We start from the raw sequence: 57,671 nt of genomic DNA, 5'->3' as shown, positions 1-57,671 counted from the left end.
TATATACCAATGCTGTTGCACCGATAAGGCTATCACCTAGTTTTAGGTTATATTTCTTCCGTAAATTAATGGCTTGATTGAATATATTTTGATTTGGAAGAAGAATTGGTACATAGGCAAAAACATCTTGGAAGTATTTATCCTCTTCCTTTTTTAACGCATGATAACCAAGTACCTCAATACGTGAAATTTCGGAAACCATACACGATTGATCGATAATAAGTTTCCTTAAAAAATCAAATTCATTTAAATAAGAATAAATAATAATATTGCTATCTAAAAGGAAAGCCATTTTTATAAAAGTGGAAGATTGCGATCTTCTCGCTGATTTTTTTCCCATTCAGCTGCATCACCAAAAGATGACTTTTCTTTTGCTTTGAAATCTAAAATCTGCTTTTTAAGTGCGTCTTTTTGGCTATCACCTAACTCTGCTCCGTTCTGCTCAATCATTATATTTAGTTTCTTAGCTAATGCAATAATTTTAGCCAGACTTTCCTGATTGTTGGATTTTAAAGTAAGTTCCATAGTATGATGTACTTGTATATACAAAAATACTAAAAATAACTTTGTTTTCGTAACCAGCTTTTGCCTGTCATTATTGAAAATAGTGACATTTCAAACAAAGTAAGATTGGCATTTTGAACAAAGCGACCTGTTGTTAAGCCCGTTACTTTTGTTGTGTATTAAAACAATAAAAAATGAAAAACAATAATTACAACGGTGCATTACAACAACCAATTGGTTCAGGATTTAATGCAACTTCGACAACAAATGAAGTAATAAAAGGGATCAGCCTAAAAGGAAAAACAGCAATTGTTACCGGAGGCTATGCAGGTATAGGTTTAGAAACCACTAAAACATTCGTACAGGCAGGGGCAACAGTGATTGTACCGGCCCGCGACATTGAAAAAGCTAAAAAGAACCTTGCCGGATTAGTTAATGTAGAAGTTGAAGCCATGGATTTAATGGATTTTGACTCGATTAATGCTTTTGCCGAAAAGTTTTTAGCCAGTAATCGTCCCCTTGATTTGCTGATCAACAATGCCGGTATTATGTGGGTGCCTTTACGCAGGGATGCCCGTGGTTACGAATCGCAGCTTTCTACCAATCACTTAGGGCATTTTCAACTCACTGCCAGGTTATGGCCGGCACTTAAAAAAGCGAACAGTGCAAGAGTGGTAAACGTATCTTCATACGGACATCAGATTGCGCCTTTCAATTTCGATGATCCTAATTTTGAACATCACGAATATCAGACTCTGTTAGGTTACGGACAGTCGAAATCAGCCAATAACCTTTTTGCGGTTGAACTGGATGCGCGCGGTGCCAAATCAGGAATCAGGGCTTATTCATTACATCCGGGTTCAGTTAACCATACCGATTTAGGGAGAGAAGCCCCAATGGAACTTTACCAGCAGATGGGTACACACGATGCAGATGGAAATATTTTTCCAGAGGTAGAAAAGAAACTGAAACAGCTTTCGCAAGGTGCAGCCACTACCGTTTGGTGTGCCACAAGTTCTTTATTAAACGAAATTGGCGGGGTTTATTGCGAAGATGCAGATGTTGCCGAACTGGATTTGGGCAATATTGAGCACCAGATGTCTGAACCTTCTACCTTGCGTGGTGTACAGCCATATTCTGTTGATGAGGCCAATGCGAAACGCCTCTGGGATTTAAGCGAAGCATTATTAGGCATCACTTTCAAAGCCGGTTAATCAAACCGATTATTCGTATTTTAGCTTATAATTTAAACCGATCAGCATACCGATAATGGAATTTCAAACAAAATATATAACACCCGAAATTAAACTTTCCTGTTATGAAGATAAGTTGTTTAAAACGGAAGTGGTATTTGATAACCACATGCTGATCTGGTTTATCTCCGGCGAAACTAAAATCATTGAAGCTGATAAAGAGCATGTTTTTAATGCCGGGGATATTTTTCTAATCCCGAGAAATCAACTGGCTACCATTATTAATTACCCAAAAGATGGCCAACCGCATAAAACCGTAGTAATGCATTTATCGGCCAAACGTTTGCGCGATTTTTATGCCAACATAACCCTGAAGCCACAATTACAGGTATCGCAGAAAATATTGAGCTTTAGTCACCACCCTTTGCTCGAAAGTTGTTTAGCCTCTTTAATTCCATATTTCGATCTTCAGCAAAACTTTCCGGAGCATATTGCAGCAATGAAAATTAACGAAGCCATTAGCATTCTCCGGTTTATTGACGAAGGAATAGACCAGGTTTTAGCCGATTTTCAGGAACCGGGCAAAATTGACCTTGTCGATTTTATGGAAAAGAATTTTATGTTCAATATGCCATTGGAGAAATTCGGTTACCTGATGGGACGAAGTTTATCAACCTTTAACCGCGATTTTAGAAAGGCCTTTAACCTCTCGCCGCAAAGGTGGCTCACCAGAAAACGGCTCGAACTGGCGCATTATAAACTGGTAGAAAAGCATAAAAAGCCTGTTGAAGTGTATATGGAATCTGGTTTTGAAGACCTTTCACACTTCTCTTTTGCTTTTAAAAAGGAGTTTGGGTATGCGCCTTCTGCTTTGGTTAGGTAAAAGAACTATCTTCTAAGAAAGCCGTCACCTTGAATTTATTTCAGGGTCTTAACTGCGTGAAAGATGCTGATCCCGAAACTTCGGGACAGCATGACGATTGTGTTAAAAAACTTAAGACCTTTTCCTCACAACTTCCTCAAATTCTCCAAAGAGGCAATAATCTTTCTTTGGCTTTTGATGGTTTCTTCACTAAGTTCGAGCAGCCTGTTTTTCTCCTTAATCAGTTCTTTTAGCTGGTTAAGTTCCTGATGGTTCTGTATCACGGTATCGATTTTGAACCGGGCAAGGTCTTCATCTTTACGGTAATACTCGAAAAAATTAACGCCAAGCTTTACCGAAATACGCTTTAATAATTCGGTATCTATTGATGCAGATTTTAGTAAAGTACCAACCCGGTGTTTGGTAATGCCTGCCGCTGTAGCAAGTTCCTCTCTGCTGATGGACTTTACTTTCATTTCTTTCCAGATCAGCAAACCAATATTAATGCCCATTATTTCTTTTTTGATTCAAAACCGTATAAACCATTTTGGTATAAATACGAGGCCATCTGGTAATTGGTTATCGCTTCGTTAATTAATTTTTGATCTGCAGGTATGGTTACGGCATTTCCGGTAGTAAAATCAGGTTTATAGGTTGCTGCTTTTTTATTGGGATCAAGGATGATCAATTTGCCATTCTTAATATAACCTAAACTTTGATAGGTACTGATAAAGGCCCTTTCGTCGCTATTTTTCATCCTGAAAACATCCTGACCGAAAAATTTGCTGTTATAACTGAAATTCAGGTAGCCTAAAATTGTTGGACCAATATCAATCTGTGCGGTTAATTTTTCAAACTTACCCGGTGTTATATGTCCCGGGCTGTAGAAAATCATCGGTATGTGATATTTATCTACCGGAAGCTGTACTTTACCCGCGCTGGAGGCACAATGATCGGCTACAATGACAAATAAAGTATTCGAAAACCATGGCTTCTGTTTCGCCTCACGGATAAATTTCCCGATTGCATAATCGGTGTATTTAACTGCGCCTTCGCGGCCGGTATGCGATGGGATATCGATCCTTCCTTCGGGGTAAGTGTAGGGGCGGTGGTTAGAAACCGTCATAATCTGCGCAAAAAATGGCTTGTTATTTTTATAATCTTTATCCAGTTCACGTAGCGATAGGGTAAACAAATCTTCATCGGCAACACCCCATATATTCGAATAATGAATTTCAGCGTCCTGTAGTGCACTTCTATCCGTTACCTCATAGCCATTATTAGAGAAAAACTCGTTCATGTTATCGAAATAGCCGTAACCACCATAAATGAACCTGCTGTTATAACCTTTATCGCGGAATACACTGCCCAAAGTAAACAGGTTATGGTTATCCGGCCGTTTCACAATCGATTGTCCGGGCGTAGGAGGGATGCACAAGGATAGTGCTTCCAGGCCGCGTACCGTCCGTGTTCCCGATGCATACAAATTATCAAAAAGTAAACCTTCTTTTGCCAGCGAATCGAGCTGTGGTGTAATGTGCTGTGTGTTGCCAAAAGCAGTCATAAACTCCGCACTTAAGCTTTCTACGCTGATAAGTACCACGTTCATTTTATTTTCAGTTCCTGTGTTGCTGATGTTTCTCGAGGTATTTTTGAATGTTGAAGTAGAATCCTCCTGTAACAAATGGCTCAGGATTGATTCGGTTTTTTTAATTGGCAACGTTTTATAAAAAGTATTATAATCGAGCTGGTTATTCCAAAAAGCAAAACCGAAGTCGTACATCCCATTACCCGAAAGTTCGTTTACATACTGGTTTTTGCTCAAGTATTTTAACTTATGGCTTACACAGAAATAGGTAAATACCGGCAGGCATAAAAGTACCAGTGCTATTTTTGTCCGTTTGCCAAAACTGCTTTTGCCGGTGGTAGATGGTGTGATATAGTTCCTTAACAGATAAACAGCCAGGGCCGTAACAACCACCAGACCCACCATAATACTGTTGATAGGATAAGACTGACGGATATTTCCGATTACTTCTGTGGTATACACCAGATAATCAACTGCTATAAAATTATAACGTACCGAAAATTCCTCCCAGAAAAACCATTCAGAAACGGCATTGAATATTAGCGTGAAAACGACGAAGAAAAAATAGATAAACAACAATATCCTGCTGAATTTACGGTTGTACCATTTGGATGGCATTAACCATAAATAAATTACAATCGGAATTACGGCAAAAGATGCGGCCGCGAGATCGTAAAACAGTCCGATAATGAAGATTTTAAGTAAATTAAGTATCGACCAATCAACAGATGATGCACTATAAACCAGCAGAGAAAGCCTGGTAAGTAATGAGATGCCGCATAATAAGGCTGAAACAAGGAATACAGGGCCAAATCTGTTATTTAGTATTTTATTTATTTTTTGTTTAATGCTCATATTAGTGCTGGATCCAAAATTCTGAAATACCTACCGATACTTTTTTGTAAGTAAGGGGCGAAGGTAAGTTCCAATTCTGAAGGAATCCTGAAGGTTTGGTTAGTGTTTAAAGATATTAATAAGTAAGCGACTTAACAATTTCTTAAAATAAGAATGTTTACAGTGCTAAAATGCTATGTTATGTATGCTACAGTTTTTCTTCAGAATTGAGCACTACTATTGTGTGTTTATTGGAGATGGATAAATGGAAAAAGAGCATGAACTATTGCTGAAAAAGACCGAAGCATTCGTTAAAGAACTATTAGAAAAAGAGCTGCCGGAATATATGTACTTCCATAATTTTGAGCATACCCTATTGGTAGTTGAGGGTATTAAACTCATTGGTAAACAAAGTAATGTTGCTGAAATTGATTTATTCCTGCTCACTTTGGCTGCATTTTTACATGATGTTGGCTATACCAAACAATACATCGGGCATGAGCTGGCCGGTACAGAAATTGCCAGAACATTTTTGCTCCAAAACGATTTGGATCCCCTTCAGGTCGGCATCATTACAGGTTTGATTTTAGCAACCAGATATCCGCAGTTACCAAAAAATAATTTGGAGGAAATTATCTGTGATGCCGATTTTTATCATTTCTCGCTACAAAATTATATTGGTTTTGCCGAAAAGCTTAAAAAAGAGTGGGAAGAAAGCCTGCATTTGCTATACAATGATAGAGAATGGGATGCGATTAATTTAGATATGCTTGCCGGCCACCAATATTTTACCGGTTATGGTAAAAAGGTACTCCAAAAGAAAAAAATCCTGAACATCGAAAAACTGGTACAGCGTTTTACCTAACCGGCTTAAAACTGTATATTCAAACTCCGGTTTTTAATAATACGCATTAAGAAACATATCTTATTACCATGAAAATTTTAGTTATTGAAGATGAGCCGGCTTTATTAGAAAGTATTTTAGCCTATTTTACCGGAGAGGGAAATATCTGCGAGCATGCTGCTGATTTTGCTTCTGCCAACGAAAAAATATCGCTTTATAATTACGATTGCATTCTTCTTGATCTTGGCCTGCCAGGTGGTGAAGGGCTGGAGTTGTTAACCAAACTCAAACAATTAAAAAAAAGGGATGGTGTACTCATTATCTCTGCCAGGCATTCATTAGATGATAAACTTGCCGGTCTTGATCTTGGTGCCGACGATTATCTGGTAAAACCTTTCCACTTATCTGAGCTTAAAGCCCGTGTAACTGCCATTATCCGAAGGAAGAACTTTGACGGTAATAATGTGATTGTTTTTAATGAAATAACAGTCGATGTTTCGGCAATGAAAGTTACGGTTAAGGGAAATCTGATTTCGCTTACGAAAAAAGAATTCGATCTGTTGGTATATTTCCTTTCCAACCGGAACAAGGTAGTAACCAAAAATGCCATGGCCGAACACCTTTGGGGTGATGAAATGGATCTTTCGGATGATTTCGACTTTATTTATACCCACGTTAAAAACCTTCGTAAAAAATTACTTGAGGCTGGCGCGGCTGATTACCTCCGTTCTGTTTATGGCATAGGTTATAAATTTGGAGATATATGAAACTCTCAAACCGTTATAACCGGGTAAATATCTTAACTTCTATTGTGGTGCTCATCATCACGGGGATCATTTATTATGTGGTAATCCATTTTATTTTAACCGAAAAATTAGACCGCGATTTAGCTGTAGAAGAGAATGAAATTAACCAGTACATCAACACGTTTCATAAACTACCCTTGCCCGCAAGCTACCTCGACCAGCAAATTGCCTATAAAAATATTAAAGGAATAACCCCCGAACGCGAATTTTTATATACCACTTACTATAATCCCAAAGAACAGGAAAACGAACCTGGCAGGAGTTTAATTACTGTTGTGCACGTAAACGGTAAGGCAATTGAGGTTACTATCACTAAATCGAGGGTAGAGTCGGAGGATCTGGTGAGGATTATTTTGCTGATTACTATAGGCATTACTTTGTTGCTACTATTATCGTTATTATTGATCAACAGGTTTGTACTGAACAGGCTTTGGCGCCCTTTTTATTCTATTTTGAACAGGATGAAAGCTTTTGAGGTAACCCGGATGGACAACATCGAAAACGAACCCACCAAAATAGACGAGTTTAACGAACTTAATAAATCGGTAAATGCCATGGCCGAAAAGGTGCGCCAGGATTATAAAGAGCTGAAAAGTTTTACCGATAATGCTTCGCACGAGATGATGACACCTTTAGCTGTAATCAATTCTAAACTGGATTCTTTACTGCAAACTGAATCATTTACGGCTCAACAGGGCGCCTTACTGGAGGATATTTACCATGCAACGGGCAGATTATCCAGGTTGCACCAATCGTTGTTACTGCTGGCCAAAATAGAAAATAACCTGATCCCGGATTTGCAGACCATTGAACTGAAAGAAATGCTTGAAGCGAAAGGCCGGCAATTTCAGGAACTATTGGAAAAAGACGGTTTGGTGCTTCAGGAAAACCTTACTCCAGTAGAAATTAAAATGAGCCGTTACCTGGCCGATATCCTGCTGAATAATTTGTTTAGCAATGCCTTAAGGCATAATGTAACCGGCGGACATATTCATATAACATTGAACAAAGAAGCATTAACCATTTCTAATTCTGGTAAAACCGTTAACCTGCAGACTAAAATTTTTGACCGTTTTTCAAAATCGGTTGAATCAGAAGGTATGGGCCTTGGTTTGGCCATCACGAAACAGATCTGCAACCTTTATGGTTTCCGGATTGATTATCAGGAACTAGATGGTAATCATGTTTTTACTGTTTATTTTGGGGCTTGATTGTTATCCTGAGCGTAGTAGAAGGATCTTTTTTGTCCCGCAGATTTAAGGAGATACCCGCAGATCTAATCATTCGTCATTGCCGAACCGAAGGGAAGGGCATTGCGAAGGAGTGAAGCAATCTTTAAAAATAAACCTCTGCGTACAGCGTCATCAGCGGGAAACCTAACGCTTTATTTTCTCCCGCAGATTTAAGAAGATTTGCGCTGATTCCATAATTCGTCATTGCGAACCGAAGGCAGGCCACCGAGAAAGAGTGAAGCAATCTTTAAAAATAAACCTTTGCGTAAATCAGCGTCATCAGCGGGAAACCTAACGTTTTATGTTCTCCCGCAGATTTAAGAAGATACCCGCAGATTTAATCATTCGTCATTGCGAACCGAAGGGAATGGCCACAGCGAAGGAGTGAAAGCAATCTTTACAAATAAACCTCTGCGTAAATCAGCATTATCAGCGGGAAGCCCACGTCTTATGTTCCCCCGCAGATTCCATGATCCGTCATTTCGAGCGAAGTGCAACGTAGTCGAGAAATCTGTCTAGAGATAGATCTCTCCACTTCGCGATGCTTCTGTCGAGATGACGTCTTTATTTGTTTATTCTGTCAAAGTGAGTCCTTTCTGCGTAATCAGCGTCATCAGTGGGAAACCTAATGCTTTATGTTCCCCCCGCAGATTTAAGACGATTTGTGGAGATTTTTCCCTTATAATTCAGCTAACTACAGAATTTCTCCATAATTGACTTATAGTTTTGATTTAAGATTTAAAAACTATGAAAACAATTTTTGGAATTTTATTCATGTCTGTTGGTATGGCTACCGTTGCACATGCACAAAAACTTAATGCCGCTAAAGTACCAGCTCCGGTTATTGCCGCATTTACAAAACTTCATGCCGGAACCAAAGTTTTGTGGGAAATGGAGAAACAGGATTATGAAGCTGGTTTTAAACTCAATGGTAAAGAAACTTCAGAAGTTTACTCGGCAAAAGGAGTGCTTTTAGAAACTGAAACTGCCATTAAACCTAGCGAATTACCAACTGCGGTTCTTACCAAACTAAAAGGGACTAAAATTGCCGAAGCAGCCAAAATTACCAAAGCAAATGGAAGCATTTATTACGAGGCAGAGGTAAAAGGTAAAGATTTATTATTTGCTGTTAACGGAAACCCGGTAAAATCCTGATCATGCGTAATTTTTTCCATTGCACCTTACTTTTGGTTGCCTTCACTTTTTCCTGCACCGCTCAGGAAGCAGATTCAGTAAAAAATGTTTCAACTGATACTTTGAGGCGATGGTATTCGGGCAATCTGATGCCTAAACAAAAATTTAAGCCAGTTGCATTTATTGTACCGGTGGTACTGGCCGGTTATGGTTTTGCTGCCGTTTACGATCATGGTGCTTTAAAACAGCTAGATGTAAGTACAAAAGCAGAATTACAGGAAGATCATCCACTATTTGCAGCCCATGTTGATGATTACATCCAATTTGCCCCCGCTGCTGCTGTATATGCACTCAATTTATCAGGTATAAAGGGCAAGCACAACCTGTTCGATGCATCTATGTTATATGCAACATCGGCTGCAATTATGGGCGTTTCCACACATTTTGTAAAACAGGGTGTTGGCAGGGAGCGGCCGAACGGGAATGGCGAGAATTCTTTTCCATCAGGGCACACGGCTTCGGCTTTTATGGCTGCTGAATTTTTGCACCAGGAGTATAAAGATGTTAACCCGTGGATTGGTTATGCCGGTTATTTTGTGGCCACTGCTACCGGAACCCTCAGGATGTACAACAATAAACACTGGTTTAGCGATGTGGTGGCAGGTGCCGGCTTCGGGATTGCCTCTACCAAAATATCTTATCTGGTATATCCTTACATCAAAAGTCTTTTCACTACTAAAAAAGAAGGCAACTTCACCTTGATGCCTTTCCATCAACCTGGAAATACCGGTTTGATGTTTTCGGGCAGATTTTAACCCTGAAATAACGGCTATGTAACGCTTCGCTTACAATAGCTGTTTCTTCAGCATTTCTACAGAATCCAAAGATAGTTTTGGTTATATCTCCCTTTATAACATGGATTTAAGAGAAAAAAAAGCAGGTTTTGAAGTTGGCAAAATACCATTTTACCTGTTTGCTGGTATATTGCTGATCAGATTGGTTGCTATAGGGCTAATGGGACCCATGCCTCAGGATGCCTACTACTTTTTTTATGCACAGCATCCTGATTTATCCTATTTTGACCATCCCCCTGCTATTGCTTATCTGCTTAAATTGTTCACATGGATTTTGGGAAAAAATGTATTTGCCATTAAACTGGCCGATTCGATTTTAACTGCATTAACCTGTATGGCCGTTTACAGGCTTGCACTAAAATTCTTTTCTAAAAATCAATCCCAAAAGATTATTATACTTTTTTTGAGTACACTTATGGTGAGCATCCTTTCCCTGGTTTCAACACCCGATACACCATTGCTTTTTTTCTGGACACTTTCGCTGCTTGCATTTTACAAAGCCCTGTTTGAAGAGAAAAAAAATTGGTGGCTGCTGGCCGGAGCATTAATGGGACTGGGGTTCGACAGTAAATATACAGCCATTTTTCTGCCTTTAGGACTTTTCATATTCTTGCTGTTAAATCAACCGAAAAGAAAGCTTTTATTAACAGTATGGCCCTGGTTAAGCTTTATAATAATGGTTTTGGTCGCCTCGCCAATTATTATCTGGAATGTAAGAAACCATTTTGCATCGTTTGCATTTCAGGGATCGCAAAGGATGCATGCTGTTGCTGAGCTGCAGCTTAAACCGAAGTTTATTCTGGGGCTTTTAGGGCATCAGCTTCTGCTTCTCATCCCTGTACTTTTTATTTCTGTTTTATATGCGTGTTATAAAACCATTAAAATTTATGGAACTTCTCTGCGTAAAATACCTGAAACCAACCTATTTCTGCTATACTTTTTTCTGCCGATTTTCGTTGCTTTTTTATTGTTGTCGCCTATTTATTGGATCAAAATTAATTGGATGATGCCTGCATATATCACGGGAATTATGCTCGCTGCAAGTTATATCAATAAAAAATGGTTCAACATACAAATCGTTATTTCATTTATTATCCACTTTGGGCTCCTCATCCAGCTGTTGTTTTATCCGGTTCCAGTCAAATCAGACGATACCTGGCTGGGGTGGGAAAAATTATATTATAAAGTTACGCAGTTAAAAAATGAGCAGCATGTCGATTTTGTATTTTCGGCGGATAACTATAAAACCTCAGCCGAACTCAATCTATATAGCAATTATTTTATTTACGGGCAGAATGTAATAGGGCAAAATGCGCTACAGTTTGATTATATCGGTACTAAATTGATCACGCTCAACGGCAAGGACGCGATTTATGTAGATTCGGATCCAGATTTTAAAAATGACCAGCCAAACACTGTTCCGCCGGTTGCCATTATTCCTTATTTCGATTCGGTAACGCAGTTAAAACCTCTTATCATCAACGAAAAAGGGAAAGCCGTGAGGAAATTTTTTATCTATTTGTGCAGAGGCTATAAATTCCGTCCTGAGAAAGCAGCTACAGATTTTCTTCATAATTGATCCGTAGTTTGGCTAATAAAACGAATATATATTATATATAATGCCTTACCATTAAGAACGTGAACAGAATGAAGATTTTCTTAATTCCTTAATGATGAAGAAGACAGCTGCATAATATTACCATTAAGAAATTAAGGACATAAAAAAAGTGGAGACATAGAAATACTTTTCTTAACTCGTAATGGTGAAGAACAACAGAAAAATACCTGCAGCGCAATAAAAAATAAAATGAACCTAAAGTTAAAATACCTGATTTTTTACCTGTTTACCTTTTCATCTATTGGAGCAATGGCACAGGCACCGGTGAAAAATCTCGATTATTATTTAAAAGAAGCCGAATTAAATAGTCCGGTGCTTAAGGATTTCAATAACCAGCAACGTTCAGCAGGTATTGATAGTTTAATAGCACGGGCAACTGCAAAGCCACAGGTTACGGCCAGTTCTGCGGGGATGTATGCACCAGTTATCCGCGGTTATGGTTTTGACGAAGTGCTTACCAACGGACAGGCTTTAGAAGCGCTACTCAATATAAATTACGATCTGCTGAATAAAAAAAGGATTAATAACCAACTGGAAAGTATTAAAATCCAGAGCGATTCGATTAGGTATGCTAGACAATTATCACGTTTCGATTTGCAAAGAGCCATTGTTGATCAGTATATTCTTGCCTTTTCCAGTCAGGAGCAGGTAGATTTTAATTATGGAGTGGTTAAATTACTCCAGGAAGAAGAAACTTTGCTTAAAAAATTAACCCGGAGCAATATTTATAAACAATCGGAATATTTAACCTTCTTAGTTACCCTGCAGCAACAACAATTGATGGTTAAACAAGCCGAGCTACAGTTTAAAAATGATTATGCTACTTTAAATTACCTGGCAGGCATTGCCGATACCACTACGGTTAAACTCGCCGATCCAAAATTGCAGGCGGGTCTAAGCTCAACAGTCCAGAGTTTTTTTACAAGGCGTTTCGAGATCGACAGTTTAAAAAACATCAACCAAAAAAATGCCATCGATTATAATTACAAACCTAAACTGGGGGTATACGCAAACGGAGGCTACAATTCTTCCTTTATTTTACAACCCTATAAAAACTTTGGCACAAGCGTGGGTTTTACTTTTTCTGTACCCATTTACGATGGCCATCAGAAAAAGATGCAGTATAGTAAACTAATTCTTGCATCTCAAACTGTATCTGGTTACCGAGATTTTTTTACCCGGCAACAGCAGCAGCAGTTAAACCTGATCCGCCAGCAAATTAATCAAACTGATCAGCTGTTCTCTAAAATTAATGAGCAGATCATGTTTAGTAAAGGTTTGATTGAAGTAGATAGTAAACTGATGCATACCGGCGATTTAAGGGTGGCCGATTTTGTAATTGCCATCAATAACTACATGGCAGCGCAAAACCTGCTGCGCCAAACCAATATTAACCGTTTAAAACTCATTAATCAATTTAATTACTGGAACCGATAGCCATGAATAACCATCTGAAATTAATGTATGCAGCTATAGCCGCGATGTTTGCTTTTTCGGGGTGTAACCCTTCAGCACCGGCTGATACGGTAGATGAACCTTCGCCCGTTACGCCCGTTCAGGTTACAATGGTAAGCGATAGTTCACTGGCAGAAACTGTAGAGCTTTCGGCGGTTTCGGCCTATCTGGAAAAGAGTTTTGTAAAGGCCAATATTAATGGTTATGTAGAAAGTGCACAGGCGGTTATGGGTAAAAAGGTAACGAGCCACCAACTCCTGTTCAGTTTAATTACCAAAGAAGCAAAATCGATCGGTAACAGTGTAAACAAGCTCGATGCAGGCTTTAAATTTTCGGGGATTTCAAATATCAGGGCCGATCAGGCCGGTACCATTGTACAGGTAAACCACCAGAAAGGAGATTATGTGCAGGATGGAGAAGCGCTGGCCACCATTAGCAACCGGAACAGCCTGGTTTTTCTGCTTGATTTGCCTTACGAATATAACCAGCTCATCAACCAGAACCGTACATTGGATATTCTGCTAACCGATGGAACAACGCTAGCCGGCACTGTTACTGGTACCATGCCATCAGTTGATTCTGCCGCACAAACCCAGCGTTACATCCTTAAAGTTGCCGGAGGCAAAGATATACCCGAAGGGTTGATTGCCAAAGTAAGGTTAACCAAAATAAAACATAACCAGGCGCAGGTATTGCCAAAATCGGCCGTGCTGGCGAACGAAACCGAAGATCAGTTTTGGGTAATGAAACTCATCAACGATTCTACAGCGGTAAGGGTAAATGTAAAAAAAGGCATCGAAAACCATAACAGCATCGAAGTATTAGAACCAAAATTTGCAAAAACCGACCGGATTGTAACCAGTGGTAATTATGGCATAGCTGATACGGCCAAAGTTAAAATCCAGAAATAGCCATGAACAAGTTTTTCATTTCCCATAAAAACCCTATCCTGGCTGTTTTGCTCATTATTATTGTGGGTGGGGTATATGCTTTTACACAGCTCAAAACGGGGCTTTTCCCTGAAATTACTTTTCCGAAGATCAAGATTATTGCCGATGCGGAACTACAGCCGGTTGATAAAATGGTGGTTACGGTAACGCGCCCCTTAGAAAATGCAGTAAAACAAGTGCCCGATCTTCAATTGGTGCGCAGTACAACCAGCAGGGGCAGTTGCGAACTTTCTGCCTTTATGAATCCCGGTGCCGATATCGATCTCAGTCAGCAGCGCATCGAATCGCAGATTGCCAAAATAAGTACTTCTTTACCAGCAGGAGTAAATATTTCGGTAGAGAAGATGAATCCGTCTATCCTTCCCGTAAGTGGTTACAGTTTAGAAAGCCACAATTATTCTTCCGCAGAGCTGAAAAAAATTGCCACCTATACCGTGAAACCCTTTCTTTCGCAGGTTGATGGCGTTTCCGAAATCCGCGTTATTGGTGGTAAAAGTAAAGAATACTGGCTGGAACTCGATGTGCAAAAAATGCAGACCCTGGGTATTTCGCCCGATCAGATCAGCAATGCCCTCAGCCAAACTAATTTTATCAAATCAAACGGTTACCTGGCCGATCATAATTACCTGTACCTATCCGTTACCGATGCCACCGTAAAAAACAAAAGCGATTTAGAAAACCTGATATTGAGCCGAAGAGGCAACCGGATGATCAGGGTAATGGATATTGCAAAGGTAAATATCCAGCAAAGTGTGGAGTATACCCGCATTAATGCCAACGGCAAAGACGGGATCCTGATTGCGGTAATTAAACAGCCCAACGCCAACCTGATCGATCTTTCTAACGAAATGTACACCAAGGTACAACAGTTAAAACGCATTTTGCCTGCAGGTGTAAGTATAAAACCTTATTATATACAGGCCGATTTTGTAAACGAATCGGTAAAAAGTGTGCGCGATAGTTTATTAATTGGTTTGGTACTGGCCATTATAGTGGCCATTATATTTCTCCGCTCGCTAAAAGCAAGCGCCACCATTTTAATTACCATCCCGGTTACGCTTTGCTTAACAGTAATTGTACTTTATTTTATCGGTTATTCGCTTAATATCATGACACTGGGTGCCATTGCCGCGGCGATAGGTTTAATTATCGATGATGCCATTGTGGTGGTAGAGCAAATCCACCGAACGCATGAAGAACATCCCGAAGAAATTACCATGCACCTGTTAAGCAAGGCAGTAAGTTATCTGTTCCCGGCCATGCTGGGTTCATCCATTAGTACCATCGTTATATTTATACCATTTGTATTGATGACGGGCGTTGCAGGTTCTTATTTCCGGGTAATGACGAATACCATGATCATTACCCTGGTATGTTCGTTTTTTGTTACCTGGATCGGGTTACCCGTAATTTACCTGTTGCTTACCCGCAAAAGTGGCAGTCATGCCGAATCGGGTAAAAAAACAGTGGTACACGAAGTAAAATCGCAAAACTGGGTACGCTATTTTATCCAGCGTCCATATATTTCCATAATATTCCTTTTGGTATTGGTTGCATCTATTATCGTCATTTTTCCACGTTTAGAAACCGGTTTCCTGCCCGAAATGGACGAAGGCAGTATCGTGCTCGATTATGCTTCGCCTCCGGGTACCTCTTTAGAAGAAACAGACAGGATGCTGAAAGAGGTAGAAAAAGAAATTGTTAAAATACCCGATGTACAGGCTTACTCGCGCAGAACGGGTACACAAATGGGCTTTTTTATTACCGAACCCAATACCGGCGATTACCTGATACAACTTAAAGCCAACCGCAGTAAAAGTACCAACGAGGTAATTTCTGATATCCGTACGCATATCGAACATACACAGCCGGCCTTAAAGGTAGATTTTGGTCAGGTAATTGGCGATATGCTGGGTGATTTAATGAGCTCTACCCAGCCAATAGAAGTGAAGATTTTTGGTAACGACCAGGAGAAACTACAGTTTTTATCCAAAAAGGTTGCCGGTATTGTTGCGCATGTTGGGGGCACGGCCGATGTATTTGATGGTATAGTACTTTCGGGGCCAACGGTAAATGTAAGGCCTAATTTTGCACTGCTGGCGCAGTATGGTGTTAGCCCTGCATCGTTTCAATCGCAGCTACAAACCGCTATGCAGGGTACTTTAATTGGTGATTTATACGATAAACAACAGCTTTCGCCCATCCGCATGGTGTACCCGGGCAGCCGGACTTTTGCCGTGGCTGATATTAACAGAATGAAAATTTTTCTTTCTGATGGTACTGCTGTACCTATACAGCAAATGGCCCAGGTTGAGCTAAAAGCGGGCAATGCCGAGGTAGAGCGAGAGAACCTGCAAAGCATTGGTGTAGTTACCGCCAGGCTGGATAACCGCGATTTGGGCAGTGTAATAAAAGATTTGCAAAAAGCGGTAAATGCCAATGTAAACCTGCCATCGGGTTATCATATCGAATATGGTGGTGCCTATAAAGAACAGCAGCAATCGTTTTCTGAGCTGTTAACCATTCTTATTGCATCGAGTTTGCTGGTGTTCAGTGTAATTTTGTTCCTGTTTAAAGATTTTAAAATTGCTTTTCTTATTTTATTCATCTCCGTTTTAGGGATTGCAGGCAGTTACCTGGCCCTGTTTTTAACGCATACGCCATTAAATGTAGGCAGTTATACCGGCCTGATTATGATTGTAGGCATTATTGGCGAAAATGCCATTTTTACCTTTTTGCAGTTTAAAGAATCGCTGCAAAAGCAGGCAGTTGATGATGCGATTACTTTTGCCATATCTACCCGTTTAAGGCCCAAATTAATGACGGCCCTGGGGGCCATCATCGCCCTGATGCCATTGGCACTGGGTATTGGTGCAGGGGCACAGCTGCACCAGCCACTGGCCATTGCCGTAATTGGTGGTTTTATCATTGCGCTGCCTTTATTGCTGGTGGCTTTGCCCAGCCTGATCAGGAAAATTTATCAGGCGGAATAGGCGAAGAGGGGATTGGGAAGTAGTTAGGATTAGTATAAAACCTGTTGTTTCGGCTTTCGAGGCAACAAGTTTTTAGTTTACAAAATCAATCTATGTTTCAGCTAATCAACTACTCCGGATCTGCAGGGGTAGGCGGTGCTTCTTCCTGTAGTTTGGCTATAATCTCCTTCATTTTGGGCAGCCCGAAATAATGATGCTGTTCTATTATTTTTATTACCTCGGGATGCGAAACGGAGAGGTTGTATAATGAGGAACCGGGGATAGTCCATACATCAGATGATTCGGGAGATTTGTATTTTTCCCTTGCTGGGTTTTCTATATTGGCAATGTTGGCTACTATTTCGGCTTTTTCGACTGCAGTGAATTTTTTGGAGGGATCTTCATCGAAAATTTCATACTCGTCGCCATCGTATAGAGTATTCATAAAGCTTCCTAAAGCGTAGATAAAACGGTTGTCAGTCGAACTCGTATTTTCCTCGACGTACTTTAATAGTCCTTTTCTTATTTCTAACTTATTCTGACAATCTTTAACAAAAAATAGATTTGATATAGCTTCTCCATAAATTGTATTACTGAGGGTTTTTTCTTTATAAAGAGAATCTAAAACCATTTTATTTATTTTCATTTCTTTATCATAACCGAAAATAATTAGCAATTTCTGTAGAAAGATTTTATCATTAAAAAGAAGCCAAGTCAAACTGGCCTTACTATCATTGAATAAATATTTATTTCGATGGACCAAGGTTAATAGGTTTTTTTCGCGGTCTATGGGAAGATCTGTTAAATCTTTCCATCGATCGATTTCTATTTTTTCTTTTTCAACTTCATCATAAGCAAATCTCGGTTTATCTTCGATAGTTTTTAGTTCTGGATATTTTTTTTGATAATCTAAGATTTCTGGAATGAAATACATATCCGCTAGGAAACTTTCATTTTTTAATATTAAGCTTCCATCTAAATTTATGTGATCGTTTGGATGATAAATTAATTGTTTACTGCAGTGATTAAAATAATTCACATATAAGTATTTATCGGGATTGCTAATATCAATTGATCTCTTAAAATATAGTTTGATTTTATCAGCAAAAAGTGTTTTACTTATGAATTTGAAACCATTATCTCTAAGTTTACTTTTTAATATTCGAATTGTTGCTTCAAAATCTGCAATACTATATTTAACTTCATTGTAATCTGATACAGGCCCTTCACTCAATTGTCGGATCAGAATTTTTGTTAACATGCTATCTTTTTTTAATTCATTTTCACTTTTCAGATTAGTGTTTTTACAAGAAAAAAGAGTAATAATGATTATCATTCCTAGTAATGTTTTTAAATTCATTTTTATGTAATTATTGTGATTTTTCTCCCTTTTGATTATTGTTAAGTGCTATCCCTATTACTTTAATATTTGTATCACTTAGTTTTTCATAATTGTCATTTAAGTTATCAAGGCTATTTAGATTATATCCTTTAGGTTTATAAAAGCCTCTAAACCGTTTGAAGACTTTAGTGCCATCCTTTTTCTTGTAGCTGTAAAACACTTTTCCACTACAATCATAATTCGAAACCTTCAATTTATCTCCTTGATTTCCTCCTAACACACAGTATTGACCATTTGTAAGCTTTCCATAAACGAATGCAACATGACCATGTGTAAAGCCTTCTTCGCTTAATAAGGTGTTTCCATTAGCATCACAATCTGTAAACACAGCAATTGCTCCGTAGAAAATTTCACATTTTTCAACTTTGTTACTATTTATAAAGCTTTGTGAGGAAGCTGATGCTTTTATTTTATAATTGGATTTTAGTATACACCAATTCACAAAAGAAGCACACCATGAAACCCTGTAATCTCCGACTGTATTACCCCCTTCTTTGTGGTATTGTTTGATTCTATTATCAATTATATTTTCCTTTTTGCCCCCATAATCTTTTGCTTCTTTAATTGCAATTTCCATCCATGGAGCTCTCTTTTTATAGCTTTGAATATCAATTGATTTCCAGTCGCATTCGATTACTTTGAAAGCCCGAGAAGAATAAAGATCAAAAGCTCTCTGTTTTTTTTTATAACTATCACTAACTTTATTTCCAACTCTTTCAGAGACTTCTTTGTTCTTGTTAAATCCATTACTCAACGCTATCAATCCCCTCCACTTAAAAAAAGCCATTGATGTTAAAACTGCGATCTTAATATCCTTTGCAACAATGTCAGAGTCTTTTAAAATATCTACTTTTTCATATTTTAAGGTATAGGTATTAGCCTTCGCATAGTTTTCGCGTCCGGTAAGTTGTATCAGGCCTTTACCTCTAAATTTCCAGCCATCGCCCTCCTGGGTATTACCCACGCGGTTTGCTACACTTCTATTCTTGTCCGCATAAGCCAGGTTAGCTATCATTTGCTCGTTGGCCGCATGATCTTTTGTCCGGCCGTATTTATAGGCATCTTCTTTATGTTTGGCGAAATATGAAAACGGTGGGCTATCTCGCCTTCCTGTCTTTTTATTCAGGTTGCCATTGATCAGGGTATCTGCGCTGTAATTCATATTCTCCCCGGTTTTTAGATGAAGTTTAGTGCTCGATTCTACCCTGATCTGAGCAAAAAAATGTGCCTTAACCCAGCAGGTATTCATTCCAAACTCGGCCATGTATTTGTTGTAGGTTTCGGCTACTAATTGGAGTGTAGTATTGTCGGCATCTTTAAAAATCTCCTTCAATTGTGATGTGGTGATTGCTTCATTACACCTTGGGCATTTACCCACGCTGTGTCCTTCCTGACGCCCTATTCCCACCAGAGCTTTACCTCCATTTGCGGGGATATCCTTTTTAAAGGCAACCAGAGTATTACTGATACCAAAAAACTCCATTTCTTCAATTACAGCATAGAAATGGTATAGTTTTTCGCCGTAAGTTTTTTCCCAGCTTTTGGATAGGGTGAAATCAAATTCAACTATACCGTGGGCATTTAAAGCATGGTTTTTATGGTGTACAACGGTATCTTTTCTTAGCCGATCTAAACCTAAGCGACTTTCTTTACGGTATATTTTAACCGCTATTTCTTTTGCACTCAGGTTTCTGGTCCGGATGCGGCATTTCATTTTACTACCATATAAAGCCTGTATTACCTGCCTGTTGTCGGTTAAAAATTCAATACTTACAATTTCTTCTTTGGTAACCAGTTTTAGTTTTTGCAGCGGCTGAGGGATATTCCCATTTAAAATTTCATATTTCTCATCGGCTGAATATATCTTGAAATAAAATTCTGTCCCTTCCTTTAATAGTTTCTTATATTTTTCTGCATTTGGGATAAAATCATACCCAGCAGTATTTAAAATCTGGTTTCGAGGTATTTTGAAACATTTAATAATATGTATGGATTTGGCATTACCACCACTATCAATATAACCATATTCCAGATTGACCGTTATGCCTTCGGCTGCTTTAAATTTTAGATAGGCATGATTTGGTTCGTCCCATCCGGTTTTTGTTTTTTTGCCACCTTCGGGATATTCCCATTGAGCCAAGACAATTTCGGGTTGGGCAACCATTATTTTAACGGCTACTTTGGAGCTTGGTTGTTCTAAATAGGCCTGAATGGTATATTCGCCGGGATCTAAGAATTTGTGGGTAATGGTTTCACCGGTTTTGGATTTAAATGCATCTACCAGCTTACCTTTAGCATCTTTACATATCCATTTTACTGCTGCGCTTTCTTCCAGTAGGGCAGGTAATATTTTGAACAGACCTTTTACACTAAAGTTTACTTCATCGTTTATCCTTGTGCTTTCACTGGAAGCTATAACGGATTTGATCCCGTTTTTTATAGCCTGCATCTTTTCTGATTGTTTTGGAATGCCATTAAAACATGCCGATACGATGTAGGAACATTCGTCATTGCAAATTACCTGCGTCGCGTTTCCTTTGGAGTTTAATAAAACAGGAGTGCCCTTACCGCTGATTTTTGTGACCTCCCAGGTAATGGTTCGGATGTCGCCCGGAATGGCAACCGTTGGAAAAAGGCTTTTTAGTCTGAACTCAACAGGCGTTTGTATCCTTACTTTGCTTTTCCCGTTAATTGTGGTAACAGTTTCAATTTCATTTTCTTTAATAGTATAAGCCCTGGTTACTTTTTTATCACCATTGGTCTTGCCATAAGCTTCGATCAGGTAGGTGCCGGCCTTTTTAAAAGTAACGGTAAGGGTTTCGCCGGCATCACTTCGCAACTGCATTGGCCTGCCATTTACATCATAAACCACCCAGTTAACCCCTTGCTTTTCGGCATCACTTGGTTCGCCGGTAAAATTTGCTTTGAAAGTAACTGGACTATTTAGTGGTTGTTCCTCTCCATACATTAAAGGAGATATCGATTTTACGGTTGCACCATCTTCATCCTCATTTTTTGCTTCTTCTTCGGTATGTATTAATTCTTCCGTAAGTAACGGGCCATCGGCTGCCCAGTTACCTGAATTAGCATTTTCAAGTACTTGCGAAGTAATTTCAGCTTGCTGGCCATGTTGTACAATTTTTATATTTCCTCCTTTTGCAGTACATACTGCGGTACTTTTATCAGTAAGTACATAGGCATTGTTAGAAAGTACTATCTTTTCATAATAATCTTTCCATTGCAATTTGGCAGTACAAGGAACCGGTTTACCGGGATCAGGAACCTTACATTGACCAAAATTTAGGTTAAGCAATTTGTTTTCTAACGTTGTGGCAATAAGCTTGGTTTCATTTGCATCGTTGATTACATATTTATTGTGGCTGAGTACATGGAGCGGTTTGGGGGAAGGATCTACTGCCTTGTCGCAAGTACACTTTGCTCCCTGACATACTAAAAGTTCGGTGATTTCACCATTTTGTTCAGGCTGATCAGTTTTTTTTGGGGTTAGATTTGCCGATGGTTCTTTCGAATCAGTAAGCGCTTCTTCTCTACGGCTTGTTTTATCTTCTGTTATTTCAGGATCTGTGCTCCAATTCATATTTTTATATTTAATTGGTGGTTAAAACGATCTTTAACTCTTTTTTGTAATCATTTATACTTAATAAGTAGTTACTTTCAAGCGAGTTGCACCAACCTGTAACATTATCGATCTGATAAAAACCTTTCATCTCCATTTCTGCGTTAACATAATCGATCTGGTTTTTGAGCCAATTGTTTACCCCCGGTTGAGCCTCTGTTTTATCCCATTTACCGGAGAAATTAATTAACTGTCCGGATGATGAAGTTTTCAATGTCCACTCTTCATTAAATAAAATAGGTGAAGCACATAAACCATAAATTGTCCTTTTACCACAAAAAGAATTTTCGATAAAGAAGGCATTGTATACACCCCTGAAGTATTCGTTCAGGAAAATATCCTGCAGTATGTAAGTTGTTAATCCTTCGCCAGGCAATAGTTTTTTATCAATTTTTGTTAGTGCTTTTTCAATCCAATCGCCCCTATAACTGGCAGATAGATTTGTTCTAAGTAGCAGCCAATTTTGCCACAGTTCCTGCTGTTTTTCGATATTTATGGGCCTGCCGTTAAAATCCAATTTTAAAGTAAGGTGATTTAATAAGGTAGAAACCTGCCGGGCAAAAGCGTCAGCATCGTTATTGGGCAAATGGTTAGTTTCAACCCGCCTGCGGAAAACTTCTATATGCTTATGGCCAGACCAAAATGAAACCTGCGCCGGTAAAATAGTTACTTCAAAAAGCATCAAGCTATATTTATCCTTCTGTGCTGTTTTTTCTGACACTTCTATTTTTAAAAGCATATTTAAAGGTTTTTGTAAGGGTTTGTACTCAATTTTGCCCATTGCGCTGATACTTATTGACCTACATGAGTTAAGAGGATTTATATTTTTCATACCTGGATTTATCCTTTCCCTGTAGCAACACTTCTTTGCCCGCATTAAAACCGATATTTCCTTTTGTAGCAAACCATTTTGCACTTTCTGCACGTTCGGTTATGATTTTGCCGATGTATGTAATTGTTCCCATTTTTAAAATAATTTAACCTTACTACCACTTTTATTGATGATTTCTTTAGCGCTATGCAATTCGATATTATTTTTCGTGCTGTTTAAACTGATTTCTTCTGCAGTTTTTTCGATATGGGTGGCTGTTTTATTAATTTGATTATTGGCTACCAGTGTAATATTTTCGGCCATTAATGAATGGTTTTCGCCGGCATTACTGGCAATATTTGCCCCTGCATTATTATAAATATGTTCGCCTGCCGATATAGAAATGTGCTGATCGGCATTGATATGTATATTTTTGGCGTTAATGGTAATGTTTTCAGGTGAAGAGATTTCGATACTCGATTCCTGGGTGTCAAACCTGATGATGTTGTTGCTTTTATCGGTAATAGTAATGGTTTCTGCTCCTGATGTGTCGTTAAATTCGATGGTATGGCCACTTCTCGTTGCAATTGTTTTCAAATGGTTGTCTGTATCTCCACCCGAACCGTTTAAGCCATGAAAAATGCTGCCCAGTACAATCGGCTTTGCAATATTTCCTTCTTCAAAACTTACCGCAACCTGGTCGCCAATTTCGGGTACGAAAACAAAACCCCTGTTGGTTTTTACCTGTGTGCTGCTACCCGCGTCTGGCGTAATTATCCTTAACCATTCGCTTGCATCATTATGTGCACTTGTCCATTTAAACCTCACTTTAATACGGCCTTGCCCTAAAGGATCCTGATTGTCTACCACATCTGCTAACTGTATCTCCGGATTTGTTTTTTGATAGTTTTTTACCTTAATACATTCGGTGCCCGCTGTTAATCCTTCGAAAGTATTATGATATTTTCCCGCTAGATCAATATGATGATTGATACCTGTGATCAGGAATTTGCCCAGGCTTTCTGTTATAAAATTGATTTCCTGCTTAATGCTCATGCTTATTTCGGCAATACTCCCTATGCTTACTTCAGCATTATCGCCTTTGGCGCTGATTTTTAAAAGTTCGGATGCATTGGCCTTTTCTTCATTCTCTACATTGTTTTTAATGTCGTTGCTATTTTCTGTACGGATAGACGAAGGTTGATTAAATGTTTTGCTATAGGTACGATTAGAGGCATTTATTGCATGTACAAGATCAGGTACGTCATCTGCCTTTTTATCTCCTTCACTTTGCAGCATTTCGTCAGCTTCTGGATGATATGAAAAAAGTTTATGCTGCAGTGGAGAAATTTGAATGGCATATTGAAGATCCTGCACATCTCGTCCATAAAATAGTTCTACTTGTTTTAGTGTATCGGGTTTGCCAAAGTTGAGCTGTTTACCATCGTAGAAAAACCATTCGTGATATTCTGCAGATAAGCGGTTTAGGAAATTAAAATCACTTTCGAGGTATTGGATAAGATAGTCAATTGGTGTGTTTCGGTTAGGCTTACAAACAATCTTCAGATCGTTCTCAGGAATGTCTTTTGTCGTGAGCCCTACAATTTCAGTTAAATTTTTACCAAGGTAAGATCCCAGATCTGCGCCGCGATCGATTAAAATGGTAGGACTGTAGCCACTCACTACTAAAACACCATGATAACCATGACTTTGTGCAAGCGCAACGTTGGTAACTATTCCGGCGAATTCCTGTAGTTTATCAAACTGATAACCAAAAGAAACAGTAAGTGTTTTACCTATAAAATCACGACTATTGTCGAGGTTGATTAAGCCTGGTAATCCTAATTCATTTTGCTTAAACCGGAGTTCGAAATAATGATGTCCATTAAATCGCTGTTCCAGACCGAATGAATCAAAGTGGGTAATGGCTTTGTTTTCGATATTGATTTCGGTAATAAGTTTGTTTTCCATGAGCGTCTGTTTAGAAATACCGATAAAGTAGTTGTAATAAGTGTTTGGCAAAACTGTAGCCAATTTTTTTGTGTATGCTTGTAGATTGCTGATTTACAGTTGCTTTGCTGTTGGATAGTGCATTCTGAACATTGTGAAACCGTTTTTTCAGAAATTAAAAACTTATAAATCGTTTTTAATACCAGGTTCAGTTCTTTAATCTCAAATTGTAGAACGTAGAAAACCTTCCCCACTTTAAGCTCCCTGTAGAAATATTTCTACACTGTTTTATTCAGTTTAGTTATCGGTTTATGGTAAGCCTGTTTATATCAAGGTAATTGCCCTGCCCAAAAGGCTATGCGGTAAAAATTAGACAATCGTTTGCGCTGATATTTATGTTGTTTTGCTCATTTGCTTGTTCTACTTTTAAAAAATACAAAGCAATAAAACCGAACAAAACCTTAACAAATGCGCAACCTTTTGCTTAAAAATATATTGGTAATAGCCTTATTAACGGGCTTAAATGTAAATGGCCGTGCCCAGCAGCAAAACACCTTTGCCATTGGTGCCAATGCATTTGAGCTTAACGGCAAACCTTATATTATACGCTGCGGCGAAATGCATTTTGCCCGCATACCCAAAGCCGAGTGGAAACAGCGTTTGCAAATGGCCAAAGCCATGGGTTTAAATACCGTTTGTGCCTACCTGTTTTGGAACATGCACGAAAAACAGCCTGGCAACTTTACCTGGACAGGCCAGAGCGATGCTGCCGAATTTTGCAGGCTGGCAAAAGAGGTGGGTTTGTATGTAATATTAAGGCCGGGGCCATACTCGTGCGCCGAGTGGGAGTTTGGCGGTTTCCCCTGGTGGCTGTTAAAAGATAAAAGCATCCGTTTGCGCACACAACATCCGTACTTTTTAGAGCGATCGAAAAAATACCTTTTGGCAGTGGGCAAACAGCTTGCACCTTTACAAATTAGCAATGGTGGTAACATTATTATGGTGCAGGTAGAAAATGAATACGGCAGCTATGGCAATGATAAAGCCTATATGAATATAATTAAGGCGGATTTACAAGAAGCTGGTTTTACGGTTCCTCTGTTTCATTGCGATGGCCCTTCGCAGCTAAAGAATGACCACCCCGATGATTTATTTGCCGTGGTAAACTTTGGCAGCGGACCCGAAGCCAATTTTAAAGTTTTAAGGGCCATACAACCAACAGGGCCTTTAATGTGTGGCGAATATTACCCGGGCTGGTTTGATAGCTGGGGCAGGCCCCACCACAAAGGCGATACGCAGCGTATTGTTGATGAGCTCAAATATATGCTCGATCAGAAAGCATCTTTCAGTATTTATATGGCACATGGCGGCACCAGTTTTGGCACCTACAGCGGCGCCAATGCACCGCCTTATTTACCACAAACCAGCAGTTACGATTACGATGCCCCTATTGATGAAGCTGGTAACGCTACCGAAAAATTTTATGCCATCCGCAAGCTTTTTGCTGGTTACCTGCAAGAGGGCGAAGTACTGCCCGATGTACCTGCGGCAAATAAAATCCAGCAGTTGCAACCCGTTACCTTTTCGTCAGTCGCGGTGCTTGGCAAAAACCTCCCTAAACCCGTTTTGGCAGATACTGCCATGCTGATGGAAGATTTAAATCAGGATTTTGGTGCCGTATTATACGAAACCGTTTTAACCGCTGGCAAAAAAGCCACACTGGTTTTTAATGATATACACGATTATGCCCTGGTATACATCAACGGGAAAAAGATTGGCGAGCTCGACCGGAGAAAAAATAAATTCAGCATCGAAATTCCGGCCCGTGCCGCAAAAGGCACTTTAAAGGTATTGGTAGAGGCTACCGGCAGGGTAAACTATGGCTACCAGATGCACGATAGGAAAGGCATACACGGCGCAGTTTACCTGGCAGAAAACGGCAAACAAACTGTTTTAAAAGGGTGGAAGAATTACCCCATCAGGATGGGAGAGGTTAATATACCCCACCGTTACGAAAAACTAAACAAACAACCTGCTGCGGCAGCTTTTTATAAAGGCAGTTTTAGTGCTACCAAACAGGAAGATACTTACCTCGATATGGGTAAATGGAACAAGGGATTAGTTTGGTTAAATGGAATGTGTTTGGGCAGATACTGGAATATCGGCCCTACACAAACCATGCTGGTACCCGGCAGCTGGCTTAAAAAAGGAAAAAACGAAGTGGTGGTTTTCGATTTATTCGGGATGGAAAAACCTGCATTAAGCTTTTTGGATCATCCGATTTTGGACGTGGTAAACGAAAAACAACCCCAAATGCACCGTAAGGCAAACCAGAAATGGCTGGCCGATGCTCAACAGGCTTATACCCAAGGCAGCTTTGCAAATGATAACAAATGGCAGGTTGTTGATTTTAAACCTGTAAACGCCAGATATTTCTGTTTAGAAGCACTTTCTGAACAAAAAGGGCAGCCCTTTACCAGTGTTGCCGAAATTATACTGCTTGATGATAAAGGCAACGAAATACCACGCAGTGATTGGAAAGTTGTTTTTGCCGATAGTGAAGAACTGGGGGGCGATGATGGCAATGCCGCCAATGTGTTCGACCTGCAGTTAACCAGTATATGGCATACCCAATGGGAAAGTAAATCGCCTAAACCACCGCACCAGATAGTGATTGATATGGGTAAAAACTATACCGTTAAAACATTAAAACTGTTGCCAAGGCAGGATAATGCCAACGGAAGAATTAAAGATTACAGGCTGTATTTTAACCAGAAACCTTTTAAAAACCTTTAAAAATAATAGTCCTGTAATACGCTGTATATGAATTTGTTTTGGTGCATAAAAAGGGCGAAATAATAGCTAGTAAAACGTTTGTTCAGAGAAAAATAACGGATCAATTAACAACTAAACATTAAATATTAAACAACACAAATGGAACGTAGAGATTTTATTAAAAATGGCGCATTTACGGCAGCAGGTTTAACCATCCTGCCTACCGGAAGTTTATTTGCATCATCTGATAATGCAAAGGTAAGATTAGGGTACATAGGCGTGGGTGCGCGTGGCATGAGCCATATTTCAGAAGGTGCCTTAAGGGATGATGTAGAAATTGTGGCCATCTGCGATACACAGGAAAGTTCGCTTAAAGTATGCCGCTCTTTTCTCGCTAAAAAAGGCAAACCTGCTCCAACCGAATATACCGGAGGGGTAGATGCCTATAAAAAACTAATCGAGCGTAAAGATATAGATGCAGTAATTATTGCTACACCATGGCAGTTTCACCGCGATCAGGCGGTTGATGCCATGAAAGCCGGTAAATACGTAGGCTGCGAAGTAATTGCAGGTTTAACGGTGCAGGACCACTGGGATATTGTTAATACATCAGAAAAAACGGGCATGCCATACATGACCCTGGAGAACGTTTGTTACCGCAGGGATGTAATGGCTGCATTAAATATGGTTAGACAAGGCCTTTTTGGCGAATTAATACACCTCGAAGGTGGGTATCAGCATAATTTGCGCAACGTACTTTTTAACAACGGTAAAGATTATTATGGCGGTGGGGTAGAGTACGGACCAAAAGCTTTAAGTGAGGCGCAATGGCGTACACAGTTCAATATCGATCAGGATGGCGATCTGTATCCAACCCACGGTGTTGGTCCGTTAATGCAATATGCTGATATTAACCGGGGTAACCGCTTTACCAGTTTGGTATCTTTTAGCTCAAAAGCCAAAGGTTTGGCTGCTTATGTAGAAGAAATGTCGCCGGGGCATCCCAATGCTAAAATCAATTATAAAAATGGTGATGTAACCACCACAATGATTAACTGCGCGAACGGCGAAACCGTTATGTTAAGTCACGATACACACTTGCCACGCCCTTATTCTATCGGTTTCAGGGTACAGGGAACAAAAGGACTTTGGATGGACGTAAACAAATCGGTTTATATCGATCATAAATCGAAAAAAGACGATGTTTGGGATCCTGCTAAAGAGTGGTTCGATAAATACGATCACCCGCTTTGGAAAAAATATGAAACAGAAGCTGTAGGTGCCGGTCATGGCGGTATGGATTGGTTCGTATTTAATGCATTTATCCAGTCGGTAAAACAGAAAAAGCAAACTCCAATTGATGTATACGATTCGGTTACCATGAGCGTGATTACGCCACTTTCTACCAAATCGTTAAAAGAAGGGAATATGCCACAAAAATTCCCTGATTTTACCAAAGGGAAATGGAAAGACCGTAAAAATACTTTCGCTTTAGACGATAGCGGCTTTTAGTCTCGGTTGCGGGTGGTGCTTTTTTTAGCATCCCCGCATATTTTAACACGCAACTTTATCCGGGGATATCAATGTTGGCAAACCTGGAACAATTTTCATTCAAATATATTAACATCTTATGTTTCAAGAAGTCTTAGGTGCTTATGGACTTAACGTAGAAAAATTTAAAATTGAACCTTTTGGCTCGGGTTTGATTAACCATACCTGGAAAGTTTACAACAACGAAGTAGCCTATATTTTGCAGGAGGTAAATACCGAGGTATTCCGCCAGCCCCAAAACATTGCCCAGAATATCGAAACCATTAAAAAATACCTGGACCAAACAGCGCCCAAATATTTGTTTGTTGCACCTATCCCTGCATCAAATGGCGATGATTTTGTGCTGCTCAACGAGCATTTTTACCGGGTTTTCCCTTTTGTCGAAAATTCTTGTTCTATTGATTTTGTGCACCACCCGGAGCAGGCTTATCACGCTGCAAAGCAGTTTGGTAAATTTACAAGGATGTTATGCGCTTTCAACGTAAAGAAATTAAAACCGACCATCGAGGATTTCCATAACCTCCCGTTGCGTATTGAGCAGTTTAAAGCCGCTTTAGAGCAGGCCAGTGATGAACGGATTGGCGAGGCGAAATTTGCCATATCCGAAATCATCAGGCATTACGATATAGAAGAACAATATGGCCACATGGTTGACAGTGGTGCTTTGAGCCTACGTGTGGTACATCATGATACCAAAATCAGCAATGTGCTGTTACAGGTAGAAAGCGGCGTTGGTTTATGTGTGATCGATCTGGATACGGTAATGCCGGGCTACTTTATCAGCGATGTTGGTGATATGATGCGTACCTACCTTTCTGAAGCAAACGAAGAAGAACGCGATTTCAATAAAATTGCGATCAGGGAAGATGTATTTGCCGCGATCCATAAAGGTTATATGGAAGAAATGGACCAGGTTTTAAGTTTCACCGAAAAACAGTTTTTCATTTATGCCGGTAAATTTATGATCTACATGCAGGCGGTAAGGTTTATTGCCGATTTTTTAAATGGTGATATTTATTATAAAACTACATATCCCGAACATAATTTGATCAGGGGGTTAAACCAAATCGATTTATTGAATAAATACATTGCGAAGCAACTTAAATTCGAAGAAATCATCAAAAAGATAAATGATGATAAAGTGGGCGATGCCAAAACAATATTAAACTGATAAGGTAAACAAAGGTGTTCGGTTTTTATGCTTCATCGTTTGGGCCGGGCATTCTTTTTACCTTTATTCATTAAAAACATAGCTGCATCTATCATCAACGTACGGTTGGGAAATTAATCCTTTAAATAGCTTTATTTTAACAAGTGCAGGGCAAAGGCGCTTGCCGGATAGATCTGATAGGGTAATTAATGGAACCTTATTAAATAAATAGTAGCAAAGTAATTAAATCCTTTGTTCTCTGCCAATAGGATCAAAATACTCCTCTTCATCATCAAATTCATTCGCTTCATTGATTTTAAATACCCAGTATTTCATTAATGGATAATTAAAGCCGTATGAAACAATGCTATCAATCAACAATCTTCCGATTTTATAATCCAGATTAATGGTACTGTGTAAAAGGTAAGTTCCGCCTGATTTTAATGAAATACTGCCCAAAACGACCGCAAAAAACCGGATTAACTGCCCGGTAGCAGTACTGCAGTAGCCCTCGTTGTTTTTAAAAGCCCAGAAACGGTTAATGCAAAAGTTAACGATGCCGCCTATAGTTCCTGAAATCAGAATGGAAATGGTAAAATGGATGTGGAGCCATTCGGTTAACAGGATCATTAATCCATAATCGGTAACACCGCCCGAAAATGCCGATACCTGTGCTTTCAGAAAAAGTTTTACCGATTGCCAGCTGATCATGCCTTTTCCTCCCTGTCTTTCGCATCACCGGCTTTTAAAAGTTTTAAGGTATCAATGGTGTTGAGTACGAGTAATAAAGCTACCATGGCAATTGCAAAATAAGTAATACTGTCTTCAAATAATGTTTCGGCCACGAGTACCAATGAAATAATTACACGTAGCTCTGTTGGACCTAAAATGCCTGAATCGATCTGATAATGTCCGGTTATTTTATACCTGATCTGACTGATAATCATCGACCAGCCATATAACACCACAAACATAAAAGCTAAAATTTGGGTAAGTCCTTCTGCATAAAAGTAATAACCAAAACCAATCAGGATAATACTGAGCCAATCCATGATAATATCGAGCGCAAAGCCATACCATTTTCGGGGTATTTCGCGGTAATAAGCCAACCGTCCATCCAGCGAATCGCCGAGCCAGTTAACGAAAAAACCTAAAATGCCGATCAATAAATAGTTTCTGCCATAAAAATGGGCTAAAATAAATGCTGAAAACACAATGATGGAACCAAACATTCCAATCCCCGTCATGATATTTGGCGAAATCCATTTTGGAACCTTTTTAAGTAAAAAAAGGATCAGGCTTTGTTCGCCTTTACGTAAAATATTAGTCCGTTCCCGATCTGCAAATACCCTTTTGCCTTTTGTATGGTCTTGCTGCTGTTTAATGTTTTCCTCCCGTTTATACCCCAACCAGTATTACGCTAAATAGTATCGCAGTTCCCGGCCGGTAAAATTTTAATCCAATTTTTCTGGGTAAGCCCTTCGAATAACCGGTTATGCGCTTTAGCTTCCCCGATCTTACCAGGTAACTGAATATTAACACAAATAACATATATTTATTTTACAATCCCTGCAAAACGCTGGTAAAACACAGTCGGACTATTCTCATTTTTTGGTGCATACTTACCGGCAATAATCGGGATATAAATTACACGGCGCCTGCTTTCTTCTCCACGTACAGCCGATTCTGCCACCCTGTGCCACAACCTGCCATCATGTATGGTTAAATCTCCTGCTTCGGGCAATATCGATACTTCATCAGCATCAGGTTTATTATCCAGAAAATATTTCTTGCGGAACAGCATCTGGTAAATGCTTTGTTTATGGGTACCCGGTATAATTTTTAAACCACCATTCTCAGGTTTTAGTGTGCTTAAATGAATGCCTACATTCAACATTGGGTTTAATTTAGTGCCATAAAAAATATCGCGTAAACCATCTGTATGCCAGCCCATTTTACTGAATTTGCTGTCCGGGCCATTAATGTAATGGTTAAATACCATACCGTCTTTTTCTTCGGTACCCAGGCGTGCTCCATCACCAGCCAGTTGAAGCAATGCATTAAAACGCGGATCTAGCAGCAACCCGCTTAAGGTTTGATGCTGCTGGTTAAGAAAGGCAAAACGTTGCACAATCGGCGAGCCATCCAGGTCTTTTCCGTATTTAATGGGCACGCCATTTATTTTTTTGATATCTTGTTCGATCCACTTTTTTTCTACCTCTTTAGAGGCGTCTATGATGGATGAAACGGTTTCGGGTTTAATAAAATTTTTGAAATGAATAAAACCATGGGTATTAAAAAAATCAAGTTGTTGCCCGGTTAACTGATCGGATAGGGTAAAGGTTGGATACGATGTGGCCATTGTAAATAAATTAAAGGTTTAGGAAAAAAGAATAATTTGAGGGTAGAGTTATGCGCAACAACAGCACATTCGCATGGGCGAGTGGTTCGGTGCTGAAAGAAAATAAAACAAATTAGTTTTATTCGACATAGTCTATAGAATTAGTAGTATTTAATACAAACGTAACATATTTTTAATATTCCAAAGAATTTTATTTAAAATATTTTAAAATATTTTTTTGTGGGCGAATAGCTTAGGTTTGATTCGTTGTTATTAATGGGGCTGATTTTATAAATACCACCCTCGTACCGATATTTCGAGCAAGGTGTAACAAAAGAGAGAACCGCAGGCTCAGCGAAGCTAAATCTGTGAAAAACTTTTGATTTAGATCTCTCCGTTTCGCTGCGCTTCAGTCGAGATGACGTTTTTAAGTGTTCTTGATCATTGAAAATTGGTCATTGGATACTAATAGAAATTATCCTAAACTTTGACAATCTTAAAGGCATAATGCTAAGAGATTGTCGAAGTAAGTATTCTTTGATCATTGAAAATTGGTCATTGGATGTTAATAGAAAATAACCTAAACTTTGACAATCTACAGGCATAATGCTAAGAGATTGTGAAAGTAAGTGTTCCTGATCATTGAAAATTTGTCATTGGATTTAATAGAAATTAACCTAAACTTTGACAATCTTAAAGGCATGATGCTAAAAGATTGTCAAAGTAAGCTTTCTTGATCATTGAAAATTGGTCATTGGATGTTAATAGAAATTAACCTAAACCTTAACAATCTTACAGGTATAATTTCAAAAGATTGTCAAAGTAAGTGTTCTTGATTTGAAATTGGTTATTAATTCCATTTTCCATCTCACATTTTCCATCTCACTTCGTTTTATAAATCCCTGCAGCCATTTTTTCAATAAATCCCTTTGGCAAAATCCGGTTTGCATATACACTGATGATATTGGTAAAACCCGGGATAATTTCTGATTTTTTGGCAAACATACCTTTAATCGCAATTTCGGCTACTTCATCGGGTTGCATGTTAAATTTTTCGGCCATTTTACTAAAAGCATCTAAACCCGCACGACTAGCAAAACCTGTATCAACCGGCCCCGGACTTAAACAGCTAACCGAAACCCCGGTGTTTTTAAGTTCGAAGCGCAATGCCCTTGTAAACGACAAAACATAAGCTTTTGTAGCCGAATAAACGGCAAGCGTAGGCACAGCCTGGTAAGCTGCGGTGCTCGAAACGTTTAGGATATAGGCCTTCTCGGCTTTTAAAAGTGACGGCAGCAACAAATGGCACAGCGAAGTAACGGTATTCATGTTTAGCTGGCACATTTCCAGCTGGGCTGTTAAATCCAGTTCGGCAAATTTGCCCCACAAACCATAACCGGCATTGTTAATCACGATATGAATATGATAACCTTTGTTGTTTACCCAATCCAATATCGTTTTGGGTGCATCGGTATTACTGAGATCAATTGGGAGAATATCCACCTCAACACTGTACTGGTGTTTAATTACGGTTTGCAGATTGCCAAGTTCATCAGCCGAGCGTGCAACAAGCAGTAAATTAATTTTTCTTTGAGCTAAAGCAATTGCCATCGATTTACCAATGCCTTTACTGGCTCCGGTTACCAGTGCATAATTCATTTTTATCTCTGCCATTTTAATTTAATTTCTATGCGGTTCGGAACAAATATCAAATAAAATCGGCTTCTGGCTTTATTTTATTTCAAAATGTACAAAAAGCTATTATGATCTGTATCTTTTTTATGTTATTATTCTTAACGAGTCTAAATAATGTTAGCTTTGCGGAAATTTTAAAGCTTCATGAAGCCATTATTGCGGTTAATTTCCATGCTTAAACCTTTACCGGTTATTTTTTTAAATATTAATGCTTAACCGATGAAAAACAGAAAATTTAAGAATGCCGTCAGAAATATTCACCTTTGGTTGGGTTTAGCGACTGGTTTGGTGGTGATGATCATCAGCATTACCGGTGCACTTTACATATTCGAAGAAGAAATCAGGGATTTTACTCAAAAAGATTTCCGGTACGTAGCTGTTCAGCAGAAACCTTTTGTAGGCTTGGAAAAGATCATCTCAAACTTTGAAAAACTATCTCCAAAAGATCAGTTAAGATTGATCCGGATTGAAGATGCCATACCCAATGCAACGGTAGAAATTACCACCAAAAAAGCTGCAGTTTATTATTTTAATCCCTACGATGCCACTCTGGTAAAAAAAGGAACGGAAGACTGGCTAGAAGTGGTAGAGCATATCCATATCTCATTGTTACTGGGCAAAACGGGAGAGTTTATCATGCAATGGTCGGTGGTTATTTTTGTAATCATGCTCATTACCGGGCTGATACTCTGGTTTCCGGGGCAAATGCGTTTACTTAAACAATCGTTAACCATTAAAAGGAAAGCTTCGTTTAAACGCCTAAATTACGACTTGCATAATGTACTGGGCTTTTATGCTTCCATTGTACTTTTGGTTACTGCTTTAAGCGGCTTGTATTTTGCCTTTAAAGGAGTGAAAAACTTCGCGAGTGCTTTTACAGGAAGTAAATTAGGGCAGGGGAAAGCGGTTGTGATGGCAAAACCAATACAGATCGATTCTGTTCCCCTGCGTTATGATAAAATTTATACCGAGGCTAAAATCAAATATCCAGGTGCTGTTTCTACCAATTTTTCGTTACGTGGAAAAGGCGAATTGCGTTTACGGATGATTTACCCATACCGCTGGGCACGAAACCAGAATACTTTTTTCTACGATGAAGCTACCGGAGTAATGCTCAGGGCCAAATTATACAAAAATTTTAATGGTGCCGACCTGATTGAAGCCACCAATTACGACCTGCATACCGGCCGTTTATTGGGGTTACCCAACAAAATTGTTTCTTTCCTGGCAGCGTTAATCGCAGCAAGTTTGCCCGTAACCGGTTTTATCATCTGGTGGAAAAAAAGGAAAAAACCCAGAAGGAAACCCGCTATAACTGTTCGGCATAGGCCTTAAGCTGGTTAAGCCCGGTTTGGCAGAAATTCTGTTGCATGTTTAAATCCAGGTTGGCAACCGGCTCAAAAACTTCGGTAAGGATAACGGGTTCGCTTCCTGTAAAAGTAATTTTGGTTTTTCTGCCATCATCTAAAGTATAGGCGATACTTTGGTATGTGATAATTTCAGTATAAACTCCTCCGAAATCAAAATTTTCGCTGCCATCTTTCTTCACCATAGCATATAAAAATCCACCTCCCACAACCAGGTTATTTTCAATTTTTTTATTGATCCATTCATCCGAGGGAGCGTTCCATTTAGCAATATCTTCTGGCTCGTTCCAGATTTTCCAAACCAAGTCAATTTTTTGGTTAATGGTAACACTGGCAGTTAAAATGTTTTTACTGTTCATATTTTTTAGATTATATGGTAAAATTAGCTGCAATTGAACTGTTTTTAGGTGGCTATTAGGGACATAAATAGGGCTATTTGCGAATAGTGCCGATTTATTAGTTTAAAATGATATTCCTGTTGGTTGTATTGTTGGTATTATTTTCATTGTTTTTCTTTCAGTAAGATCCATAATCTATATTTTAGTTGCAATACGCCCGTTTAAGGCTATTTTGAGGGAAATGATCCCCTGATGTAAGCTATGTTGGCAGTATAATTGTTAAAAACTGGAATCTTGTGCTTTTCGCAGTAAAAGCTTACCATAAAACGATAGTCGGAAATGTCAGAAATACGAAATTATGATGCAGAGTTCTGCGGAAACCTGCCCATACACCACATTAACTCCATTCAGGATTATGGATACCTGCTGGTGCTGGATAATAAAACACTGAACATTATTCAGGTCAGCGAAAACTTAAATACCCTAACGGGGCTGGCACCGGCAGAGATTGTAAATAAACCCTTATCATCGTGGTTTAATGAAAACGACGTAGCCAATATTGCAAACCTGATTAATGGTGATGCCAAAGACCGGATTCCTTTAAACCTCTTGTTTGAAAGTAGCGGCAAACAGTTACATTTTGATGGCCTCATCCATATTAAAAAAGATTATTCTTTACTGGAGATAGAAGCATCATCAAAAGATGGACAAAAAAGCTTTTCGGATGTTTTTCAGGAAGTAAGGCAATTTATTTCAGCAATGGAAAGTGCTTCAACTCTTGAAGAAGTTTGCGATGTAGCCATCAGGCAATTGCGCAAAGTTTCCGGATTTGATGGGGTAAGGATGTATAAGTTTGATGCCGATTGGAACGGGACAGTAATTGCAGAAGAAATTTCGGGGGCTTTGGAAAGTTATCTCGGACAAACTTTTCCTGCTTCTGATGTACCCAAACAGGCCAGGGCACTTTACCTTAAAAATCCCTTCAGGCTTATTCCAAACAGATCTTACAAGGCTGTACGGTTATATCCGGTTATCAATCCCTTAACCAATGCCTTTATCGATCTGTCTGACTGTAATTTACGTGGTGTGGCTTCGGTTCACCTGGAGTATATGCAGAATATGAATGTAAGTGCATCCATGTCTGTAAGGGTACTGCGTGAAGGTAAATTATGGGGTTTAATTTCCTGCCACCATATTAAGCCTATCTACCCAAATGTAGATATGCGTTATATTTTCGAATGGCTTTCCGTAGAAATCTCAAACAGGGTGGCGGCCATTTTAAATCAGGAAGAGTATAACGAATCGGCGTCGAGGCTGGAAAAAAGGACTGCCTTAACGGATTATATTTATGCAAAAGATGATATTATAGAAGGATTGCTGGATGATGAAAACCTAAACATTCTTTCGTTGTTTAATGCTGGTGGAGCCGTGATTAAAATTGGTAACCGGGTGGAGTACCGTGGTGATATTCCGGACAAAAGCGAAATTTATAACCTGATGCTCTGGCTCGAAGGAAAAGAAATTGAAAAGGTATTTGCCAGCAGTCACCTGAGTGCATTATACGAAGAAGCGCAGGCTTACGAAAAAGCAGGAAGCGGCATTTTGGTAATTCCTGTTGACGGACGCAGCGGCGATTATGTAATCTGTTTCCGTCCTGAGGTAATCAGGCAGATTAAATGGGGTGGAGATCCCGAACAGGTAATCAATCTTGATCCGGATGGGAAAAACTATCATCCCCGTAATTCTTTTAAGCTTTGGCTGCAAACAGTTTACGGTCAATCTGTACCCTGGAGCACAAACGAGCTGGAAATAGCCGAGTCGTTAAGGAATTTTATATTTGAATTTAGAACAAAGCAACTTTATAATTAACCTGATGGAAAAAAAGCAGGAAAAGGAAAAGCAGGATCTGGTATTGAATAAGCGTTACGATAAGTATATTGTAGCCATTGGCGCATCTGCCGGTGGGTTAGAGGCAATACACGAATTTTTCGACCACATGCCTGCAAATTCGAGTTTTTCCTTTGTAGTCATTCAGCATCTTTCTTCAGATTATAAGAGTTTACTGGTGGAACTGGTGGGAAAACATACCCACATGAAAGTGTTTGAAGCGGCGAATGATATGGCCATTCAGCAGGATTGCGTATATATTATTCCCAACAATAAACTGATGACTTTGGTAAAGGGCAGGCTTAAACTGGCCGATAAATCGCTGATTAAAGCCCCCAACACTGCAATAGATCATTTTTTACATACACTGGCCAGGGATAAAAAGGAAAAAGCCATTGCCATCATCCTTTCCGGAACCGGAACCGATGGCACCAAAGGCATACAGAGCATTAAAGAAAACGGCGGGATGGTGATCGTTCAGGATCCTGCTTCGGCAAAATTTGATGGAATGCCCAATTCGGCCATCGCATCAGGCAATGCCGATCATGTAATGATCCCTTCGCGGATGCAGGAAGAACTTTTTAGCTATGTAAATGAAGAACCTGTTAAAGTACTCGAAAATGGTAAGGTAAATGAAGAACTGCTCGACGAAGTTTTTAAACTCGTACATGCGAGCAGCGGCAATGATTTTAACCTGTACAAAACCCCAACCATCATCAGGCGGATAGGCCGGAGAATGAACGAAAGGGGAATTAAAAAATTAGATAGATATGTAGCTTTTCTGCGCGAAAATGCAGACGAGGTGAAAATATTGGGACAGGATTTTCTGATCGGGGTAACCAAGTTTTTCAGGGATGAGCAGGCCTTTGCACAACTAAACGAATTTGCTTTACAGGATATCGTTGACCGTAAAGAAGATGGCGGCGTAATCAAAATCTGGGTTTGTGCCTGTAGCACCGGAGAAGAAGCTTATTCGGTAGCTGCTATGGTAAACGACTGTGTAGACCGCTCGGGCAAAAAGATAGAGATTAAGATATTTGCATCTGATATTGACGAAAAAAGTATCGAAATTGCTTCAAAAGGGCAGTATCCGCTTTCAGTAAAGAAAGAAATCCCCGCCAAACTGTTTAAAAAATATTTTGTGCAGGATGGGAAAACCATCAGTGTAATTACCAGCCTGCGCAAACAGGTGGTATTTGCCAAACACGATGTAATTAAATCGCCGCCGTTTATAAAAAACGACCTGGTTACCTGCCGGAATATGCTGATTTATGTAAACAGCATCCTCCAGGAAAAAATACTTTCCATCTTTCATTTTTCACTGCTGCCAAACGGTTACCTGTTTTTAGGCTCCAGCGAAACGGCTTCTGCAATGAAAGCCGGATTAACGGAAATTTCGGGCAAATCAAAAATCTACCAGAAAACAGGGAAAATCAATTATTCTACCTACAATACATACAATACCGGTGCTAGAACATCATCGGGATTGGAAAGAAAAAAGGTGGGTAATACAGAAATTTTGCAAAGCCCGCTTGAAAAACGTCTGGCCGATTTCCTTTCTTCCGACCTGGGTTATGTGGCTGTATTTATCGATAAGTCGTACATTATGCAGGATGCTGTTGGCGATTACCGTCAATATTTATCCCTGCCCGAACAGAGTATTGAGCTAAACATATTAAAGATGGTACCACGTGAGGTATCAATTGTGCTTAATACAGGTTTAAGAAAAGCGTGGAAAGAAAATAAAAAAACGGATTTAAAAAAGATCCGTTTTAAAGATAACGTATTCGTAAATATTTCGGTTGTTCCACCTGCTGCAGATAATGCCAGCGGATTTACCATGATTGTATTTGCCGAACATGTTTTAGAAGTGCTTGCCGGCAAAGACGAATTTGCGCTGCCCGGTTTTCATGATGCCACGCAGGCCGAATATGTTTTCGAGCTGGAAGCCGAACTGAACGAAACCCGTTCTAACCTGCAGATGGCAGTTGAAGAAATGGAGACCACCAACGAGGAGCTTCAATCAAGCAATGAAGAACTGCTTTCTGCCAACGAAGAACTGCAATCGAGTAATGAGGAGTTACAATCACTTAACGAAGAGCTCCATACCCTCAATACCGAACACCAGTTAAAAATTAAAGAATTAATTGAACTGAACGATGATCTTGACAACTATTTCAGAAGTACGGATATCGGGCAGATTTTTCTTGATGCAGGTATGATTATCCGGAAGTTTAATCCGGCCGCAGTTGGTATGGTTAATCTGATCGAAGCTGATATTGGCCGTTCTATTGAACATATCTCCAATAATATCAAGTCTGAAAACCTTACCGGCGATATCAAAAAAGTATTGCTAAGTGCCCGTATAATTGAAAAAGAGGTGCAGTTAAAGAACAATACCCGTTGCCTCATGCGCATTATGCCTTACTTAAGAAAAGATAGGCGGGCTGATGGAGTGGTGATTTCTTTTGTTGATATCTCCAAAATTACTGAGCTTAATAACATCATCAGCGGGGTTTTCAATGCCAGTTTAAATGGTATCCTGGCATTTAAGGCCGTAAGAGATGCCAAACATTTTATTGTAGATTTCGAATGCAGCACGTTTAACGATTCGGCATTACAGATTTTAAAGAAAAACAAAACGGAATTAACCGGAGCCAGACTGGTTAAAATGATCCCCGAGCTGGCGGTAAGCAACCTTTTTAATAAATACGTTGGGGTAGTAGAAAATGGTAAGGTGCTCGAAACCGAACTCCAGTTTTCTAAAGAGCAATGGTGTCAGCTTATCGCGGTAAAAATGTCGGATGGTTTTGTGGCCACATTAACTGATATCAGTCAGCAGAAACTCGCCGAACAGAAACTGAAGAAAAATTATAACGAACTTTTAGGTACCCGCGAAAACCTTCGCCAGCTTAATGCCGATCTGGAGTTGAAGGTTAAAGAGCGTACCATGAAACTTTCAGCAAGTGAAGAGCGTTTCAACCTGGTTTCGCGTGCCACCAACGATACAATTTGGGACTGGAACCTGGCACACAATACCATGTGGCGCAGCGACAATTTTACCGGTATGTTCGGTTATGAAAAGGGCATGCAGACAGAAAATATTGCTTTCTGGTTTGATAAAATCCACCCCGAAGACCGCGAAAGGGTAAAAGCCAGTGTTTATGATGCCATTAACCGAAATGAAACGCAGTGGACAGCACAGTACCGTTTACAAAAAGCCGATGGCAGCTATGCTACATTGCTCGATCGTGGCAGTATTTTATTGGATGATCTGCAAACACCTTACCGGATGGTGGGTTCCATGGTTGATATTTCTAAACTGGTAGATACCGAGGTAAAACTAAACTCTACCGAACGTAAATTCAGAAAGATTTTTGAGTCCAACGTAATTGGCATTTTGTTTAGCGATACCGAAACCGGTAGGATAGAAGATGCCAACGATATTTTCTTAAAGCTTTTAGGTTATACACGCGCTGATTTCGAGAACGGAAATATCGACTGGATGCATATTACGCCCGAACCTTTTATGCCAATCAGTAAAATATCGGCAAAACTGCTAAAAGAAGAGGGCTTTTGCCCGCCATTCGAAAAGCAATACCTTAATAAAGAGGGGGTGCCTGTTGATGTTTTAGTGGGTTCTGCATTGCTTGATGAAGAAGTGCCAAATGGAGCGGTAACCTATGTGATCGACATCAGTAAACAGAAACATACCGAGAAAAAACGTGTTGAACTTCAGAAACTGATCAAAAAACAGCAGGACGAATTTTACAGCATCTTTAAAAATGCTCCGGCTTTAATTACTATCCGTAGAGGCAAAGGACTAAAATATGAGTTTGTAAACGAAGCTTTTAAAAACTTTGATGGCGGAACCGATTATATCGGGAGATCAAGAATCGGGAATGGTTCCAAATTCGAATCACCAGAACTTCTGGAAATCGAACAGCGCGTAATGCAAACCGGCGAAACTTATATCGCCAATGCTTACCGGATTGATCAGTTAAACCATGCAACGGGTAAATCCATAGAAAAATGGTTCGATATCATATTAAATCCGGTATTTTCTGATCAAGGCATTATCGATGGCATTGCTTTCTTTGGTTTCGAGGTAACCGATTTAATGAAAGCACAGCAGGCCACAAAAGAACTGATGCACCGTAAGGATGAGTTTATGAGTATTGCGAGCCATGAGCTGAAAACGCCAATTACCAGCATTAAAGGCTTTTTACAGTTTGCACTCAGAATGGCCGAGCAGCAAAAGTTTGATAAGATTTATGAGTTTGTAGACAAGGCAAACCGACAGATCGGAAAACTGACCGCACTGGTTGAAGATTTACTGGATGTAACCAAGATCCAGGCCGGCAAAATGACTTTCAATTTCTCCGATTTCAATATTGCCGGGGTAATTGAAGATGCCATTGATGGCTTGCAGGAAAGCATGAACAATCATCATATTATGCAGGATGTTGCAGCTGTTGAGGTTTATGCCGATCGTAACCGTATTGAACAGGTACTGAGCAACTTTATTTCAAACGCGATTAAATATTCGCCTGGTGCCAATAAAATTGAAGTGCGGGCAAAAACTGAAGGTGAGCGTCTTCTGGTTTCGGTACGCGATTACGGAATCGGCATACCTAAAGATAAATCGGAGTTTGTATTCGATCGCTTTTTCAGGGTAGAAGCCTCATCTCACAGCTTCTCCGGACTTGGTTTAGGATTGTATATCTCAGCAGAAATTATAGAAAGACATGGTGGCGAAATCGGTGTAAACAGTAAAGAAGGACAGGGTTCTGAATTCTGGTTTACCATACCTTTAAAAGAAAAATAATCTAATAAAAGAGAATATGTTACATCAGATTGCAAATTACCGGATTTACAATTTAATGCCTTATCCATTTTATGCTGTATGATGATTTAGACAAAGCAAACAAAATGTGCTTTATCAATGTATTAATAATTCCTCTAACACGGGAAAATTTGGAAACGGGGTAAACATGGATGTGGTTACCCCTTTCTATTATAATAACACATTAATTATTTAGCTTGTTTAGTTCATTTTGTTCAGTATTCAATTTATTTACTCTTACAGGTTGTACGTTATTTATAACTATTTAAGCATAGCGGTGTTGATTGTGTATGGATGATAGGGCAAATTTGATTATAGGTATAGTTTTTTTATTGGCAGGCGTTTTTGTTTTTTATATTATTTTTAGGCCCGACAGGGAAAAGAAGCAATAGTATAGCTTCTGGTTAATATTTTCCATCTTTTTACACCACTCACTATTGGTTTTTAAAAACTGATCATTGGTTATTATTTTCCATGATCTATCTTACATTTTCCATCTTTTAAGGCATTAATATTGGTTATTGAAACTTGATCATTGAGTATTAATTTCTAGTTTTATTATCTATTAGAGATCTTAAGTCCAGTAATGTCTTTATTGATTCAAACACAAAAAATATTCGAACGATCAAAACATACCATTTTATTTTCCACCCATTTTCGTATATTTAGTTCAGAGTAAAGTCCCGCAGTAAAACTATTATCCCAACCAACTATCCCATGGTAAACGGGGCATTCGTCCCACGTTTTTTGGATGGATAATTCACCTTAATATTTAATTAAGAACCATTTACCATGAGTTTAAACAGCAGTTATGTGCTGGCCTATGTATCCCCAAACTAGGAACTGCAAACAATTTAGTATTCTTGTAAAAAACAAAATTCATGGAAAAACCATTCATAAATATCACATACTGCCCTAAGTGTGGTTGGATGTTACGTTCGGCCTATATGGCCCAGGAAATTTTGACAACCTTTGTTGATGAAGTAAAAGGAGTAGCCCTTTTACCCAGTGAACCTTCGGGCGTTTTTACCATAACTGTTAATGAAAAACTGATTTTCGACCGGAAACAGATGCAGCGGTTTCCGGAAATTAAAGAACTTAAACAGCTTATCCGCGATGAAGTTAGTCCCGGTAAAAATCTTGGCCATTCTGATATTAAATAACTATGTTTAAATGCTAAACAACATCATTCTTTTGCTAAATTTAAATTAACATTCAAAAATATATTTATACTTACCTGAGTTAATTATATGATCAAAAAAGGCCTTTTTTTTCTCTTTCTACTGTTAGCCTTAAGTTTTAACGGTTTTGCCCAGTCAGAGGCCGAAAAGTTAAAAGGATCTCTTAAAAATATTACCGACAGTTTTAAGTATGTAGATGCATTAAACAGGCTGGCCATGTTAATGTATGAGAAAAATATCGATAGCACTTTCTACTTCACGCGTCGGTCACGCGAAATTGCAAACCGGCTTAATTATAAAAAAGGCAAGGCCGATGCACTCAATAATCTGGGCATATTTTTCGATATCAAAGGAGATTTACAACTTGCATTAAGATATTACAATGAAGCGCATACCGCTTACGGTGATATTAGAGATTCGGTAAACGTGGTTCAAACTAGTATGAATATTGCTATGGTATACAAGGAGTTTGGCAAAGATCACCGCGCTGTACAATGGTTCGATATAGCCGTTAAAACAGGTAAAGAGTTGAGGCACGATTCCATCATGTCGCTCGTTATTTACAACTATCTTTTGATGTTCCCAACCAGGCATAAGGCAGAAGATAAGAAAAACTATATCGCAAGTGCAAAAGAAATCGCCCTAAAATATAAGGATGAGCGGACCTTACTGGCCGTTGATCAGCTGGTTGCAGATGAGCTGATTGCCAATGGGAAATTAAAGGAAGGAATAGCGCTGCTGCAGCTTACCATAAAACGGGCAATAGATAAAAAATTATTTTATGTATCCATGGATATGTTGATCGATATAGGCGATCAGCTGATTTCAAGTGATACAACTTTAGCCTTAGATTATTATAAAAAAGGCCTTTCTCTAGCAGATAAGAATGGTTTTTTAATTTATAGCGAAATATTTGCCAGAAAGCTTTTTGATTATTATACCTTAAAAAAAGATAACCCCTCTGCTGCGGTTTACAGTCATAAACTGGTTATGCTTCAGGAGGAGCAGGATAAAATCAATAATTCATCCAGTGTTGATTATTTAGATTACGCACTTAAAGAGCAGCAGGTAGATGCTTTGGTAGAGCGGTCGAAATACCAGATCACCCTGCTCATACTTACCACTATAGCCTGTTTATTGGCTATTACCATTATTATCGTAATCAGGCAGAATTTAAAGCGGACCAAAAAATTAAACGCTGAAGTAATTAATAAGAATAACCAGATGGGAGATGCCCTTTCGGCTTTGGAGCAGAGCCAGGCCGATAATACGAATTTGCTAAAAGTGGTTGCGCACGATCTTCGTAGTCCTATCGCAGCCATTTATACCACTACAGAACTGATGCTGGGCGATGAAGGCCGTTCGCAGGATGATCAGGATATGCTTACGCTGATTAAAAATTCGAGTAAAGGTTCTTTAGAGCTGGTTAAAGATTTGTTGCAAACACAGTTCACCAGTAATTCGCTTAATAAAACACCTGTAGATCTGGGCGAATTGCTACACTACTGCGCTTCCTTATTGCAGAATAGTGCAGCCGCAAAAGGCCAGCACATTAAACTCGATACCAAAAAGCTTACCATTTTGGCCAGTGGTGAGAAACTGTGGAGGGTGATCAGTAATTTAATCGCTAATGCCATTAAATTCAGCCCCAATAATGCAACAATAGAAGTGAGAATGGAAAGTGGAACTGATACCGTTAAAATTGCCATTAGCGATGAAGGCATTGGTATCCCTAAAGAAATTGAAGATAAAATTTTCGAAATGTTTACCGACGCCAAACGTACAGGTACAGCAGGCGAACAGTCGTTCGGATTAGGCCTGGCTATATGTAAACAGATCATTAAAGCTCATAACGGCATAATCTGGTTCGAACGCAGGGCCGAAAAAGGCACTACCTTTTTTATCGAACTTCCGGCTTAATCGCAGTTTTACGCTTTTAATTTACCTTAAAGCTAAAATCAGCTTGCCAGATTTTATCCTGAAATAATAGGTTAAAGAAGTTTTGTGTTTTAAAATTTCGATGCTTTTAATCGTGCCGGAGCTGCCAAAAGTATCTGAAATCACATCGCCAACCTTAAGTTGTTCTAATCGATGTACAGGTGTTAATGCATCAATATGTGTCATAATAACAAAAATACAGGCACTCATGCGCTTGCTGATAGCATTTTTGTCTCATTAAATTATTTCACGTTTATGTGTAAGTGTTTGAAATACAGTGTTACTCTTTAATAGAATAACTGAAATTTTCAACGCCCGCCGCTTTTAATAACGGCGGGCGTTGAATAGCTTAATCAATATTTATTTTTGAACTTTAATCTCCGTTCTGCGGTTTAAAATTCTGCCTTCTTCGGTATCATTCGGACTGATCGGGTCTTTATCACCATGACCCACAATGGTAAAATTATCCGCTTTTAAACCTGCATTTACAAAATAAGATTTAACGGCATTTGCACGGTCGACAGAAAGCGACATATTGTGCTCAGGTGTACCTTCTGCTGATGAATATCCGTTAAGCACAAATTTCGTATCCGGCGATTTCTTCATTTCGGCTACCGCCTTATCCAGAATCGGGAAAGAAGAGGTTTTAAGCACAAACGAGTTAAACTCGAACTGGATATTATCTAAATTAAAATTGGGTTTTTCAAGGGGAATAGGTTTTTCCTGTTCAGGCTCCGGATCAGTTTTTTTCTCCGCAACCGGTGGTGCAGGTTTTTCAACAGGTGTTGGCGGGGTTGGTTTTGCTGCCAGTTTTTTCGTTTTACAAGAGTACATGGTTAGTGTAAAAAGTGCAACGAGCGTAGTTAATAAAAGGTTTTTGGTAATTTTCATGTTTTAAGATTAATTTAAGTTTATTGCGTGTTTGTTGCCCAAACATACTAATAAATGATCATAGGTATAACGGCGATTGCTTAAAGAACTTATATTATCCTGATTAATTACACAGGTTTTACGGTTAATTTAAAATCTGGTTTTAGTTAACTTATTTTAAATCAATACCGTTTTAATGCTTTTTTCTTCAAACATATTTTATTCAATTTTCTTTATCTATTATAAAATATTGATATGGATCGTTTTAAAAATAAAGTAGCTTTAATTACCGGAAGCAGTCAGGGCATTGGTGCCGCATGTGCTTTAAGATTAGCAAAAGAAGGGTGTAATATCATCTTAAATGGACACAAATTTGATGAAAGGGGAGAAAAACTGATTGACCAGATTAAGGAAATGGGACAGAAAGCCATTTTTTTAGCTGCTGATTTAAGCAAGACCAAAGAAGCCATTAAACTGGTGAAAGATGCCGTTTCCGAATTTGGCCGTCTCGATATCCTCGTTAATAATGCCGGTGTAGAGAAAAAGGCCGATTTTTGGGAAGTAACCGAAGAAGATTATGACCTGGTAATGGATACCAATTTGAAAGGTGTATTTTTCACGATTCAGGCTTTTGTAAATTATTGCCGCGAACATCAGGTATCTGGCACCGTAATCAACATGAGTTCGGTACACGAAGAAATTGTATTTCCGCATTTTGCGGCCTATTGTGCAAGTAAAGGCGGATTAAGGATGCTTACACGAAATCTTGCTACTGAGCTGGCACCATTTAACATCAGGATTAATAATGTTGCGCCAGGTGCAGTTTCAACACCAATTAATCAGGATTTGTTAAACAACAAAGAACAACTGGAAAAAGTGCTGCAGAATATCCCGCTGAGAAGGATGGGCAAAGTAGAAGATGTGGCCAGTGTGGTCGCTTTCCTCGCCTCAGACGAAGCCGCCTACGTTACCGGCTCAACTTATTTTGTTGACGGTGGATTAACCTATCATTATGAAGAACAATAGTTAACCGGTTTCGCGGCTGAGCTGTTTATTCAGTTCTACAGCAGCGCTGATTAACGCCAGATGCGTAAAAGCCTGCGGGAAATTGCCCAGATGTTCGCCTTTTCTGCCTAGCTCTTCGCTGAATAATAAAAGATGGTTGGAATAACCGATCATCTTTTCGAAATTTTCTACTGCGCGTTCCAGTTCACCGCTTTTGGCCAATGCCTCTATAAACCAGAACGAGCACATGTTAAAAGTACCTTCTTCGCCTTCAAGTCCATCTATTTTGGTCATGCCATTTTTATACCGATAAACCAGTACATCCAGAAGCAATTCTTCATCAATTACTTTCATCGTAGAAAGCCAGCGTGGTTCTAATGGCGAAATAAAATGTGTTAGTGGCATCAGTAAAGCACTTGCATCTACATGGCTGGCGCCTTTATATTGTACCCATGCACCCAGTTTTTCATTCCAGAAATTGTGGTAAATATCTTCGTAAATCTCACTGCGGATATTGTGCCACTCGCTCTCAGGATAGGGGAACGACCGGTTTTCTGCAATTTTAATCGCCCGGTCCATGGCTACCCAGCACATTAAACGTGTGTGCAGAAACTCCTTTTTCTCATTTCTGATTTCCCAGATCCCGTGATCGGGTTTTTTCCATTGTTTAATCACACATTGTACCTGTTTTTCTATCAAAGTCCAAAATTCGTAGGTAATTGGTTTATGCGATTTGTTGTAAATATAAACCGTATCTATCAGTTCGCCATAAATATCGATCTGTAACTGGCTTGCCGCTTCATTACCAATACGCACAGGTTTGGATGAATGATAGCCCTCAAACTGATCTGCTTCCGTTTCCTTTATCTTCGCATTGCCATCTATCCGGTATACCAACTGAAGGTTTATTTTCTGACAAAGGTTAAATATCCAGTCCATAAAAGCTGTTGCTTCGTCGAAAAAACCAAGCGTTAAAAATGCATACATCGTAAATGCTGCATCTCTGATCCAAGTAAAACGGTAATCCCAGTTCCGGTTTCCGCCAATTGTTTCAGGCAAGCCGAATGTAGGCGCAGCCACCACAGAACCGAATTCTGCCGAGGTAAGCAACTTTAAGGTAATGGCTGATCTTCTGATAATTTCATCATAACGGCCTTTATAAGTGGTCTGATTAATCCAGTCCCTCCAATAATCAACTGTTTTTCGGTAACCATGTGTTGTATAATGGTTTAAATCAGCTGTTGATTGTCCGTCTTCAATAATTTCCATGATGATATGCGCCGTTTCCGATTCTTTGAGCGTAAAACTGGCACATCCCGTATCTTTTTCGATATGTAAAGGCACATCTGCTTTTAATTTTAAGGTCAGTTTTTCGGTTTTGGAAAAGAATAACAGTTCATCTTTTTCGTGTACAACGCTGTGTTTACTTTGCGTATAACCAAAACTTGGCACACAGAAAACCTTAAAGGTAATATCGCCCCTGATGGATTTGATCTGCCTTACAATGGCACTGGGGAAATCGGTTTCCTTTGATAATGGCATGTAATCGCTCAGCTCTGCAATACCCTGTTCGGCAAAAAAACGGGTCAGCAGAACCGCTGTTCCGGGCAAATAAAGCTGTTTGCTGGTAAAATTTTCAAGCTGTGGTTCTACTGAAAAATAACCTCCCTTTTCCGAATCGAGCATCGAAGCAAAAACGGTGGGCGAATCGAATTTTGGTGCGCACAAAAAATCTATCGATCCCTGCAGCGAAACCAGCGCCACAGTTTTAAGGTTGCCGATAACGCCATAGTTTTCTATCGGCTGGAAAGGTCTTTTTTTGTGTTTTGCCATTTTTAAGGTATAATCTACCTAAGCAAAGGAATAATGCTTTGCTTTTGTTTTACCTTTTATAGCGCTAAATGTAGTAAAAAGCTAAAGTTGGCTAAACTTTTAAGTTTGGCATCAGGTTTAAAAAGGCCTGTGCATTGGCCGCATATTTCTTTTTATCAAGTTTGAAATAAAATGCACCTTTTTTAGATCCTGATCTGTCTTTCTCAGTTAATTTGATCAATAAACCGGTCGAGCTTATTTTTCTGCTGAAGTTACGCGTGTCGATTTTGGTATCATTTACCTCTTCAAAAAGAATATGCAATTGCGGAATCGTAAATTTTTTAGGCAGCATTTCGAACAGGATAGGATGGAGAGCTGCTTTATACCTCAGTTTTTTCCGGGCATCGGCAACCATTTCATTATGGTCGAAAATAAGTTTTGGCCTGTCGTTAATCAAAAACCATTCTGCTTCATAATCGTCATTCAGCTGCTCTTCGTATTTATGGATATCAATCAGCGCAAAATAACCTACAGAAAGCGTGCGCTCTATCGGATCGCGTTTAGGCTCGCCATAAATCTGCATCTGCTCCAGGTAAACTCCTTCTAAACCGGTCATTTTTTTTAATACCCTGTTTGCGGCATCATCCGGACTTTCATCAGCCCCGACAAAACCGCCCATTAAACTCCATTTGTTTATTTCGGGCTCCAAACCGCGCTTTACCAGTAGAATTTTAAGGTGCTCGCCATCAAATCCAAATACAATACAGTCAACAGCAACAAGGTAATGAGGCTGTCCGGAATATTCAATCATTTTTTTGTTAGTGGTTTTAAAGACCTCAATATGTTTAAATTTTCACGAATATAAAAATTATTATTAATTGTCGTTTTGACAATTAATAATAATTTTATAATTTGGCGGCTGTGATAGATTAAGCTAAATGGCTCTCCGTCTCTAACCAATTGAAAATATAAAATGAACCAGACATTCGAACTCGACAGTAACCCGCATACCAGGTTAAATATACTAACCGGAGAATGGGTTTTAGTTTCCCCTCACCGTACCAAAAGGCCCTGGCAGGGTAAGGTTGAAGATGTAACACCAGATAACCGCCCCGAATACGATCCTAAATGTTATTTATGCCCGGGTAATGGCAGGGCCGATGGTGATACTAATCCGGAATATACCGAAAGCTTTGTTTTTAACAATGACTTTGCCGCATTGCTGGAAGATACCCCTGCAGGCAGCATGAACGAAGATGATTTATTGGTAGCCAATAATCAGAAAGGACTTTGTAAAGTAATCAGTTTTAGCCCAAAACATAACCTTACCTTACCCGAAATGACTGTAGAAGCCATTACTGCTGTGGTAAATGTTTGGCAGAAAGAATTTAACAGCCTGGCCGAAATAGAATGGATCAAGTATATCCAGATTTTTGAAAATAAAGGTGAAATAATGGGCTGTAGCAACCCGCATCCGCATGGTCAGATCTGGTCGCAGGGTGATATTCCGTTGGAGATTGCCAAAGAAACCGAGCGTCAGAAAACCTATTATGCCATTCACAGAAGAAGTTTGCTTGCCGATTATTTAAAACTCGAACTGAAAAAAAATGAACGTATCATATTCGAGAATGATCATTTTGCGGTTTTAGTGCCTTTCTGGGCAGTTTGGCCATACGAAACCATGATCATCAGCAAACGACATGTAAATAGCATCAAATTATTTAACGAAGCAGAGAAGAAATCTCTGGCCGAAGCCATTAAAATACTCACTACAAAATACGATAATCTGTTCGAAACCTCATTCCCATATTCGGCAGGTATGCACCAGGCCCCGGTAAATAACGGCTATTATCCTGAATGGCACTGGCACATGCACTTTTATCCGCCATTGTTGCGTTCGGCAACTGTTAAAAAATTTATGGTAGGCTACGAAATGCTGGCCAATCCACAGCGCGATATTACCCCCGAATTTGCGGCAACCCGTTTAAAAGAAATGTCTGTACAACACTATAAAACCAGCAAAGCTGAAGACTAAAAATACTGATAATGAACGCACAACAATTAAAGAATACATTTAAAAAGCTTTATAATACTGAGCCGATTTTGGTACGCTCACCCGGAAGGATCAATATTATTGGCGAACACACCGATTATAATGGCGGTTTTGTGATGCCGGCAGCCATTGATAAGGCCATTTATGTAGCCATATCTAAAAGAGAAGATGATGAAGTTCATTTGTTTTCAGAAAGCTATCAGCAATTTGATATTTCATCGATCAGAGAGTTGAAAAAATCAGAAAACAGCTGGGCCAACTACATTCTGGGCGTAGCCGATCAGTTGAAAGAAAGAGGTTATCAGCTGGGTGGTTTTAACTTTTATATCGATGGCGATGTGCCTCTGGGTGCCGGATTGTCATCTTCTGCTGCAGTAGAATGTGCTACAGGTTTTGCGCTCGATCAGCTTTTCTCACTCTCCGTTTCGAAAATGGATATTGCTTTAATTGCACAAAAAGCCGAACAGACTTTTGCCGGGGTTAACTGCGGGATTATGGATCAGTTTGCATCGGTATTTGGTAAAAAAGACCAGGCCATTATGCTCGATTGCAGATCAATGAAGCATATTTACATTCCTTTAAAACTGGATGGATATAAATTGTTACTGCTCAATACCAACGTAAAACATAAACTTGCCGATTCAGCCTATAATAAAAGAAGGGCACAATGCGAGCAGGGCGTAGCCTGGGTTAAAGAACATTATCCGAATGTAAATACGCTGCGCGATGTAGATTTAAGTATGTTAGAAGCTTACGTTAAACCTAAAGATGCTGAAGTATATACTAAATGCAGCTTTGTGGTAAAGGAAATTGGCCGTTTGTTAACCGCTGCCGAGCAATTGGAAAATGGTAATCTGCAGGGTTTAGGTAAACTGATGTTCGAAACGCACGAAGGTTTGAGCAATGATTACGAAGTAAGCTGTAAAGAGTTAGATTTCTTGGTAGATGCTGTTAAGCCGCTTGATTTTGTTTTGGGCGCAAGGATGATGGGCGGTGGTTTTGGTGGCTGTACCATCAACATTGTAAAAGAAGATAAAATAGCCGATCTGATTGAAGAACTTACCTCTAAATACCAGTTGGAATTCGGATTGAAACTGGATGCATATACAGTACAAACCGATAACGGAACCAGTTTATACAATTAATAAAATTACCTCTGGTATACTAACCAAAATAAATCAATGAAAAACAATTTATTAGACACGAAAGATTACATTGTATTTGCAGTGTACTTCGTTATTGTAGCGGCTTACGGCCTTTACATTTACAATAAGAAAAAATCAGAATCTACGGGTTCTAAAGATTATTTTCTTGCCGAAGGTTCATTAACCTGGTGGGCCATTGGTGCATCCTTAATTGCTTCCAATATTTCTGCCGAGCAGTTTATCGGCATGAGCGGTTCGGGTTTTAAAATGGGTTTGGCCATTGCAACTTACGAATGGATGGGTGCAGCAACCTTAATTGTGGTTGCGGTTTTCTTTATTCCGGTTTACCTCAAGAATAAAATTGCCACGATGCCACAATTCCTGCACCAGCGTTATAATGGTACGGTGGCTATGATTATGGCGGTGTTCTGGTTATTGCTTTATGTAGTGGTTAACTTAACGTCAATTCTTTATTTAGGTGCTTTGGCTGTGAGCAGTATTTCGGGCTTCGATCTGAGTTTCTGTATGTATGCCATTGCTGGTTTTGCCATTTTAATTACACTTGGCGGAATGAAAGTAATCGGTTATACCGACGTAATCCAGGTATTTTTCCTCATTTTGGGCGGTTTGGCCACTACTTATCTGGCTTTAAACTTAGTTTCTACCCACTATGGTACAACCGGTATTTTTGAAGGTTATAGCTTAATGACTTCAAAAGCATCAGAGCATTTCCACATGATTTTAAAGCCCGATAACGAAAACTACATCGATTTGCCGGGTTTAAGTGTGTTAATTGGTGGTATGTGGATTGTAAACTTAAATTATTGGGGTTGCAACCAGTATATCACCCAGCGTGCTTTAGGTGCTAATTTGGAAACAGCCCGTGGCGGTATCCTTTTCGCTGCCTTATTAAAATTATTAATGCCCATAATTGTGGTGTTACCAGGTATCGCAGCGTATGTTTTGTATAAAGATGGCGCTTTCCAGTCGGAAATGATGCAAGGCGGTTCGGTAAATCCCGATCGTGCTTATCCGGTTTTATTAAACTTGCTTCCAGCGGGTTTAAAAGGACTTTCTTTTGCTGCATTAACTGCTGCGGTTGTGGCTTCGCTGGCAGGTAAAGCCAATAGTATTGCCACTATTTTTACACTCGATATTTATAAAAAAGTACTAAATGTTGATGCTACAGAGAAAAACCTGGTAACAACAGGTAAAATTTCGATTGTTGTGGCGATGATTTTAGGGGTATTAATTGCCCCACATTTAGGAATCGATAAAAAAGGAGGTTTCCAGTACATTCAGGAATATACGGGTTTTGTATCGCCGGGTATTTTTGCCATGTTTATCCTGGGTTTCTTCTGGAAAAGAACAACATCAGGTGCGGCATTATTTGCTACCATCGGTGGTTTCGCCTTATCTATTTTTCTCAAATTTTTGCCTAATTACACCGATCTTTCCTGGTTATCTGGCACGGGCTTCTCAGTTAAGAATGCAGCTGGAATTTACGAAATACCATTTTTAGATAGGATGGGTTTTGTTTTTCTATTCTGTATCCTAGGTATGGTAATCATCAGCTTATCAAGCGATAAAGTTAAGGCCGAAGCCAAAGGATTGGCCATTGATGCTAAAATGTTTAAAACCAGCAGCAGTTTTGCAGTTGGTGCATTATTAATTATCGGATTACTCGTAGCGCTTTACAGCGTGTATTGGTAAATCACACTTACTTCGACAATCTTATGGCATTATGCCTTTAAGATTGTCGAAGTTTAGGATATTCTATTAGTATCCAATGATCAATTTGTAATGACCAATAGCAATCGCTTTAAACGCCCTCTACAATTTTTTCATTCTCTTTACTTTGACAACCTATTAGCATTTTGCCTATAAGATTCTCGAAGTTTAGGTTATTCTATTAATAACCAATGATCAATTTGTAATGACCAATAGCAATCGCTTTAAACGCCCTCTACAATCTTTTCATTCTCTTTACTTTGACAATCAATTGGCATTTTGCCTATAAGATTGTTAAAGTTTAGGTTATTCTATTAGTATCCAATGATCAATTTGCAATAACCAATAACGATCGCTTTAAACACTTTCTACAATTTTGTTATTCTCCTTACTTTGACAATCTATTAGCATTTTGCCTTTAAGATTGTCAAAGTTTAGGATATTCTATAGTATCCAATGATAAATTTGTAACGACCAATGGCGATCGCTTTAAGAGTAAATGCTAAAACCATCTTAATGTTCTTAATTTCTTAATGGTCAAACGATGTAAAATGAAAAAATGTAAGATGGATGATGGAAAGTGGAAGAACCAAAAAAAACTCCCCATGTTAAACACAAACCTACATCTCACTTTCCGTTGCCAGTTTCTTTACCAGCCAGGGTAGTGTAAGTCCTTGCCCGATAAGTGTAAAAAGCACTACTACAACAGAGATAAAAATAATTGCATTGCGCTGAGGAAAAGCACTTCCATCTGCTAATGTTGCTGGTAATCCGATCGCAATGGCCAGTGATACAATACCTCGCATACCCGACCAGCTGATGATCAAACTGTTTTTGAAATCCAACAGAGCATCTTCGGTAATCCGGTGTTTTCCTTTTTGAAAAGCTTTCTGCAGATTTGCCCGCTGTAAAAACACACGTGCCATTCTAAGCAATAAGGCTACAATGGTGATCACCAATGAATAACCGATGTATGGCAGAATATCGTTACTGTTGATGTTTTTATACACATAAGGGAACTGCAGTCCGATTAAAATGAAAATCAACCCGTTCAATAAAAAAATAATGATATCCCAGATATTTTTCGACTGGTTTTTAAGCTTTTCAGGAAACACCATGCTGCTTAACCTCGATATACCCAATCCCAGCATCACTACTGCAATTACACCCGAAACATGCAGCTGTTCTGCAATTAGATAGGTAACAAAAGGCATCAGCAATAAAAAACTGATGATAGCCATTGGGTTATCCTGTATTCTTTTAAGAATGAAAGCCAGTATTCTAGACATCACCATACCGATCAAAAATCCGCCGGCCATTAAAACGGCAAACTCCAATGATGCTTTCCAGAATACAAAAGCGGTTCCGGTTACGGCTGCTACGGCAAAACGGTAGGCCACCAGCGCCGAAGCATCGTTAACTAAACTTTCGCCCTCCAGAATGGTATTGGTTTTATGCGATAATCCTAAACCTTTGGTGATGCTAATGGCTGCAACCGCATCGGTAGCCGAAAGTATGGCACCAAGGACAAAAGATACCGGCCAGCCCATACCGGGGATCATGTAATGTGCTACTACAGCAATACCAATGGCCGTAATAAAAACAAGCGATATCGCCAGCGTTAATATGGTATTAATATTGGTTTTAAACTGCTTAAACGAAATATTAAAGGCAGCATCGTAAAGTAACGGTGGTAAAAAAATCAGGAAAATAATCTCCGGATTAATATCGATGGGAGGCAAAGATGGAATAAAACCAACCGCTATGCCTGCAATAATCAATAAAATAGGATAGGGGATCTTAATATGGTCGGCAATGGACGACAAACCGATCATTACCGCTAAAATAAATATTACAATGGCATAATTTTCCATAGCTGATTGTATTGACCCCTTTAAAAACAATAAAAATCCGTTACCTTATCGGATCAGTATGAGCATTGGGGCCGACGGAGCGTTAGAAATTATCGCTGTAACCTTGGTCTTTTACTTTTAAAAGGCTGGTTGGTTTTAGGTTTCGCTGGTTTTGCACCACTTTCCTCTTCCGATATCTTAACGGTTATCACATTGCCTTTAAATGTTTCATTATTTAAAGTAGATACGATGTTTTTTGCATCCGGAAGGCTATATATTTCCAAAAAAGCATAGCCTTTGCACTTGCCCGTAGACCTATCGCGTACAATTTTAATTGTTTCTACCCTGCCGTGAAGACTAACCAGTATTGCCAAATCCATCTCTTGGATATTGTCGGGAAGGCCGCCTATAAAAATCTTAACCATTAATTTAGTATTTGAGAGAACGTCTGGCAAAATCCATTTTGAAACCAGAGCTGTTCTTTTAGATCTGCAAAATAAGCAAAATGATATTCTTACCCAAACAATAAAATAATTTTCGCCGCATTTTTATCTTAAATTTCCGGAGCCCTTATCGTTATATTGATATTCACTCTTAGAAAATGTACATTTGGTTTCTAATCAAAAAAAGTAAATAAAAACATGAGCACATTAAAGTTAAAATCTTTATTTATAATCATATCACTATTATTTATATCCCAGTTTTTACAAGCTAAAATTATTTTGCCATCGGTTTTTAGTAACAACATGGTGTTACAGCAAAAAACAAATGTTGCCATTTGGGGCAAGGCTACAGCCGGTAAGGCAGTTAAAATAAATGTTTCGTGGAATAAAATTAATTATGGTGCCATTGCAGATGCGAACGGTAACTGGAAGATCAAAATTGGCACACCAGCTTATGGCGGACCATATACCATTTCACTTTCAGACGGCGAATTATTAGTACTCAACAATGTGCTCATCGGCGAGGTGTGGATTTGCTCAGGCCAGTCTAATATGGAAATGCCGCTCGCAGGCTGGGGAAAAATCCTTAATTATGAAAAAGAAATCGCCAATGCCAAATTTCCAGACATCCGTTTATTACAGGCAGAACATGTTACCAGTAACGTGCCTTTAAATGATGCAAAAGTAACCAATGATGGCTGGCAGGAATGCAGCCCGAAATATATCGCCGAATTTTCTTCAACAGCTTATTTCTTTGCCCGCGAGGTTTACGAAAAAACGAAAATTCCTATTGGTTTAATTCATACCTCATGGGGCGGAACCATTGCCGAAGCCTGGACAAGCGCCGAATCGCTTAAAAAAATGGCCGATTTCTCTGCTGCCGTTGATAAAATCCAAAAGGCTGCAAAAGATGCTTCCTCAACGATTTCTTACGAGGAAAAAATGCAGAACTGGGTTAAAATGACCAGTGAAAAGGATTCGGGTTATCAGGCTGGAGAAGCAAAATGGACAAAAGCAGAAACTGCAGATTGGAAAAACATGACC

At 39.2% G+C, this 57,671-nt stretch carries 44 protein-coding genes (2 of these 44 cut by a window edge); 24 read left to right on the top strand and 20 right to left on the bottom strand.

What is annotated here, in order from left to right; all coding sequences use genetic code 11:
- Positions 1 to 292: the 5' portion of a type II toxin-antitoxin system VapC family toxin gene (locus DRW42_RS15960; protein ID WP_158544357.1), read on the bottom strand. It extends 77 nt beyond the left edge of the window; only the first 292 of its 369 coding nucleotides appear in the window; it begins with the start codon at positions 290 to 292; its stop codon lies off the left edge, out of view.
- 2 nt (positions 293 to 294) lie between these two features.
- Entirely contained in the window at positions 295 to 525 is a 231-nt protein-coding gene (locus DRW42_RS15955) for a hypothetical protein (protein ID WP_113949832.1), read from the bottom strand.
- A gap of 173 nt (positions 526 to 698) precedes the next feature.
- Here DRW42_RS15955 and DRW42_RS15950 point away from each other — a divergent pair, with 173 nt between their 5' ends.
- Both DRW42_RS15950 and DRW42_RS15945 read left to right on the top strand, forming a co-directional pair.
- Positions 699 to 1,718, top strand: a complete 1,020-nt coding sequence (locus DRW42_RS15950) for an SDR family NAD(P)-dependent oxidoreductase (RefSeq protein WP_113949831.1) — start codon at positions 699 to 701, stop codon at positions 1,716 to 1,718.
- Positions 1,719 to 1,773: 55 nt separating this feature from the next.
- Entirely contained in the window at positions 1,774 to 2,580 is an 807-nt protein-coding gene (locus DRW42_RS15945) for an AraC family transcriptional regulator (protein WP_113949830.1), read from the top strand.
- Positions 2,581 to 2,705: 125 nt separating this feature from the next.
- On the opposite strand, the gene DRW42_RS15940 is transcribed toward DRW42_RS15945, so the two are convergent.
- Together DRW42_RS15940 and DRW42_RS15935 are read right to left on the bottom strand one after the other, a co-directional pair.
- Positions 2,706 to 3,071 carry a helix-turn-helix domain-containing protein gene (locus DRW42_RS15940; protein WP_113949829.1) on the bottom strand — a complete coding sequence of 122 codons (366 nt, stop codon included), beginning with the start codon at positions 3,069 to 3,071 and terminating at the stop codon, positions 2,706 to 2,708.
- The gene (locus DRW42_RS15935) at positions 3,071 to 5,002 is read right to left on the bottom strand and encodes an LTA synthase family protein (RefSeq protein WP_113949828.1); all 1,932 of its coding nucleotides are present in this window, start codon (positions 5,000 to 5,002) and stop codon (positions 3,071 to 3,073) included. Before DRW42_RS15935 ends, DRW42_RS15940 begins: the two co-directional genes overlap by 1 nt.
- Before the next feature lie 244 nt (positions 5,003 to 5,246).
- Between DRW42_RS15935 and DRW42_RS15930 the strand changes: the two genes are divergently transcribed.
- From DRW42_RS15930 to DRW42_RS15890, 9 genes are all read left to right on the top strand, one after another.
- Positions 5,247 to 5,846: an HD domain-containing protein gene (locus DRW42_RS15930; protein WP_113949827.1), complete on the top strand. Its 600-nt coding sequence runs from the start codon at positions 5,247 to 5,249 to the stop codon at positions 5,844 to 5,846.
- A gap of 68 nt (positions 5,847 to 5,914) precedes the next feature.
- Entirely contained in the window at positions 5,915 to 6,592 is a 678-nt protein-coding gene (locus DRW42_RS15925) for a response regulator transcription factor (RefSeq protein WP_113949826.1), read from the top strand.
- A complete protein-coding gene (locus DRW42_RS15920; protein WP_113949825.1) occupies positions 6,589 to 7,842 on the top strand; it encodes a sensor histidine kinase in 1,254 nt (417 codons plus the stop codon). The genes DRW42_RS15925 and DRW42_RS15920 overlap by 4 nt, the downstream gene beginning before the upstream one ends.
- Before the next feature lie 768 nt (positions 7,843 to 8,610).
- Positions 8,611 to 9,018, top strand: coding sequence for a hypothetical protein (locus DRW42_RS15915; RefSeq protein WP_113949824.1), 408 nt, complete (start codon positions 8,611 to 8,613; stop codon positions 9,016 to 9,018).
- Positions 9,019 to 9,020: 2 nt separating this feature from the next.
- Complete coding sequence (locus DRW42_RS15910; RefSeq protein WP_113949823.1) at positions 9,021 to 9,812, top strand: phosphatase PAP2 family protein; 792 nt, start codon at positions 9,021 to 9,023, stop codon at positions 9,810 to 9,812.
- Between the two features lie 100 nt (positions 9,813 to 9,912).
- Positions 9,913 to 11,430, top strand: coding sequence for an ArnT family glycosyltransferase (locus DRW42_RS15905; RefSeq protein ID WP_113949822.1), 1,518 nt, complete (start codon positions 9,913 to 9,915; stop codon positions 11,428 to 11,430).
- Positions 11,431 to 11,658: 228 nt separating this feature from the next.
- The gene (locus DRW42_RS15900) at positions 11,659 to 12,906 is read left to right on the top strand and encodes a TolC family protein (RefSeq protein ID WP_113949821.1); all 1,248 of its coding nucleotides are present in this window, start codon (positions 11,659 to 11,661) and stop codon (positions 12,904 to 12,906) included.
- A gap of 2 nt (positions 12,907 to 12,908) precedes the next feature.
- The gene (locus DRW42_RS15895) at positions 12,909 to 13,835 is read left to right on the top strand and encodes an efflux RND transporter periplasmic adaptor subunit (RefSeq protein ID WP_113949820.1); all 927 of its coding nucleotides are present in this window, start codon (positions 12,909 to 12,911) and stop codon (positions 13,833 to 13,835) included.
- 2 nt (positions 13,836 to 13,837) lie between these two features.
- Positions 13,838 to 16,867 carry an efflux RND transporter permease subunit gene (locus DRW42_RS15890; protein WP_113949819.1) on the top strand — a complete coding sequence of 1,010 codons (3,030 nt, stop codon included), beginning with the start codon at positions 13,838 to 13,840 and terminating at the stop codon, positions 16,865 to 16,867.
- A gap of 109 nt (positions 16,868 to 16,976) precedes the next feature.
- Here DRW42_RS15890 and DRW42_RS15885 read toward each other — a convergent pair whose 3' ends face one another.
- The 5 genes from DRW42_RS15885 to DRW42_RS15870 form a co-directional block, all read right to left on the bottom strand.
- Positions 16,977 to 18,206, bottom strand: coding sequence for a hypothetical protein (locus tag DRW42_RS15885; protein ID WP_147243763.1), 1,230 nt, complete (start codon positions 18,204 to 18,206; stop codon positions 16,977 to 16,979).
- A 10-nt stretch (positions 18,207 to 18,216) separates the two neighbouring features.
- Entirely contained in the window at positions 18,217 to 21,846 is a 3,630-nt protein-coding gene (locus DRW42_RS15880) for a PAAR-like protein (protein WP_113949817.1), read from the bottom strand.
- A gap of 10 nt (positions 21,847 to 21,856) precedes the next feature.
- Positions 21,857 to 22,624 (bottom strand): hypothetical protein, encoded by a 768-nt coding sequence (locus DRW42_RS15875; protein ID WP_147243762.1) that lies wholly within the window; start codon positions 22,622 to 22,624, stop codon positions 21,857 to 21,859.
- A gap of 70 nt (positions 22,625 to 22,694) precedes the next feature.
- Positions 22,695 to 22,850, bottom strand: a complete 156-nt coding sequence (locus DRW42_RS28815; RefSeq protein ID WP_158544356.1) for a hypothetical protein — start codon at positions 22,848 to 22,850, stop codon at positions 22,695 to 22,697.
- A gap of 2 nt (positions 22,851 to 22,852) precedes the next feature.
- A complete protein-coding gene (locus DRW42_RS15870; protein WP_113949815.1) occupies positions 22,853 to 24,667 on the bottom strand; it encodes a type VI secretion system Vgr family protein in 1,815 nt (604 codons plus the stop codon).
- A 447-nt stretch (positions 24,668 to 25,114) separates the two neighbouring features.
- On the opposite strand from DRW42_RS15870, the gene DRW42_RS15865 reads away from it, so the two are divergent.
- From DRW42_RS15865 to DRW42_RS15855, 3 genes are all read left to right on the top strand, one after another.
- Entirely contained in the window at positions 25,115 to 27,442 is a 2,328-nt protein-coding gene (locus tag DRW42_RS15865; RefSeq protein ID WP_113949814.1) for a beta-galactosidase, read from the top strand.
- A gap of 138 nt (positions 27,443 to 27,580) precedes the next feature.
- Positions 27,581 to 28,933, top strand: a complete 1,353-nt coding sequence (locus DRW42_RS15860; protein WP_113949813.1) for a Gfo/Idh/MocA family protein — start codon at positions 27,581 to 27,583, stop codon at positions 28,931 to 28,933.
- A gap of 118 nt (positions 28,934 to 29,051) precedes the next feature.
- Positions 29,052 to 30,143 (top strand): phosphotransferase enzyme family protein, encoded by a 1,092-nt coding sequence (locus DRW42_RS15855; protein WP_113949812.1) that lies wholly within the window; start codon positions 29,052 to 29,054, stop codon positions 30,141 to 30,143.
- A 222-nt stretch (positions 30,144 to 30,365) separates the two neighbouring features.
- Here DRW42_RS15855 and DRW42_RS15850 read toward each other — a convergent pair whose 3' ends face one another.
- The 4 genes from DRW42_RS15850 to DRW42_RS15835 form a co-directional block, all read right to left on the bottom strand.
- Entirely contained in the window at positions 30,366 to 30,833 is a 468-nt protein-coding gene (locus DRW42_RS15850; protein WP_113949811.1) for a GtrA family protein, read from the bottom strand.
- Positions 30,830 to 31,531, bottom strand: coding sequence for a CDP-alcohol phosphatidyltransferase family protein (locus DRW42_RS15845; RefSeq protein ID WP_244215296.1), 702 nt, complete (start codon positions 31,529 to 31,531; stop codon positions 30,830 to 30,832). The genes DRW42_RS15850 and DRW42_RS15845 overlap by 4 nt, the downstream gene beginning before the upstream one ends.
- 146 nt (positions 31,532 to 31,677) lie before the next feature.
- Positions 31,678 to 32,484, bottom strand: coding sequence for a phytanoyl-CoA dioxygenase family protein (locus DRW42_RS15840; protein WP_113949810.1), 807 nt, complete (start codon positions 32,482 to 32,484; stop codon positions 31,678 to 31,680).
- Positions 32,485 to 33,345: 861 nt separating this feature from the next.
- Positions 33,346 to 34,137: an SDR family NAD(P)-dependent oxidoreductase gene (locus DRW42_RS15835; protein WP_113949809.1), complete on the bottom strand. Its 792-nt coding sequence runs from the start codon at positions 34,135 to 34,137 to the stop codon at positions 33,346 to 33,348.
- 240 nt (positions 34,138 to 34,377) lie between these two features.
- Between DRW42_RS15835 and DRW42_RS15830 the strand changes: the two genes are divergently transcribed.
- The gene (locus tag DRW42_RS15830; RefSeq protein WP_113949808.1) at positions 34,378 to 35,493 is read left to right on the top strand and encodes a PepSY-associated TM helix domain-containing protein; all 1,116 of its coding nucleotides are present in this window, start codon (positions 34,378 to 34,380) and stop codon (positions 35,491 to 35,493) included.
- Here the strand turns inward: DRW42_RS15830 and DRW42_RS15825 are convergent.
- A complete protein-coding gene (locus DRW42_RS15825; RefSeq protein ID WP_113949807.1) occupies positions 35,468 to 35,884 on the bottom strand; it encodes an SRPBCC domain-containing protein in 417 nt (138 codons plus the stop codon). The two genes, DRW42_RS15830 and DRW42_RS15825, sit on opposite strands and share 26 nt — an antisense overlap.
- 318 nt (positions 35,885 to 36,202) lie before the next feature.
- On the opposite strand from DRW42_RS15825, the gene DRW42_RS15820 reads away from it, so the two are divergent.
- The 4 genes from DRW42_RS15820 to DRW42_RS15805 all read left to right on the top strand — a co-directional run bounded on the left by DRW42_RS15820 (position 36,203) and on the right by DRW42_RS15805 (position 45,697).
- Positions 36,203 to 37,732, top strand: coding sequence for a GAF domain-containing protein (locus DRW42_RS15820; protein WP_113949806.1), 1,530 nt, complete (start codon positions 36,203 to 36,205; stop codon positions 37,730 to 37,732).
- A 4-nt stretch (positions 37,733 to 37,736) separates the two neighbouring features.
- The gene (locus DRW42_RS15815; protein WP_113949883.1) at positions 37,737 to 42,578 is read left to right on the top strand and encodes a chemotaxis protein CheB; all 4,842 of its coding nucleotides are present in this window, start codon (positions 37,737 to 37,739) and stop codon (positions 42,576 to 42,578) included.
- Positions 42,579 to 43,477: 899 nt separating this feature from the next.
- The gene (locus tag DRW42_RS15810) at positions 43,478 to 43,759 is read left to right on the top strand and encodes an Rdx family protein (RefSeq protein ID WP_113949805.1); all 282 of its coding nucleotides are present in this window, start codon (positions 43,478 to 43,480) and stop codon (positions 43,757 to 43,759) included.
- Between the two features lie 87 nt (positions 43,760 to 43,846).
- Positions 43,847 to 45,697, top strand: a complete 1,851-nt coding sequence (locus DRW42_RS15805) for an ATP-binding protein (protein ID WP_113949804.1) — start codon at positions 43,847 to 43,849, stop codon at positions 45,695 to 45,697.
- A gap of 21 nt (positions 45,698 to 45,718) precedes the next feature.
- On the opposite strand, the gene DRW42_RS15800 is transcribed toward DRW42_RS15805, so the two are convergent.
- The gene (locus tag DRW42_RS15800; RefSeq protein WP_147243761.1) at positions 45,719 to 45,925 is read right to left on the bottom strand and encodes a hypothetical protein; all 207 of its coding nucleotides are present in this window, start codon (positions 45,923 to 45,925) and stop codon (positions 45,719 to 45,721) included.
- 150 nt (positions 45,926 to 46,075) lie between these two features.
- Positions 46,076 to 46,606 (bottom strand): OmpA family protein, encoded by a 531-nt coding sequence (locus tag DRW42_RS15795; RefSeq protein ID WP_113949802.1) that lies wholly within the window; start codon positions 46,604 to 46,606, stop codon positions 46,076 to 46,078.
- A 234-nt stretch (positions 46,607 to 46,840) separates the two neighbouring features.
- Here DRW42_RS15795 and DRW42_RS15790 point away from each other — a divergent pair, with 234 nt between their 5' ends.
- Positions 46,841 to 47,611 carry an SDR family NAD(P)-dependent oxidoreductase gene (locus DRW42_RS15790; protein ID WP_113949801.1) on the top strand — a complete coding sequence of 257 codons (771 nt, stop codon included), beginning with the start codon at positions 46,841 to 46,843 and terminating at the stop codon, positions 47,609 to 47,611.
- On the opposite strand, the gene DRW42_RS15785 is transcribed toward DRW42_RS15790, so the two are convergent.
- Together DRW42_RS15785 and DRW42_RS15780 are read right to left on the bottom strand one after the other, a co-directional pair.
- A complete protein-coding gene (locus DRW42_RS15785; protein WP_113949800.1) occupies positions 47,612 to 49,423 on the bottom strand; it encodes a glycoside hydrolase family 15 protein in 1,812 nt (603 codons plus the stop codon).
- 91 nt (positions 49,424 to 49,514) lie between these two features.
- Positions 49,515 to 50,213 carry an NUDIX hydrolase gene (locus tag DRW42_RS15780; protein WP_113949799.1) on the bottom strand — a complete coding sequence of 233 codons (699 nt, stop codon included), beginning with the start codon at positions 50,211 to 50,213 and terminating at the stop codon, positions 49,515 to 49,517.
- 162 nt (positions 50,214 to 50,375) lie between these two features.
- Between DRW42_RS15780 and DRW42_RS15775 the strand changes: the two genes are divergently transcribed.
- Genes DRW42_RS15775 through DRW42_RS15765 form a run of 3 tightly spaced genes read left to right on the top strand, consistent with a single transcriptional unit; the run spans position 50,376 to position 54,313 of the window.
- Complete coding sequence (locus DRW42_RS15775; RefSeq protein ID WP_113949798.1) at positions 50,376 to 51,437, top strand: UDP-glucose--hexose-1-phosphate uridylyltransferase; 1,062 nt, start codon at positions 50,376 to 50,378, stop codon at positions 51,435 to 51,437.
- A gap of 11 nt (positions 51,438 to 51,448) precedes the next feature.
- Positions 51,449 to 52,600 (top strand): galactokinase, encoded by a 1,152-nt coding sequence (locus DRW42_RS15770; protein ID WP_113949797.1) that lies wholly within the window; start codon positions 51,449 to 51,451, stop codon positions 52,598 to 52,600.
- A 36-nt stretch (positions 52,601 to 52,636) separates the two neighbouring features.
- Positions 52,637 to 54,313 carry a sodium/sugar symporter gene (locus DRW42_RS15765; RefSeq protein ID WP_113949796.1) on the top strand — a complete coding sequence of 559 codons (1,677 nt, stop codon included), beginning with the start codon at positions 52,637 to 52,639 and terminating at the stop codon, positions 54,311 to 54,313.
- Between the two features lie 638 nt (positions 54,314 to 54,951).
- Here DRW42_RS15765 and DRW42_RS15760 read toward each other — a convergent pair.
- Together DRW42_RS15760 and DRW42_RS15755 are read right to left on the bottom strand one after the other, a co-directional pair.
- Positions 54,952 to 56,205 (bottom strand): Na+/H+ antiporter, encoded by a 1,254-nt coding sequence (locus DRW42_RS15760; RefSeq protein WP_113949795.1) that lies wholly within the window; start codon positions 56,203 to 56,205, stop codon positions 54,952 to 54,954.
- A gap of 89 nt (positions 56,206 to 56,294) precedes the next feature.
- Entirely contained in the window at positions 56,295 to 56,609 is a 315-nt protein-coding gene (locus DRW42_RS15755; protein ID WP_113949794.1) for an RNA recognition motif domain-containing protein, read from the bottom strand.
- Positions 56,610 to 56,825: 216 nt separating this feature from the next.
- On the opposite strand from DRW42_RS15755, the gene DRW42_RS15750 reads away from it, so the two are divergent.
- On the top strand, positions 56,826 to 57,671 hold the beginning of the coding sequence (locus DRW42_RS15750; protein WP_113949793.1) for a sialate O-acetylesterase. It continues 1,143 nt past the right edge of the window; only the first 846 of its 1,989 coding nucleotides appear in the window; the start codon lies at positions 56,826 to 56,828; its stop codon lies beyond the right edge, outside the window.

Origin of the sequence: Pedobacter miscanthi, from assembly GCF_003315595.1 — a bacterium.
GTDB classification, from domain to species: Bacteria; Bacteroidota; Bacteroidia; order Sphingobacteriales; family Sphingobacteriaceae; genus Pedobacter; species Pedobacter miscanthi.
Note: the sequence above shows the minus strand (reverse complement) of the source record. Positions and strands in the feature narration are given on the sequence as shown.

Bases quoted from the DNA above. Each gene is read 5' to 3' on its own strand.
- DRW42_RS15955 (WP_113949832.1), bottom strand. From the start codon at position 525: ATGGAACTTACTTTAAAATCCAACAATCAGGAAAGTCTGGCTAAAATT.
- DRW42_RS15950 (WP_113949831.1), top strand. From the start codon at position 699: ATGAAAAACAATAATTACAACGGTGCATTACAACAACCAATTGGTTCA.
- DRW42_RS15945 (WP_113949830.1), top strand. From the start codon at position 1,774: ATGGAATTTCAAACAAAATATATAACACCCGAAATTAAACTTTCCTGT.
- DRW42_RS15940 (WP_113949829.1), bottom strand. From the start codon at position 3,071: ATGGGCATTAATATTGGTTTGCTGATCTGGAAAGAAATGAAAGTAAAG.
- DRW42_RS15935 (WP_113949828.1), bottom strand. From the start codon at position 5,002: ATGAGCATTAAACAAAAAATAAATAAAATACTAAATAACAGATTTGGC.
- DRW42_RS15930 (WP_113949827.1), top strand. From the start codon at position 5,247: ATGGAAAAAGAGCATGAACTATTGCTGAAAAAGACCGAAGCATTCGTT.
- DRW42_RS15925 (WP_113949826.1), top strand. From the start codon at position 5,915: ATGAAAATTTTAGTTATTGAAGATGAGCCGGCTTTATTAGAAAGTATT.
- DRW42_RS15920 (WP_113949825.1), top strand. From the start codon at position 6,589: ATGAAACTCTCAAACCGTTATAACCGGGTAAATATCTTAACTTCTATT.
- DRW42_RS15915 (WP_113949824.1), top strand. From the start codon at position 8,611: ATGAAAACAATTTTTGGAATTTTATTCATGTCTGTTGGTATGGCTACC.
- DRW42_RS15910 (WP_113949823.1), top strand. From the start codon at position 9,021: ATGCGTAATTTTTTCCATTGCACCTTACTTTTGGTTGCCTTCACTTTT.
- DRW42_RS15905 (WP_113949822.1), top strand. From the start codon at position 9,913: ATGGATTTAAGAGAAAAAAAAGCAGGTTTTGAAGTTGGCAAAATACCA.
- DRW42_RS15900 (WP_113949821.1), top strand. From the start codon at position 11,659: ATGAACCTAAAGTTAAAATACCTGATTTTTTACCTGTTTACCTTTTCA.
- DRW42_RS15895 (WP_113949820.1), top strand. From the start codon at position 12,909: ATGAATAACCATCTGAAATTAATGTATGCAGCTATAGCCGCGATGTTT.
- DRW42_RS15890 (WP_113949819.1), top strand. From the start codon at position 13,838: ATGAACAAGTTTTTCATTTCCCATAAAAACCCTATCCTGGCTGTTTTG.
- DRW42_RS15885 (WP_147243763.1), bottom strand. From the start codon at position 18,206: ATGAATTTAAAAACATTACTAGGAATGATAATCATTATTACTCTTTTT.
- DRW42_RS15880 (WP_113949817.1), bottom strand. From the start codon at position 21,846: ATGAATTGGAGCACAGATCCTGAAATAACAGAAGATAAAACAAGCCGT.
- DRW42_RS15875 (WP_147243762.1), bottom strand. From the start codon at position 22,624: ATGCTTTTAAAAATAGAAGTGTCAGAAAAAACAGCACAGAAGGATAAA.
- DRW42_RS28815 (WP_158544356.1), bottom strand. From the start codon at position 22,850: ATGGGAACAATTACATACATCGGCAAAATCATAACCGAACGTGCAGAA.
- DRW42_RS15870 (WP_113949815.1), bottom strand. From the start codon at position 24,667: ATGGAAAACAAACTTATTACCGAAATCAATATCGAAAACAAAGCCATT.
- DRW42_RS15865 (WP_113949814.1), top strand. From the start codon at position 25,115: ATGCGCAACCTTTTGCTTAAAAATATATTGGTAATAGCCTTATTAACG.
- DRW42_RS15860 (WP_113949813.1), top strand. From the start codon at position 27,581: ATGGAACGTAGAGATTTTATTAAAAATGGCGCATTTACGGCAGCAGGT.
- DRW42_RS15855 (WP_113949812.1), top strand. From the start codon at position 29,052: ATGTTTCAAGAAGTCTTAGGTGCTTATGGACTTAACGTAGAAAAATTT.
- DRW42_RS15850 (WP_113949811.1), bottom strand. From the start codon at position 30,833: ATGATCAGCTGGCAATCGGTAAAACTTTTTCTGAAAGCACAGGTATCG.
- DRW42_RS15840 (WP_113949810.1), bottom strand. From the start codon at position 32,484: ATGGCCACATCGTATCCAACCTTTACCCTATCCGATCAGTTAACCGGG.
- DRW42_RS15835 (WP_113949809.1), bottom strand. From the start codon at position 34,137: ATGGCAGAGATAAAAATGAATTATGCACTGGTAACCGGAGCCAGTAAA.
- DRW42_RS15830 (WP_113949808.1), top strand. From the start codon at position 34,378: ATGAAAAACAGAAAATTTAAGAATGCCGTCAGAAATATTCACCTTTGG.
- DRW42_RS15825 (WP_113949807.1), bottom strand. From the start codon at position 35,884: ATGAACAGTAAAAACATTTTAACTGCCAGTGTTACCATTAACCAAAAA.
- DRW42_RS15820 (WP_113949806.1), top strand. From the start codon at position 36,203: ATGTCAGAAATACGAAATTATGATGCAGAGTTCTGCGGAAACCTGCCC.
- DRW42_RS15815 (WP_113949883.1), top strand. From the start codon at position 37,737: ATGGAAAAAAAGCAGGAAAAGGAAAAGCAGGATCTGGTATTGAATAAG.
- DRW42_RS15810 (WP_113949805.1), top strand. From the start codon at position 43,478: ATGGAAAAACCATTCATAAATATCACATACTGCCCTAAGTGTGGTTGG.
- DRW42_RS15805 (WP_113949804.1), top strand. From the start codon at position 43,847: ATGATCAAAAAAGGCCTTTTTTTTCTCTTTCTACTGTTAGCCTTAAGT.
- DRW42_RS15800 (WP_147243761.1), bottom strand. From the start codon at position 45,925: ATGAGTGCCTGTATTTTTGTTATTATGACACATATTGATGCATTAACA.
- DRW42_RS15795 (WP_113949802.1), bottom strand. From the start codon at position 46,606: ATGAAAATTACCAAAAACCTTTTATTAACTACGCTCGTTGCACTTTTT.
- DRW42_RS15790 (WP_113949801.1), top strand. From the start codon at position 46,841: ATGGATCGTTTTAAAAATAAAGTAGCTTTAATTACCGGAAGCAGTCAG.
- DRW42_RS15785 (WP_113949800.1), bottom strand. From the start codon at position 49,423: ATGGCAAAACACAAAAAAAGACCTTTCCAGCCGATAGAAAACTATGGC.
- DRW42_RS15780 (WP_113949799.1), bottom strand. From the start codon at position 50,213: ATGATTGAATATTCCGGACAGCCTCATTACCTTGTTGCTGTTGACTGT.
- DRW42_RS15775 (WP_113949798.1), top strand. From the start codon at position 50,376: ATGAACCAGACATTCGAACTCGACAGTAACCCGCATACCAGGTTAAAT.
- DRW42_RS15770 (WP_113949797.1), top strand. From the start codon at position 51,449: ATGAACGCACAACAATTAAAGAATACATTTAAAAAGCTTTATAATACT.
- DRW42_RS15765 (WP_113949796.1), top strand. From the start codon at position 52,637: ATGAAAAACAATTTATTAGACACGAAAGATTACATTGTATTTGCAGTG.
- DRW42_RS15760 (WP_113949795.1), bottom strand. From the start codon at position 56,205: ATGGAAAATTATGCCATTGTAATATTTATTTTAGCGGTAATGATCGGT.
- DRW42_RS15755 (WP_113949794.1), bottom strand. From the start codon at position 56,609: ATGGTTAAGATTTTTATAGGCGGCCTTCCCGACAATATCCAAGAGATG.